Source organism: Glutamicibacter sp. NPDC087583, from assembly GCF_044743685.1.
GTDB lineage: Bacteria > Actinomycetota > Actinomycetes > Actinomycetales > Micrococcaceae > Glutamicibacter.
In genome coordinates this window covers 398,445-455,093 of the sequence record NZ_JBIUWY010000003.1, presented here as the reverse complement: position 1 = coordinate 455,093, position 56,649 = coordinate 398,445, and the positions used below count along the sequence as shown (strand labels likewise).

The following is a 56,649-nucleotide window of genomic DNA, read 5'->3' as shown; positions in this document are numbered from 1 at the left end:
TGATCACCAGCACCGTCCAGGTGGCGCCGCGTCCGGGGACCTTCTTCGGATCGGTGGTTTCCTCGTTCATGGTCAGGGTGACATCCCAGCCCCAGAAAACGAAGATGGACAGCGAGATGCCCGCGGCGAAGGCCGAGAAGGTATCGATGCCGGCCGGATTGAACATCTGCCAGGTGAGGGGTGTCGGATCATTGGGCTGGCTGGAGGTCAGGGCCATGACCGCGAAGAGCAGCAGCACCGCCACCTGGAACCCGACCAGCACGTACTGGAAGACCTTCGTGGCGTTCATGCCCCGGTAGGAGATCCAGGCGGCCACCGCAATGAACACCAGCGTGGTGGGGATGTTGACCCACAGGTTGCCGGTCAGCTCCGCAATCCACGGCTGGCCGGTGAGCTGGGCAATCAGGATATAGAAGAAGTCCACGGCCACTGCCGCCAGGTTGGAGAGCACAATCACCGTCGCAGCGATCAGGCCCCAGCCTCCCATCCAGCCGATCATCGGGCCGAAGGCACGCGTCGCCCAGGTGAAGGAGGTGCCCGAATCGGGCATGGCGCTGTTCAGCTCGCGGTAGCCCAAGGCCACCAGCAGCATCGGCAGGAATCCGGCCAGCAGGATCGCAGGCAGGCTGGTGCCGACTTCGGCCACCGTGGCGCCGAGGCCTGCGGTGAGGGTGTAGGCGGGGGCGATGCAGGAGATGCCGATAACGACAAGCCCCAGAACGCCAACGGTGCCCTTGGACAGTCCTTTTTCGTGCAGTCCGCTCTCGGAGCGTGCAGGCGGCGATGCCTGCCTCAAGTCGTGCGACATGGTGGTTACCTTAAACAATTAGCGAGGTGTGAGTGCGTCGGCCAGAAGTACCGAGCCACCTTCCGTCAGGGGTCAGATGGGCACCGTCCGCGTGCTTCGCGACGGCAAGTGCCCGGGGAACAAGGATCGTGCAGGAATGATGCGCTGCCTTCTAGCTGGCAGCCTCGAGGGTCGGGACGACGCCCATCGGGACGTTGAGCTGGCCCAGGATCCGCTGGGCCTTGGGGCCGATGAACAATCGGCGCGGGGCGGCCAGCCGGGCCGATCCCAGCAGCGCCAGGTCCCCGTCCTGCCAGGACAGCTGGGCGGCCGCTTCGTCCAGGCCGCGCCCGGAGACCACCTCGACTACCGCCTCCAGGCCCAGGGAACCGGTCAGTTCCCGCAGGTAGCTGCGGGTTTGGGCCAGATGGTCATCCAGCTCCAACCGGGGGTCGGCCAGGTCCATATGGGAGACCAGCGTGGCCACGCGCAGCGGCAGTCCGCAGGCGGCAGCGATCCGCGCCGAGAGACCGATGATTTCCCGTGCCCCCGGGCGGTCCCCCACGAATGCGGTCAGCCTGGTGATCTTCCCGCTGGCCGCGCGCAGCGTGGCCAGGGAGGCCGGCGAGGACATGAACACGGCCATCGGCGAGGAATGCAGCAGCGCATTGGCGATCGCCCCGGGGCTGAAGAATCCGGCTCGGTGGCGCTTGCGGCCGCCCAGCACGATCCCGTGGGCCCCGAATTCCTCGCCCAGGCCGATGAGCCCCTCGGCCACCGAGGGCACGGAACGGGCTACCACCGAGGTGGCGATTCCTTCCGGCACCAGGGCCAGGGCCTGCGCCGCCCAGCGGTCCACCTGGTCGGAGAGGATGGAGGAGAACCCATGGTCCCCGCCGGGGTAGACCGCGTTGAACGGGGTGGCGGCAGGCAGCACGATGGCGATCCGCAAGGACGCGTCGCGGGTACCGGCCACCAGGGCGCTGGCCAGTTCGATGGCTTCGGCACCGCGCTGGTCCGCGGTGTAACCTACGAGCAATTTCATGGTCTAGGCACTGGCCTTTTCCTTGGACGGGGTCAGCGTGGCAACGCCATCGTAGCTCTGGTCGTAGGCGGTGCCATCCAGTGCGGCGATGATGCGCGCGGCCGAGCGGCGGCCCATGCGCACCGCGCCGTCCACGTGCTGGAAGCCTTCGCCGGCCAGATCCGAGGAGGAGAAGTAGATCGGTCCGACATTCTCGTTCTGCGCCGGGCCGAAGCGGTGCAGCCCGCCCAGGTCGTAGCTGGTGGCGTAGGCGCCGCGGGTCCATTCCTCGGCGGCGAAGTCCGAGAGGTAGAAGACCTTGGGATCCAGTGCCTTCTCGCCCAGGTAGCCGGCCATGGCCTTGAGGATCACCGCGCGGCGCTGTTCCTCGTCCAGTTCCCACATGGCGTCGGCCTTCAGATCCGAGATGAAGCCGACCAGTGTGCCGGTTTCCTCCCCGGCATAGGTGTTGTCGTAGAGCTCCTGGACCAGGCTGCTCGGGCCGAAGCAGGTGCCCGACAGGCCCTCTTCGCGCCAGAACGGGGTGTCGTAGACGGCGTGGACCTTGATGACCAGGCCCATGGACTGGTGCTGGTGGGTGATCTGCTGCTTGCGCGGCAGCGCCGGGACGTAGGAAATGCGCGAGTACAGGTTCGGCGGTACCGCCAGCACGGCCTTCTTCGCCGAGACGGTCACGGTGCTCCCGTGGGCCACCACCCCGCCATCGAACCATTCGAGCTTGAGCACGGGGTTGTCCAGGAAGACGGTCTGCTGGCCCAGCTTCTCGGCCAGCGTCTTGGATACGCCCTGCATGGTGCCCACGATGCGCCGGTCCAGGATGAAGTCCTCGTCCACCAGGTTGTCGAAGGAGCCGGCCGAGGACGCCATGAGCACCGCCTGCAGCGCGGAGAAGGTGTGCGCCGGCTTGGTCAGCATGCCCCCGGCGATGAACAGGCCCACGTTGTTGCAGGCCAGCTCGTCGGCACAGTGCTGGCGCAGGAAGTGGTGGAAGGAGACCTGGTCCAGCTCCTGGGCCTCAGGGTGCTCCCACGGCTTGTCCGGGTCCATTTCGGCGGCCAGCTGGTTCATGAGTTCTACCAGCTTGTCCATTTCGGCCACGGTGCTGGCGGCCACCGGGAAGTCCTCGCCCTCATAGGCGATCCGCTCGCCTTCCCCGGTGAGGTAGACGCTCTTGCCCGCCTTGTAGCGTTCGAAGGTCTCGATGCCAAGTTCATTGATCAGCGAGTAGAGGCCGGTCTGGTCGGGGCTGATCCACTGGCCGCCGATCTCGATGGTCGCGCCGTCCATGACGTCGGTCCAGGTGCGCCCGCCGACGCGGTCGCGGGCTTCGAGCACCGCGACGGACTTGCCGGCCTTGCTCAGCTCATAGGCTGCTGTCAGTCCCGATGGCCCTGCACCGATGACGACGACGTCGCGTTCCAGATGTTGCATGATCGACTCCCTTGCACATTTAAATGAATAAGGTTCATTTACCTGTCATATAGCATAGGGTACGAAGATCCAGTTGTGAAGCACCCCACGTCAGGAAGAGGTCCGCATGAGTGAAACGGAAGCCAGGCGAGCCGGGCGCCCGCGCAAGGCGGTGCTGAATCGGGAGCGCATTACCGAGCACGCGCTGGAACTTGTTTCCGGGGACGGCTACGAGTCCCTGACCATGCAGCGGCTGGCAAAATCCCTGGGCGTCTCTCCATCGGCCCTCTACAACCACGTCGATTCCAAGCACGACCTCCTGCAGTGGATCCAGGAACTGGTCATGGCCGATATAGACACCTCGGTATTCGACCAAGCCGATACCAAGCAGGCTTTGCTTCAATGGGCTACGAGCTACCGGAACGTCTTCGCGCGGCACATTCCCCTGATTCCGGTCATCGCGGTACTGCCCGTCTCCGATTCGCCGCGCACCTTGGGAATGTACGAGCGCGTTGCCGAAGCGCTGGCAGACTTCGGCATGGCAGAGAACGAGATTGTGCCGACGATTGTTGCACTGGAGTCATTCATCTTCGGTTCGGCCATGGATACGGCCGCCCCGCATGACATTTTCGACACCAGCAATCACCAGGATCTCACTCCGCATTTCACCCAGGCTGTGGCGGCGCAACGCCGATCAGAGCTTGATACCAGCGACGATTCGTTCCAGCGCGGGTTGTCGGCCCTCGTTGCCGGCTTGCTGGCAAACGGAAGCTGAGCATGGGCTATCCGGAACAGCGGCCGCCGAAGAAGGGGCTTAGCGCCAAGCAATGGGCAGCTATTGCACTGGTGATCCTCGCGGTGGTCTTCATGCTGCAGAACCTGGCCTTCGTCCGCGTTGAATTCTTCTTGATCCATTCCACGGCTCCGCTGTGGCTTGTCCTGCTCATTACCCTGGCCGCAGGGTATGCCATCGGGTGGTTCTCCAGACGGCGAGGCTAGTCGTCGAGGATTGCCCACTCCCCCACCTGCTCGTTATCCGAGTCGTAGACATCTTCCTGGGCGCCGGCAACGATCGGATACATCGTGATGTTCGTCGACCAGTCGCGCAGAATCTTCTGCAGCTCCTCCAATGGCTTGAGCTGCATGTTCTCGGTATCGAAGTTAACTTCCAAAACAAAACGCATGGCCTGCTCCCGTCCTTCCCGTTGCCGCCATCCTATGCCTGCCGGGCATGAAATACGAGACTTGCCGCAAGCCCGGCCTCGGAGTAAGCACCTGGTCCGGAAACAGGAAAACGGGATCCCGAGTTGCCTCGGAATCCCGTTTTCCTGGAAATGCTTGCGAGAGCTACTGGCTTGCGCCCATGTAGCTCAGCGACTGGAGAGCTTCATTGCCGCCGACCTTGTACAAAGCCAAGACCAGGCCGCCGAAGACGATGCCCATGATGGCAGAAAAGCCGAGCGAGATCTTGACCAGCGAACGAACTTCGCCGCGGCTAACCTCGGCTTCATCGTTGAGGTAGCGAGCCGCGCCCTGGGTGAAGCTGGCTGCCGGGGTCAATGCGGGAACTGGTGCGGTGAGCAGGTTCGAGGCCGTATCGGTGGCTCCACCGCGCAGATGGGCAACAGTGGTGCGGTTCTTCCGATCCTGGCGGAGCTTGACGATGTTGGCGCCGTGGCGTGCCAAGAGGATGTCTTCACCGAGTGGGATCGAGGCCATTGTTGTTGCTCCTAAAGAATTAACGCTGCTGCATTTCCAGTCATATCCATCATTTCCGACCATTTATCTATTGAGAAGTGGTTTGTTCAGAACCCCACATGCCCCTGTGATGCAATCCGCATGATTCAGGGGTTAAATCGGCCTTTCTGGTGACCGGGGACATAGTTTCCCGGAATTGCGCGAGGTTAATTACCTGCCTGCATTCCGCTGGCACCTGCCGTTTATTCCCGACACCATTTCCCGGTTCATTGGCATTGGGTAAAGACGGGGCCAGCGGCTGCCCAAGGCCCTTGACGCGGCTGAGCCCCAGTCCGGAAATGGACTGGGGCCCAGCATCGTCAGCGCATGGGTGCAAACCCTATGCGGTCTTCAGGTCCTGCCCATCCTGCTTGCGCTGGCGCTTTGCCGCGCGGATCTGCAGTACCAGATCGTGGTTCGACAGGTCTTCCGGCGAGGCAACGCCGCGCTTCCGGGCCTTGGCAACCAGGGCCTGGCGGATTTCTGCCTGGTGGGTGCGCTTGTACCGGATCACCAGCACAACGGTTGCGATGGCCAGAACAATCAAGGTCACCAGTGCGGTGACAACAGTTGCGTCAAAATGCATTATCTTCTCGACCTCCCCATTCTTTCAGTCGCAGCTGCGGTGGGGTCCGTTGCTTGTCTGGAGAACCGATCCCCAGCTGCCAACGGGCCGCAGCCATGCTAAGAGAAGAACATCAAGTTTAGCATGTTTCTTCGACCAACGCAGGGCTGCGGGTTGTTCCTGCGAACATCGGCGAGATGGAAATCGGTCAAGAATGGGGCCTAGTACTCTCCGCTGCCGTGGCCGTGTTCGAATACCAGGGAGGTTTGGGTGGTGGCCACGGCCGGATTGGCCGAGAGGTTATCGAGCACGAACTGGCGCACATCCGAAGAATTGCGCACCGCTACGTGCAGGACGAAGTCGTCAGCGCCGCCCAGGAAGAACAGCTGTCGCACCCCCGGTTTGCTGCGCATGTCAGTAGCGAAGTTCGACATCAGGTGACGGGCTCCGGGACGGATTTTCACGAAGATCAGCGCTTCGAGCTCCCGGCCCAGAACCTGCGGATCCACTTCGATGGTGAAGCGCGAAATCACTCCCGAATCGCGCAAGGCATTCAACCGCGCCAGGCAGGTGGACGGTGCTATGCCCAGCTCCTCGGCGAGGGAGTTGTTGGTCCGCCGGGAGTTCTTCGTCAGCAACGCCAGCAGTTTGCGGTCTATGCCATCAAGCTGCGTTGCACGGCTCTCCCGCCCGGATTCGTTCATCGACATTCAGCCGCACCTGCTCCTCATTATCGCGGTTCGCTGGATTCATCATACGGCCCGGTTGGCGTCCCCTTGGCGTTTTTCCGCCACCAGTTCCCGGTGCCGCACCGTTTCCGTTCCGCTCGGTGCGCGACGCTGGGGAATGCTTCGTCCAGGACCTACGGAACGCTCTTGATCTGGCGTACCAGCACGGCGCCGAGGAGGCTGATCACCACAGAGCACAGGAACAGGGTTGGGTAGCCGCCGAACCAGCTCACCGCCAGCCAGGCGATCAGCGGGGCGACCACCTGCGGCAGCGAGTTGGCAATGTTGATCATACCCAGGTCCTTGCCGCGCGAATCGGCGTTCGGCAATACCTGGGTCAGCAGCGCAAAGTCCACCGCCAGGTAGGCGCCGAAGCCGATGCCCAGGAGCACTGCGGCGACAATGGCGGTGGCGAAGGAGGTTGCCGTCGCCAGCACGCCGGCCGCGGCGGCCACGATGACCGAAGAGATGATGACGTACTTCTTGCGCTTGCCGTCCTTGTCCGAGAGCTTGCCGGAGATCACCGAAGAGAAGATCACGCAGAAGGCGTAGATCGCGGTCAGCACCAGCACGCCCTGGGCCGGTTCTGGATGCTTGATGGCATCCTGCAGGAAGAACAGCAAGTAGACCAGGCACAGCTGGCAACCGAGATACAGCAAGAAGCGGGTCAGCCAGGCCCATCCGAAGTCGGCATGCTTGACCGGGTTGATCCAGAAGCTGCGCAAGAATTCCAGCGGCTTGACAGGCTCCAGTGCTCCCTTGGGCAGCGGAACATCCTGGCGCATCAGCACGAACGGAATGGAGCAAATGGCCACGGCGGTAGCGACGATGGCGTAGCCGAAGACCAGGTTGCTCGCAGCGACCATGCCGATCACGGCACCGATCAGCGAACCGCAGGTTTGGCCCAAGGCCACCAGCCCGCCAACCATGCCGCGCTGCTCTACCGGCACCTTGTCCGGGATGGCCGCGAAGATCGCAGCCAGCGCGGCGTTGCCGGCAGCTTGCATCAGCGCCCAGCCGATGACCAGCGTGCTCACGGTTTGCGAGGTCGACATCAGCAGCAGGGCCAGCGCAGCGCAGATAGTTCCAAAGAACACCCACGGGATGCGGCGCCCGAATTTCGATGTGCTGCGGTCGCTGAGCGCGCCGAACAGCGGGTTGGCTACCAGCGAGACGGCCGCGCCGACGCCGGTGACCAGCGAGAGAATCGCGTTCTTCTGGCTGGCATCCAGTTGTTCGGCGTGCAATCCGAGCAGCACCTGGATCGGTGCGAAGAAGCCGACATTGATACCGATATGGACAATGACAACCGCAGCGATCCAGCCAGGGCCAACCCGTTTGGTGGGCGTCTGCAGGGCCGCGGGAACCTTCAGTGGTTCGGCTGCATTCATAAGTTTCTTACCGGCCTAACTCGCGCGGACCCGTCAGGGGGTCCTTCAATTGTTCAATGCTTGGGGTGGCTGATTTCGCAATGAGCCGTCTCACGGCCTTGGCCATCAGGCCGCCATCGATCATCGAAGCGGACACCAATGAGCCCTTGGCGTCGAGCCCGAAGACCGTCTGGATCTTGCCTCGCCGGTTCAGGCGCGTCACGGTGCTGGCGGCCTGGCTGAAGTCGCCCACGGTTTCCACGTGCATTTCGTGGCGGTCGCTCCAGAACCATGGCACCGAACGCTTCGGTGCGGCTGTGCCCATGATTGTTGCCGCCGCTTGGGCGGCATCTTCCATGGCAGCTTCCCAGTGCACCGCACGGGGCTGGTTTTCCTCCCGGGCGACGTCGCCGATAGCCAGCACCTGCGGGTTGCTGAGGGAACGCTGCTGGGAATCGACAACGATCCCGTCGTCTACTTCCAGGCCCAGATGCCCGGCGAGCGCGGTTTCAGGTTCGACGCCGATGGCTGCCACGATCAGCTCCGCATCATGGCGCTGGCCATTGGCCAGTGCATAGTTGGGGCCGAGCTCGGTCACCGCACCAGTCAAGGTGGCAATGCCGTGGTTGGCATGATCTGCGTGCAGCTGTTCGGCAAGTTCTTGGCCCAGCACGTGGGCAAGAGGTGCGTCGGAGCTGGAAATCAAGGTGACTTGTGCCCCGGACATCTTGGCGGTGGACGCGAATTCGGCCCCGACCAGTCCCGCTCCGATGACAAGCACCCGCTGGCCGAACATCCCCGATTCCAGGACGTCGGATATCCGGGCGGCGTCAGCAGCGCTGTGCAGGCTGAGCGCATGGTGCCCACCGGGAACATCCAATGCCTTGGGCGTGGTGCCGGTAGCCAGCACAACCCAGTCGTCAGCGGATTGCGGCAGTTGCAGGCTTTGGACATCTTCCTGGATCAGGCCGACGCCATGGTGCTGGTACCAGGACACCGGTGCGAACGGTTCAACCTGCAGGGACTTGCTCAGCGGCGGACGATCATAGGGCAGGCCCTGGGCATCGCTGATCTTGATGGATCCGGCGTATTGCTGTTGCACCAGGTGCCGGGCCAGTGCGTACCCCGCGACCCCGCCTCCGATGATGTGCACGGAATGCATTTAGATTTCAAGCTCCAAGAAGCCGTCCACGACGTCCACCTTGTAGGTCCGGGCGTCCACGGTGGCGGGCATGCACTGCACCTTGCCGGTTTTCAGGTCGAAGGTCGAGGAGTGGATGGGGCATTCGATGCTGCAGTCTTCGAGCCAGCCGTCGGAAAGCGAAGCGACCTCGTGGGTGCATTCATCCTGCAGCGCATAGAAGTTGCCGTCTTCGGCGTGGAAGATCGCGATGTCTTCGCTTGCGCCGCTGTCTTTGGCTTCAACCAGCAGCGATTCGCCTTCGGGGACAAGATCTACGGGACCGACTCGGAAACTCACGATGACTCCTTAATAATCACGACGTTCTCCACTAATCTTGTCACCTATTGATTGCCTGCGCCTATTTGATGGCCAGTTATCACCGCTGCCCACGTCTTATGGCTGGGCGTGCAAGCGCGATACGAGGCCTTGCAAGGCGTGGTCCGCTGGCAGGAGGGCCAATGCACGGGCTCCGTCCAGCCCATTTCCCGGCGAATCCTGGACTTGCGCGGCAGGGACCAGCAGGTGCAGCTCCCGCACGAAGCTGCTTCTGGCGAATTCGCCGGCGAGCACTCCCCCGATGGCTGCGACCGGAATCGCTCCGGCCTGCTGTTCCAGCCTCGCGCGGCGCAATGCCGTTGCTGCGGAGCTGGCCAGTTCTGCACCGGCGAGCGCGCAGATCCGCGCCGCCATTTCATCGGTCGCGGCCAACTGGGCAACCGTCTGCGCAAAGGAGGCGACGATGGCCACCCTGTCCGGTATCGCCTGCAGGTCAATATACGCTTCGGAGAGATCGGGCCAGCGCTTCGCGAGTTCCCCGGTCAGCGCGGTGGCTGGCCCGCGGCCGTCAAAGCCGCGCATGGCCGCGTTCATTGCCTTCTGGCCAATCCAATAGCCGCTGCCGGCATCACCCATGATGTGGCCCCATCCATCAACTCGGGCCACCGAGCGGGGGCCTACCGCCAAGGTGACGACACCGGTACCGGCTGCAACGACAGCGCCGTGGCGTTCTCCCAGCGCTCCGAGATAGCTGGTCACCGAGTCGTGGGCCAGCGCAATATGGGAAATAGCGCTGGATCCGATGAGGTCGTAGAGCTGCCGTGCATCATGTTCGGCTTTCACCAGGCCTGTGGTGCCTACGCTCACGGTGCTGCACTCCCATCCGGCGGCAGCGGCAGCTTGGTTAATGGCGCGTGCCAGTTGGGGCAGGACTGGTTCATGGGTTTGCACACCGGGAAGCGCTAATTCTGCAGTTTTGCCATCCTGCTCGAATCTCAGCTTGATTCCGGTCTGCCCACCGTCTACTGCCAAAAGTCCAGATGCCATTTTTCCATTCCTCTTGCACTTTGTTTCCAGGATACTTTGCGCTCCCCGCATTGGCCGCAGAGCTGGCGGGGTTCGCCCTGCAATCCGCAGGTGCCGCGAACTGATCACCGGCACGGTCGAGTCAGCAGCTTCGCGGCCCAGAACTGCGGGCCCCGCGGTGTGGTTGCCTCTGGCAATGAATGGAAGAACGCAGGAACCCAATGGCAATCCACCTCTGCGGGATTCCAGCTGATTGGCAGCACCCTTCCGATAGGCCATGTCCTGGAAAGTTCAACGGCCGTTGGAGACTCGCATCCCGGTTGCTGGTGCACTCGCGACTCGTCGCACGCAATTGGCTGGAGAGGCTTGCTTGGGCGCAGATCGCGACCGAACAAGGTTATGAGGCATCTGGAAGCTTGGCCCAAACCGCAGCCCTGTACGGCACGAGCCGTGACGAATTCAAGGATTGCATCGCGCAGAGAGTTGAAGGAGGAGCAGAATGAACTTTCCCTCGAACGCGCAAAGGCCGTTGCAATCCCCGGGATCCAGGGATTGCAACGACCGCAAGAACGATGGTTGATTCTCGTTCAGCTATTGGGCTACCGCAGTTTCGATTTCCTTGAAGGCATTCTGCGCCGCGTCGCTTACGCTCTGGCGCTCGAAGAACACTTCCATTTCATAACGGTAGAGGACATCCTGAACCGCACTGAACCCCATTGGCGGGATTGGTTCCGTGCTCTGAAGTTCGGGTTTCAAGCTCGTCACGAATTCTGCAGAAGAAGCTTCGATTGAATCCAATTTTGAGACGACTTGTTCCCGCACTTCGGTGTTCGAAGGTAACCCGCGGTCCATCTGGTTCAGCGCGCCAGCTTCTTGCGAATTCACCATGAAGTCAACAAATCTCTTGACCTCTTCCGGGTGTTCGGTGCGAGCATACCCCGACATCATCATTGACGACTTGTGCCAAAGACCATTGTCCTCAGCCTTGCCGGTGTGGCTTGGCAGTCGCAGCGGAACCAAGTCCGAACCAACCGCTGTGGAAAGGCCTCCCAACTGGTTGCTCCACCACATGCCGAAGGCTGCCACTCCCGTGCCTGTCATAGAACGGTCTGGACCTGCATTCTGGTTTTCCGCCAGGACCGAGGCCTTTGGATAAGAACCGTTATCCATCAAGTCCTTGTGGTGCTGGAAGTACTTGGCCAGATCGTCAGGCGAGAATCCGAGTGATCCATCCGAGCTCGTCAGATTCTTCTTGTCTTGACGCAACCAGGTCTGCAACCCGGCCGGTTCGTTCGGGGCTTCGGCTCCATATTTGCCGTCGAGCTTCTGGCTCACCGTCTCGGTGATCGTCCGGTAGTCATCCCACGTCCAGGTCTTGTCATCTGGAACTTCCAGGCCAGCTTCGGCTAAGACTTTTGGATTTGCGGTCAATGTGAAGGAATTGATTCCGGTGGTAATGCCGACAAGGCCGGCATCGGTCGTACCGTTTTGAACGGCAACGTCTTCGAACTTGGAAACATCTACGCCTTCGAGGTCCAGCAATGCGCCGCGGTCCGCGTATTCGCGAAGGTACTTGTCGTCCATCTGGATAATGTCCGGAGCATCGTTGGAGGCAACCTGTGTTGCGAGCTTGTCCCAGTAGCCGCTCCAGTCGGAGTACTCGCCTTGGACATCGATGTCCGGGTTGGCCGCTTCGAAAGCCTCAATAATTTCATTGGTTGCCTGGGCCCGCGAATCCGAGCCCCACCATGAGAAACGAAGCTGGATCTTCCCGTCCTCACCGTCGGCAGCGCTGCTACCGCCACAGCCAGTGAGGGCCAGAGCGGCTACCGCCACAACTGCAACTGATTTGCTTAGCCGCAGACCGAATTTCCGTCCAGTTTTTCTCGTGCATACCTGCTGAGTCATGAAAATCTTCCTTGGGTGGGGTGGTGATGCGAGGCCATCCTGCAAGCAACACCTGGTTTTTCATTGTGGAAAGCGCTTGCCAAACAATCTAGGTGTGATTGCGGTCACTGGTCAAGGGGTTTCGGGAATCAAGTCAGTTAGTTTTCGCATGGCACGATTCCCAATGAACATCACTACTGGCCGTCAGCCAGCTGCGTGGACTCGCGCAGGACCGGCACACCGGAAACCACAATCTTCCGCAGTTCGCCGTGGTTCAGCGCCATCTCACCAGCCCATTTTCCGATTTCTTCCAGAGGAAGTCGAGCAGTGCTGACCGTGGGCGTAATGTCGATAAGGGTCGGGATGTCGTCGAATCCCACCACAGCGATATCTTCGGGAATACGCAAGCGGTTCTCGCGAATCGCCCGAATGGCACCCAGGGCCATGACATCCGAAACGCAGAACACGCACACCCGATGGACACCGCCTGCCGACTTCTGCCGCTTGAGGTAATCGCTCATTGCAACATAGGCCCCCTCGCGCGAGAAGGGGCCGCTGATAACTTCCTCTGCATCCAGGCCACTGCGCTTCAGCTTCTCCAGGAACCCGTTGGAACGGTCCCTTGATGTCAGCAGATTCGCTTCCCCGGCCAATACGACAAACCTGCGGTGGCCGGCACTGATCAACTCGGCCGCCAGGTGCTCGGCAGTTGCCTCGTTGTCGATTTGTATGCCGCCCATATCGGTCATGGGCTGGCCGATAATCATGACTTGGCCACCATTTTCCTGATAATTCTCGATCAGTTTCAGCAACTGCCCGTTCTCGCCCAAACTGCGCGATCCCGACAGGATGATAGCGTCCGTCCGTTGCGACATGAATGCCTGAACGGCTTCGATTTCCCGCTCGGGATCGTACTCCGTGCTGGCCAAAAGCAGCTGGACACCGCTATCACCAAGAGAGCGCTGCACTCCCCGGGCGATGGTAGAGAAGTAGGGGTCGGCTATGTCCCTGACCACCAAGCCGATCAGCTTCGTGGTGGATCTGGCAAGCGCTTGCGCTTGGGCATTGGGGAAGTAACCGAGCTTTTCAGCCGCAGCACGCACTTTATCCGAGATTTCCACAGCCGGCTTGCGTGCTGACCCATTGAGCACTCGCGAAGCGGTCGCCAGGGAAACCCCGGCTTCATTAGCCACATCAGTTAGTCGAACAGCCATCTGAAATCCTTATCATTCTCTGCAACCTGGCACAAGCTTATCTTTCGCGAACGTGATGGTTGACACTCCAATTACACCTCACTATCGTGGAAAGCGCATTCCCATTCTATTCCCTTACGCATTCCCCGTTTCGAGGAGACCCCAGTGACAGAAACAAAAGTTCTACGCATCGCCATGAACGGCATCACCGGCCGCATGGGATACCGCCAGCACTTGCTGCGTTCAATCCTTCCTATCCGAGACCAGGGAGGAATCACTCTCGGGGACGGTTCGAAGCTGACCGTTGAACCGATCCTCGTTGGACGTAACGAAGCGAAGCTGCGCGAACTTGCGCAGAAGCACCAGGTTGAGCACTACAGCACCGATCTTGACTCCCTGATTGATGACCCGAGTGTCGACATCATTTTCGACGCGTCCATGACTTCCTTGCGTTACGAAACGCTGTCGAAAGCCATCGGGGCAGGCAAGCATATCTTCACCGAGAAACCGACCGCTGAAACCCTCGAAGAGGCCGTGGATCTCGCCCGCCAGGCACAGGCCAAGGGAATTACCGCCGGCGTCGTGCACGACAAGCTCTACTTGCCGGGCCTGGTGAAGTTACGCCGTTTGGTCGACGAAGGCTTCTTCGGACGCATTCTCTCAATGCGCGGCGAGTTCGGCTACTGGGTATTCGAGGGAGACATCCAGGAAGCGCAGCGGCCTTCCTGGAACTACCGTCTTGCGGATGGCGGATCGATGACCACCGACATGTACTGCCACTGGAACTACGTCCTTGAAGGAATCATCGGCAAGGTCAAGTCCGTCACCTCGACCACGGCAACCCACATCCCTACCCGCTGGGACGAACGAGGCGAAGCCTACGAAGCCACCGCAGATGATGCGGCCTACGGCATCTTCGAACTCGAAACTCCTTCCGGCGATGCAGTAATTGCGCAGATCAACTCCTCGTGGGCAGTGCGCGTCTACCGCGATGAACTGGTGGAATTCCAGATCGACGGCACCCACGGTTCCGCCGTCGCGGGATTGAACAAGTGCGTTGCCCAGCAACGCGCCCACACTCCGAAGCCTGTTTGGAACCCCGATTTGCCAGTCACTGAGTCGTTCCGCGACCAGTGGATGGAAGTTCCCGCCAATGCCGACCTGGATAACGGCTTCAAGCTGCAGTGGGAAGATTTCTTGGCCGACATCGCAGCGGGACGCAAACACCAGTATGGCCTGCTTTCGGCCGCTCGCGGTGTCCAGCTGGCGGCTTTGGGATTGCAGTCAGCCGCCGAACGACGCACCCTCGATATCCCGGAGATCACGCTATGAGCTACGCATCCTTGCCCGAATTGACACTCATTGACGAAAACGGGCAGAACTTTTCCTATCGGTTGAAAGGCCCCGGCGAATTCCAGCGGCCGTCTGCCCCGCTTTCCTCGCGCAAGGCCTATGCCGCAGCCCATGTCATCCCCCTCATGGGAGCAGACAATACGCCTGGCGCACCGGCAAGCATCGATTGGGATGCGACGCTGGCCTACCGGCACGAGCTATGGTCCTACGGGCTGGGTGTCGCCGATGCGATGGATACGGCGCAGCGAGGCATGGGGCTGGACTACGCGGCTACCTGCGAGTTGATCAGGCGATCGGCGATCGAAGCGGCCGTGGTTCTCCAGAAGAACAGCTACCCGGCCTTGGCCGGGCTCACCGTCAGGGATATCCTCGCCTGCGGTGTCGGCACGGACCAGCTGTCGGCAGACACTGTCCAGCCGGGCCAGCTGGCTGAAGTCACCAACGCTTATTTGGAGATGCTGCGCCTTGTTGAAGATTCAGGTTCGAAGGCGATCTTGATGTGCTCCCGGGCCCTGGTCAAGGCAGCGCGCACCTCGCAGGATTATCTGGACGTGTATGCGACTTTGCTCGACGCTGCCAAGCAGCCAGTGATCCTGCATTGGCTTGGAGACATGTTCGATCCACAGTTGAGCGGCTACTGGGGAACACAGGATTTGGCAGAAGCCACCGGGGTTTTCCAGTCCATTCTGGAGCAGCACGCGTCGAAAATCGACGGCGTCAAAGTCTCTTTGCTCAATGCCGAGCATGAGAAGCAGCTTCGTGCCGCATTGCCAGCTGGAGTGCGCCTCTACACTGGAGACGATTTCAACTATCCCGAGCTGATTCACGGTGACGGGCAACTGCATTCCGATGCGTTGCTGGGAATTTTCGCCGCCATCTATCCCGCTGCGTCAACGGCCCTGCAGGCTTTCGATGCAGGCGACGCAGAACGCGGCCGGAAGATCCTGGACTCCACCAGAGAGCTGGGATTGCATATTTTCAGCGCCCCAACTTTCTACTACAAGACCGGGATTGCCTTTCTTTCGTGGCTCAATGGGCACCAAAGCGGTTTCCAGATGATCGGCGGGCTGCACGCCGGACGTTCACTGCCGCACTTGGTGCGCACATTCGTTCTCGCTGATGGCGCTGGCCTGTTGCAAAACCCTGATCTGGCTGCTGGGCGAATGGAACAGCTCCTGGCAATTTCTGGAATCAAAACTACAACTTCGTCCCTGACAGGTGTGTCATGACATTCGAACTATCGCTTAATACCGGCACTACCCCGAATCTCAGCCTCCACGAAGCCGCTGAAGCTGCAGCGCAGGCGGGCCTGAGCCATATTGGTCCGTGGCGGCATTTGCTTGCCGAGGCCGGTGGCGCTGGGCCAGCAGCCCAGATCATCGCTGGGGCAGGGCTCAAAGCCAGCACCTTGTGCCGTGGCGGCTTTCTCACTGCACCTTCTGCCGAAGCCCAAGCTGCCGCGCTGGCATCGAACCGGCAGGCCATCGAGGAAGCTGCCGTCATCGGCGCCAATGAATTGATCATGGTCGTGGGCGGCTTGCCGTCGGCCGCGCATATTCTGGGCGGCACCGGGGATCCAGCAGACAAGAACATTGTCGCGGCGCGTGATCGCGTCGCGCGCGGCTTGGAAGAGCTGGTTCCCATCGCCCTGGAACACGGCGTTCGGCTGGTGCTAGAACCGTTGCATCCAATGTATGCCGCCGACCGAGCGGTGCTTTCCACACTCGGACAGGCCCTGGACTTGGCCAGTCCTTATCCAACCAAGGCCGTGGGCGTTGTTGTTGACACCTTCCATGTGTTCTGGGATCCGCAGTTGCAGCAGCAGATCCAGCGGGCAGGCCTTGAGCATCGCCTGGCCAGCTACCAGATCTGTGATTTCAATCTGCCGATTGCCAGCAATGCACTGCAATCCAGAGGCATGATGGGCGACGGCCATATCGATTTCTCGGCGATTTCCCGATGGGTGTCACAGGCCGGATACCGAGGTCCAGTTGAAGTCGAGATCTTCAATGAGGAGATCAACCAGCAGGATTCCGCGCTGACCTTGGCAACCATGTCCCAGCGCTACGAAACTCTAGTACTGCCCCACCTTGAGCAAGCTGCGGGCGTTCAGCCGGCCAGCGCATTAAACTGATCTGAATTCGAATATCTCTGAAGGAACACGATGAATCAGCAAGCCACCGCAGCGGGATCTGCAACGACTAGTGCCCTGGCAGCGCCAACTGCTCCTGCGGTGGTGCTGATTGGTCTGAACGGATTCGGACGCCAGCATTTGGCAAATATCCATCGACTCGCAGCCGAGGAGAAAATCACGTTCCTTGCCGGCATCGATCCGGTCGATCCCGGGAAAGAGATTCGCGGCAAGGACACGCACGTGTTCGCCGACTTTGATGCTTTCCTCAGCTCCGGATTAACCCCGGACATCATCATTATTTCAACGCCGATCAGTACGCATGCCGACCTGGCGATGAGGGCCTTGCGTACAGGTGCAGATCTCTACCTCGAAAAACCGCCGACAGCGACCCTGGATCAGTATTCACGCCTGCTGCAAGCCGCGGCCGATGCTGGCGCCCACGTGCAGGTAGGGTTCCAGGCCCTTGGCTCGACAGCCTTGAAAACCATAGATGGGTTCTTCGCCGATAACGCGAAGAACTCTCCCATCGGGGCCCTTCGTGCGGTGGGTGCCAGTGGAAATTGGCTCCGCACCACGGGCTACTATGAACGTTCGCCTTGGGCAGGACATCGGAAACTCGACGGCGTCGAGATTGCCGACGGTGTAGTGACCAATCCCCTGGCCCACGCGGTCGCCAGCGCCTTGCACATCGCCGGAGCGCGCAAAGCCCAGGATGTCGCCCATCTGGCCACCGAGCTGTATCACGCCCACAGCATCGAAGCAGACGATACCTCCGTGGTGCGCGTGCAAACGAGCACCGGAATCCCCGTCATTGCCGCGCTGACCGTTTGCGCCAGTGAACAGCAGGATCCATGGATCACCATCTATGGCACCGAAGGCACCGCAACCTTGTACTACACCCGTGATGAGCTGCTGGTTCGACCCAACCCGGACTTGGGGCTTCCAGAATCTTCTGAAGTTTTCGGACGAGTCAACCTTCTCGAGAACCTCGTCGAGGTGCGCAACGGCAGCGAAACCGAACTCTTGAGCTCTTTGGCGTCGGCCGGTGCTTTCATGCGCGTTCTCGAGCAGATACGGACCTCGGATACTCCAACTCAGATCGCAGAAGTGCAGGTTATCCCTGCCGGGGATGGAGCAGATTTCCACCCAGTGATACCGAACATCGAACGATTCATCGACCGAGCGGTGGCGGCGCAGTCCAGTTTCTCTTCACTCGGAGCGCCTTGGGCCTTGCCAGCGAAAACCAGTGGCTCGTTGTCGCTGATCCATCCCGCAACGGGGAAGCAGCGCACCCTTGCGGAGTTGCGGACGGGAGAAGATATTTCCCGCACCAATTCACCGCGTCCCTTCTTGGATAACCTGAAGACCTTCAACGGAGTTGTGGTCAGTGAGCAGCAACCGCTTGACCACACCTGGCATCTAGGTGTCGGGGTTGCATTGCAAGATGTGAACGGGACCAATTTCTGGGGAGGGCGCACCTACACCCGCGACGCCTCACGCTACATATGGCGTGCGGACCATGGACATATCCGCACAGCGTCCAATGCGTTCGCCCGCAATGGCAGCGCTTTGGATTCGCAGCTTGAATGGGTCAGCCACGAACAGGAAATCCTGCTGGATGAGCACCGTTCGATTGAGCTCAATGCATTTGAGGACCACGAAAGCGCCATCACCGGCTGGAGCCTGGATTTCAGTTTCAGGCTCTCGGCGCGCGAACGCCAGGTGTCGCTTGGCTCTCCGGGTACCAACGGCCGTCACAACGGCGGCTACGGAGGTTTCTTCTGGCGTCTGCCTCCAATCGCTGATCCACAGATTTTTACCCCATCGGCTTCCGGGGAATCGCAAGTCCACGGTGTGCACAGTCCATGGCTCGCCTTCAGTGCTACATTCTCTTCGGACTCGGTGGGTTTGGCTGATCTTGCTGAAGGCCACGGGGATGCCACCATTATTTTCTGCAGTGAGCAAGATGACCCATGGTTTGTTCGCAGTTCTGGATATCCGGGTGTCGGCAGTTCGCTGGCCTGGTCTACACCGGTTGTGCTGGACCCTCAGGAAGCGATAACCCGCCAAGTTCGAGTACTCGTGGTTGATGGGAGGGTCCCGGTGCAGACCGTGGCCCTGCTAGCCCGAAAATACGGTTCAGGTTCCAAGGAAGGCTGATTGTGCCCACCACCGCCACTCATGAATACGCAAAGAAGCATGCCCAACTGGTCGAGCTCATCAGAAGCCGCGATGGGCAGTATCTGCTTCTCTCAACCCCCGCTTCGCTTGCCTGGCTCTTGGGCGGTGCCCGCACGCACGTATCTCTTGCGGCACCACCCATTGCCAGGGTTCTGGTTCATGCCCAGGGGTGCGAGCTTGCCACGTCCGTGAGCGAAGCTGCACGGATCCAGCGAGAAGAGCTCGGCAACGTGGAACAAGTTTCGGTGCATGTCACCGCCTGGTACCAGGATCTCGACAATGTCCGAGAATGGTTTCCAGCGGCGAGCGGACAAAAGATCCTCAGCGAGCGGGAAATCGAGTCCGATTTGCGAGCCCTTCGCTCAGCACTCAATGAAACTGAGATTAATAGGTATCGCGCTCTTTGCCGCGACACGGCTGCGCTCATGACCCAAGTGCTGTCGGCCGCCCGTAGCGATGATTCCGAGTTCGACGTGGCAGCCAAGCTGACAGCTGGAGCCGTCGTCCAAGGAGGCGAAGTGCTCGTTGCCTTGGTCAGCGGCGATTCACGTGCCGCAGCCCGGCACCCCCTGCCCACCGCGGCCCCGCTCGGAGGCAAAGCCATGGCAGTGCTGTGCGTAAGACGTCATGGGCTCATTGCCAACATCACCAGGTGGGTGCGATTCGGTGCGCCGACGCCTCAGGAACTCTCTGGAGAAGACGACATCCTGGCTGTCGAGGCAGATATCCTTGCGGCAATTCGCCCTGGCGGCGTTCTCGGTGAATTATTGCCCGTCATCCAGGAATCCTACCCGGAGCATGGTTTCGATGCCGGGGAATGGTCGTTGCATCATCAAGGCGGCATTGCCGGCTACAACGGACGAGATCCCCGGCTCACCCCAGGAGCAACTGATCTCTTCCAGTTGAACCAGGCTTTTGCGTTCAATCCCAGTGCAGCACGCGATGGTCTGGCGTTCAAAGTTGAGGACACCATGCTGCTGACCGAGTCCGGGGATTTTGAGGTTCTCACCTTCGATCCGCTCTGGCCCTCAAACCTGGTTAACGGTTTGCCACGGCCGGCAGTACTTCAACGCTAAGCGCACCCCTAAACAATTATTGGCTGGGAAATCCTTTTGAGGTTTCCCAGCCAATAATTTTATGTACCGATGCCTTTTATACGGTGGCCTTCAATTCCGAGCGCCAGCTGCGTTTCGGTTCCCAGCCAAGGACATCTCGCGCTTTCTGGATACTGAAGGCAGGGCTATCCGTGGTGAGTCCCGCTGCGACGTCCTCGAGCTCCGGATAAATCTCTGGGATCAGCTCTGCGAGCGGACGCGTTGCCATGGCATCCTTTGCACCAACGAAGAACACCGAGCCATTCTCTACGCGGTCAAACCGTTCAAGCAGTACCAGCAGGAAATCTGCCACGTCCCGCGCATCAACGTAATTGAATAGCGCAGGCGCTGACAAGCGAGGATCTTGTAGGCGCTCAGCAACAGTGTGTCCCTGCTGCGTTGGAGCGCCGGCCCACTCTTCCTCTGCGATCACATAGCAGGGCCTGAAGGAAGCGAACTTCACCGAACTTGCCGGTCCCATTTTCGCTGCGAACATGGCGGCAATCTGCTCGGCTACGAATTTGGAAAGCCCATAAGCATGCCATGGCTTGGGAACTTCGTTTTCATCAAGAGGCAGCTTCTCCGGCACCCATCCGCCCGGAGAACCATAGCCCATTATTGATGGGCTGGAGGCCAGCACGACCCTGGTAGCACCGGCCTCCACTGCCGCCGAGGTGACGTTATGGGCAATGGTCGCGTTCGTGTGCAGAAGCACCTCTTCCGGGGCCATGAAAGGAACAGCCATTGCCGCGAGGGACACCACCGCTTGCGGAGCAAGCTGCTCGAATAGCGCATGCGTAGCCTTCGCATCCATCAGATCGATGCAGTGATATTCCACGCCATCGAGAGGTTCTTCCGGAATCTGCCTGTCAAGAGAGATCACTTCATGCCCTGCGTGAGAAAACCCCGCGAGCACGGCACGGCCTAAACGCCCTGCTCCCCCGGTGATGACGACTTTTTCACCCATGGCTCCGTTTACACCTTGACCTTCGGTTGAAACGAAATGTCCACGCCCAGGCCAGCACTCCCGACGTCCACGAGCTGCCTGGTTTCCAGCGATTGATTTCCGCAAATCCCGACAGCAATGGCGCGCACACCGTCGATGAATCCGGCTTGCCGCGCATATCCATCCTCGTTGGCTCCGCGGAAGAGCTCTTCGAGCAGGAGCTTGTCGCCGCCACCATGCGATCCATTCGAGTTTTCGATCTGAATCTCCACTGCTTCTTCCCAATGCCGCTGCAAAAGCAATCTCTCGCCTTTCGACCTGGCATTGCCGCTCTGGCCATCATTGCTATATGAAGGATCCACCGGATGCCCGCCGGCCGCGGGCAGTACTGCTGCCCGTTCGACAACGTCCAGTTCCAGGCGTCCTTCCGTCCCGTTCACCGCAACCCGGTATCCTTCCCATGGGCTGTGCGCGTTCAGGGAATATGAAAGCACCGGTCCGTTTTGATACTCAGCAGTCAGGCTCAAATTGTCTTCGATGGTGATCTCGCCATTGAAGACTCCCTGGTCTCGGCGGTACCCATCAAAGTGTTCGTTCTCTAGATAGAGCTTTTCCAACCGCTCATCGCTGCGAAGATCCAAATCAAACGGATCCTTATCGCTTAGCCCGTGGGTACCGCGTTCGTTGGCTTGGCGGCCCCTGAACTCTGCGTTGTCGGGCCCGTAGAACTTCAGCCCTCCTGTTGCAAAGACCTTCTGCGGTGAATCGTCGAGCCACCAATTGACCAGATCGAAATGATGGCTGGACTTATGGATTAGCAAGCCGCCAGAGTTTTCCTTGAGTCGATGCCATCGGCGAAAGTAGTCTGCTCCGTGAACGGTATCCAGCATCCAGTTGAAGTCCACGGATGTGACTTGGCCGATTTTCCCATCGTCGATGGCCTTCTTCAGGGCTGTATTCCGAGGAGAATAACGGTAGTTAAACGTGACCACGATTTCATGGCCGCTTTCTTCCACCGCCCGAGCTATACGAGCGGTGCTCGGCGCATCAATTGTTAGTGGTTTCTCAACTATCACATCGGCGCCGGCATACAGAGCGGTGCAGATCAGCTCAGCATGCGTGTAGTCCGGGCTCGTGATGATTACCCGGTCAATGTGGCGTTCTCGAATGACTTTGGCCAAGTCTTGCGGGTCAAAGGACCCAACCTTCTCGCCGAAGGTCTGTTCAACTACGTCTTGGTAGTACTCGATTCGCCCCTGGTTGGTATCTGCCAATGCGACAAGTTCAGCGACGTCGCTATGTTCACCGAAGATAGCAGTCAGGTACATTTCGCATCGGTTCCCTGTGCCGATCAGTACGTAGCTGGTGCGTGATGAGCTTCCCATGCGGTTTCTCCTACGATAAGTTTCTGGCGCTTGTGTCTGGTATCGGTCGAGGCCACTGGCCTAGCGCTGTTGTCCTAGGCCAGTGGCATATTCCTGCTATTTGATACCAGTAGTTGCGATGCCCTTGACCAGGTATTTCTGCCCGAAGAGGAAGGCAAGGAATACAGGGACCAACGTGACGATCGACATTGCGAACAGTGCGCCCCAGTTGGATTCTCCGGTGGAGTCTATGAATGCGTTGAGCGCAACTTGCACGGTGTAATTACTCGGGTTGGTGAGGTAGATCAGTGAGGTAAAGAAGTCGCTCCAGGTCCAGATGAACGTGAAGATTGCCGTAGTTGCCAAGGCTGGAACCATAAGCGGCAGGATGATCTGCAGGAAGATCCGTGGATGGCCGGCGCCATCGATTCGGGCTGCTTCATCCATATCCTTAGGGATTCCTCGGATGAATTGGATCATCAGGAAGATGAAGAACCCGTCCGTGGCAAGCAGTTTCGGAACGATGATTGGCCAGAAGGTATTGACCCAGCCGATCTGAGAAAACATGATGTACTGCGGAACGATAATCACGTGGATCGGCAGCATGATGGTCATCAGCATCAGCGCGAACATAATCTTCTTGAACTTGAAGTCAAGCCTGGCAAATGCGTATGCCGCCATGGAGCAGGACACCAAGTTGCCAAGGATGCATCCCAAAACCAAAATCGCAGAGTTCATCAAGTACTTGCTGAAAGGTTCAGACAGCGCGTTCCAACCGCTGGGGTAGTTATTCCAGTCCACCTGGGAAATAACCAAACCGGCCTCGCGGAAGATCAGGTCGTTCGGGCGGAAGGAGCTAGCTACCATCCACAGCAATGGATAGATCATGACTCCGGCACCCAGGATCAGCAGCGCATGCTTTAGCAATGAGCGCATTGAAACCTTGAACTTCGGGCTCTTACCCTTTACGGTCTTGCCTCGTTCATCAGTACCGCCAACCGGCGGCTTTTTTCCGAGAAGTTCTTCCTCATCAAGCACGAGTTCTTGCGGTGACCCACCGCGTACTTGCGAATCTGGAAGTGAAGTTTGATTAGTCATCGTAAAACACCCAATACTTAGAAACGAAGAAGTTCACAGCGGTAAATGCACCAACTATGAGCACCAGGAGCCATGCCATGGCTGAGGCATAACCCATATCGAACTGTTTGAATCCTTGCTGGTACAGGTAGAGCGTGAAGAACATGGTGGAATCGGCAGGACCGCCCGATCCATTGGACACGATGAAAGCTTGAGTGAAGTTCTGGAAGGCCCCAATGATCTGCAGGACCAGGTTGAAGAAAATAATGGGGCTAATCATCGGCAACGTGATACTCAGGAACTGCCGCCATTTGCTCGCCCCATCAATGGAGGCTGCTTCGTAATACATCATGGGAACTTGACGCAGACCTGCAAGGAAGATCACCATCGGTGAGCCGAAGGTCCACACGTTGAGCAAGATCAGGCTTCCAAGTGACGTGTTTGGATCGGAGATCCATCCAATGCCTTGGATACCGACCAATTCCAAGAGCTGATTCACCAGGCCGGTGGTACCGAAAATCTGCTTCCACAGCACTGCGATTGCAACTGAGGAACCCAGCATGGAAGGCAGGTAGAAAATTGAGCGGTAAAAAGAGAGCCCGCGCATTCCCCGGTCAAGCAAGATTGCTACGGCGAGGGCCACTGCCAGCTGCAACGGAACACCGATCAAAACGTAGGTGAACGTGACCCGCAATGAATTATGCAGCCGCTGGTCGTCGAGCATCCGTTCAATGTTCTCAAATCCTGAAAAGGACGGAGCCTGCAAAAGGTTGTAGTCCGTAAACGCAAGATACAGCGACATGGCCATGGGCCCCAGGGTGATAAGGAATAACCCGATCGTCCACGGAATGAGGAAGATATGCGCTGCCTTGTTGTCCTTGGGAGGGACTTTGCGGCCATTGTTCTTGCTGAGGTTCTGCAGTTCGGCAATGGCGCTCATTGACCACTACCTCCTTTCGACGAAACGCGAAGGCAGCCCTTACGAATCGGGACCGACATGAGTGACTCCTTGCTAGAAGCGCTTGGTGAAGATGATTCGAAATCGACTTCAGGAATGCGCTTTCCAATCTCTATTCCTCAACGCTAAACTAAACACCAACGTGAGGTCAACCACACTGGCGAGATAGGTTTGAGGAATCGCCTCGGAGCCACCGCTGGACGCCATCACACGGTGCGAACAGTCGCTGGATGCGTCCATATGAAAATAGGAGATCAGTAAAATGTCGCAGGCCAAAGACGGTTTAAGTGACACTATCGTGTCAATAGAGCTCTATTGGATATCACTGCCTTTTGATGCCGCGCGGCGAAGCCAGGAAGATTCCAATGCGGAATCAATCGATGCTTTCAATGCATCATCACGCACGTTGACCCAGATGGAATCATTAATGGTGAAGGTGCAAACCGCGGATGGGTTCACCGGCTGGGGCGAAGCCTTCGGCCACAAATCCAATCCCGCGACATGGGCTGCCCTTGAACAGATCGTGGCCCCCTTTTTCTTAGGGCGTTCATCGGCCCTCGACGGGAGCATTGCCTCGGCCGAATATGCATTCCACGCCTTCGGGCGCACCGGACCCATTCACTTCGCACTATCCGCAGTGGACATCGCTCTTTGGGATATAGCGGCACGTCGTGCAGGACAGACGCTGCGGGAATTCATCAATATCGATGCCCGCCATGAAATCAATGCCTACGCGTCTTTGGTCCACTATGCCGAGGATCCGCAGGAGGTTGCTTTTCATCTTTCCAGGGCTTTGGAACACGGATTCAAGGCATTCAAAATCCATGAGTCCTCGATTCCAGCCATCAAGGCCGCACGGCAGGCCGTGGGCTCCCACCCGCTGATGGTCGATGTCAATTGCAAGTGGCATCATCCAGCCGAAGCCGGGTCGTCGATTGCTGCCATGGCGGACCTGGAGCTGCTGTGGATCGAAGAACCGATCTTCCCGCCAGATGATTCGCAATCACTAGCCGCCCTCAATGCTCGTTTCGGCAACGTCTCCGGTGGAGAAAACCATTCAGGGGTCCAGGGGCTGACCTCGGATATGGAACTCGGCGCCCTGCAGTTTGCCCAGCCTAGCGTCGGAAAGATTGGCGGACTCAGCGCCATGCTCAAAATTCGCGAGGCGGGTCAACGGCTTAATGTCCATGTGGTGCCACACTGCTTCTACTACGGTCCGGCCCTCCTGGCCACCGCGCAGCTGATCGCCGCAGACCAGGAAGTCCAGCTTGCCAACGGGTCACTCCGTCCGGAATTGGAAATCCCCTTCCTCGGTTGGGAAACCCAGCTCCACCCTTGGCATGCGCCGCATCAGGGGAAGCTCACTAACGAGGGTACGATCCGTCTGCCAACGGAAGCCGGGCTCGGTTTCACTCCGGATCCAGTCGTTCTTGAAAACCATGCCCTCAAGCATCTGGTCTTGACCACTGCGCCTTGCGAAGGGTAAATGATCCGGCAAGGCAATAGCCGCTTCAAGCATTGCGGACAGCCCGCGATTGCCTGGAGCCCCGCCGTCCAGACGGGAACCTGCCGTGGTTTCAAGCACCCGAGAGGCAGCTCCGGGCGCATTCGACCACAGAGAAGAAAGGGGCAGCAGGCCACCGAAGAAAACACTCGAAAAATCACTTGTGTAATAAGTTTCTTACTTATAGGATAAGTAATTAAATGAGCTTACCCCCACAGTGATCCCAACAGGAGATTCCCGCCATGACCTATACCCCCGACGCCATCCGCCACGTCAAGCTTTCAACGGCCCGGTTGCCGCTGGCCACACCGATCTCCGATGCGAAAGTTTTCACCGGTCGTCAGAAGCCAATGACCGAGGTGGTCTTCCTCTTCGCGGAGATCACCACGGAACAGGGCCATGAGGGTTTCGGGTTCTCCTACTCCAAGCGGGCTGGCGGTCCTGCACAGTACGCCCATGCCAAGGAAGTCGCACAAGCGATGATTGGCGAAGATCCAAGTGACATCGCCAAGTTGTACACCAAGCTCCTCTGGGCCGGCGCTTCGGTGGGCCGCTCTGGTGTGGCGACCCAGGCGTTGGCCGCACTTGATATCGCGCTCTACGACATGAAAGCCAAGCGCGCGGGGCTTCCGCTAGCCAAGTTCCTCGGCTCCCACCGCGATTCGGTGCGCACCTACAATACTTCCGGCGGCTTCTTGAACGCCAGCATCGAGGAGGTCAAGGATCGGGCTACCCAGTCCATCGAGGAAGGGATCGGCGGCATCAAGATCAAGGTCGGCCTGCCGGACAGCGCCGAAGACCTGCGCCGCGTTGCCGCAGTGCGCGAGCATATTGGCCCGGATTTCCCGCTCATGGTCGACGCCAACCAGCAATGGGACCGCGCTACCGCATTGCGCATGGGGCGCAGGCTCGAGGAGTTCAACCTCGTCTGGATCGAAGAACCGCTGGATGCCTACGATGCTGAAGGCCATGCGGCCCTGACCGCTGCCCTGGATACGCCAATAGCCACAGGAGAGATGCTTGCTTCGGTATCCGAGCACGAACGCCTGATTGCCGCACGCGCCTGCGACATCATCCAGCCTGACGCTCCCCGGGTCGGTGGCATCACCCAGTTCCAGAGACTGGCAACTTTCGCTGACCAGGCTGGGCTGGATCTGGCACCGCACTTCGCAATGGAAATCCACTTGCATCTGGCAGCAGCGTACCCACGCGAGCCTTGGGTGGAGCACTTCGACTGGCTCGACCCGCTGTTCAATGAGCACTTGGAAACCAAGGACGGCCGGATGATCGTTCCGAACAGGCCAGGGCTCGGCTTCACCCTGAGCGACCAGGCCCGCGCGTGGACCACCGAAACCGCGCAATTCGGCACCGCCTGAGTCCCCATGACTGGACCTTCGCGCCGGAACCGCCTGCCAGGCGGTTCCGGCGCTTATCCTTTAAGCATGCACAACGCCAAACCCAATCTGGCATCGGCCTTGGTCGGGCACCTGCGCGCGCAGATCAGCGGCGGGGCCATTCCTCCGGGACAGAAGCTGCCCAGCGAGAACGAGCTGATCGCCGAGCACGGGGTATCGCGCACCGTGGTCCGCGAGGCCATCACCCGGCTGCAGGCCGAAGGGCTGGTCTACACGCGGCGCGGCGCGGGCAGCTTCGCTTTGACTCCTCCACCGCCCGCCGAGCCTGCCGCTCAAGCACTGGTTCCGCGGACCGTCGAGGAACGCCGCCAGTTGATCGAGTACCGGGTGGGTTTCGAGACCGAGGCCGCCGCCGTCGCGGCCCGCTCCCGCACCGCGCAGGATTTGTCCGCAATGGACCAGGCCCTGCGGGGCTTCGAGGCCGCAGCGGGCAATGCGGCGGTGAGCATGAGCTGCGATTTCGAGTTCCACCTGGCCGTGGCCAGGGCTACCGGCAATCCCTACTTCGGCCAGGCTGTGGAGAATTTCGGTCCCTCCATGATCGCGATGCCGCGCGGCCGGCTGGATTCGGCCGACACGATCACCGCCGACCGGCTGGGTTCGGTGGCCGCAGAGCACCGCACCGTGCGTGATGCCATTGCCTCCGGCGACCCGCACATGGCGGCCGCGGCCATGCGCATGCATTTGGGCAACTCCATGCTGCGGCTGCAATCCGAAGCGGGGCTCGGCCCCGCGCTTTAGGGCCGGGACGCGGAAAAGACCTCCGGCTGGCCGTGGCAGCTGCCATCAGCTCCATGTCGCCGAGAGGTCTTTCCTTCAAAGTTCCGTACCGGGCCTAGGTGATCACCAGGTCCAGTGCGAAGACCCCGAGCAACCCGAGTACCGCCAACGTCGTGGTGTAGGTGGTGCGCACCGCGAGCGCCTGCCCGACATTGAGGTTGAAATACTCCTTGAACATCCAGAAGCCCGGGTCGTTCACGTGGCTGAAGGCGATCGAGCCGCAGGCGGTGGCCAGCACCATCAGCTCAGGCGACGCTCCGGTGGCCGCGACCAGCGGTGCAGCGATGCCGGCGGCGGTCGATACCGCCACCGTAGCTGATCCCAGCGCGATGCGCAGGATCACCGCAATGATCCAGGCGAGGAACAGCGGGCTGAGATTCCACCCCGCAGTGGTGTCCGCAATGTAGTCGGCAATGCCGGCGGAAACCAGCACCTGCTTGAAGGCGCCGCCGGCGCCGATGACCAGCAGGATCATGGCCATGGCCCGTGCGGCCTCGCTCATCGACTTGGCGACCTGCGCCATGGAACGGTTGTTCAGCGGGCCGAAGGCGGCAATCGCCACCAGCAGGGCGATCAGCAACGCAATTTCCGCAGAGCCCAGCAGCGCGAGCACATCGTCGGCCTCTTTGCTCAGCGTCACGGTCATGCGCAGGATTTCCGAACCGGCAATCAGCACGATGGGCAGCAGCGCCACCAGGAAGGACAAGGCGCCCGAGGGCAGCTCGTCGTCGGCGAAGTCCTTTTCCGCGAGCAGCCCCGAGGGCATCTGCGGGTTCATCTGCCGCACGAAGGACAGCCGCGGCCAGGCCATCGCAATGGCCACACCGGCCGGAATGGCAATGAGCAGGCCGTAGGCCAGCGTCAATCCGACCGATGCGTTGTACAGCCCGGCCACTGCGGTCGGACCCGGGTGCGGGGGCAGGAAGGAATGCATGGTGGACAGCGAGATGGACATGGGCAGGCCCACCCACAGCAGGTTGACCTTGGTGGCGCGCACCAGGGTGAAGGCGACCGGCACCAGGATCACGAACGCGACCTCGTAGAACATGGTCACGCCGATCAGCATCGCGGAAATGATCATGGCCCACTGCACGCCACGCTCGCCGAAGACCGAGAGGATCTTGCGGGCAATGCGCTGCGCCGCCCCGGCGTCGCCCATGACGCGGCCAATCATGGCGCCTAGGCCGATGACGACGGCGGTGCTTCCCAGCTGCCCGCCCAGGCCCTCGGTGATGATCTCCGGGATGTCAGCGACGCCCGCGGGCTCGCCGTCCACGCTCAGCGATCCGGTGGCGACGGCCCAGAAGGCCACGAGGGTGGCGACGAGGATCAGGGCGATGAATCCGTTGAGCTTGAACCTCATCATGAGGATCAGCAGCACGACTACCGCCAGCGCTACGACAAGCAGGGGCATAAAGGGGCTCCGATCTGGGGAATACTTTGGAAAGGGTGGAATCTCGGCATCGCGGGTGGCGGCGGGGGCTTGGGTTTACGTGAGCTGCCGCATATCGCCATGTGCCTGTAGTCACGTTAGTAAGCCGGGATCGCTCCCGTCCAAGACTCGATCCGCATGTTTTGATACCCAGCCGGCATCGCGTTGCGTGCCCGGGTGGCGGCCATCCCCGCGATCCCGCGACATTCCGGCACTCCGCGCCCGGTAGCGCATTCGGCTCGGCGTTTCGGCACTCCCCGGGAACCGTGCATTGAGTGACGAGCCTCACAGTAGTTGACGCGCTGCAACCATTGAGGAGCCACCGGACCGTGGACGCGCAAAGGCCGCGGAAGGCTTCCGTTGAAGCCTTCCGCGGCCCTTGGCAGCGGTGCGGTAGCGGGTCAGCCGGCCTTGACGGCCAGCACCGGATGCTGCGCCTGCAGCAGGATTCGCTGGGCGTGCGAGCCCATGATGAACTTGCCCACCTGGCTGCGCTGGCGCAGCCCGATGACGATCAAGGACACCTCGTGCTTCTCGGCCAGCCCGAGGAACTCCTCGGTCAGGTCATCACGGTAGCTGGACTCCACGATGCGAGCCTCGACTCCCGCCGCGGCGGCAGCTAGCAGTACGCGTTCCAGGTCCTCGGGCGAAGCGGTGTGCTTGTCCACCAGCGACCCCTCGCGCGAGGAGTTCACGATCAGCAACGGTTCGGCGCGCAGCTTCGCCTCGATGATGGCCGCGTCGACGGCGGCCTGCCCTACTGGGGTGGGGACGTATCCCACGATGATGCTCATGCGTTTTCCTTTTCCTTTACGGCCTGCACGGCCACCAAGCGGTTCTTGCGCTGATCGATGGCGGACTTGATCATCGGCCACACGGCCACGAACACGAACACCACCAGCAGCGTTGCGGAGATGGGTCGGGACAGGAAGCCCGAGGGGTCGCCTTCCAGCACCAGCAGGGATCGGCGCAGGTTGGATTCCAGCAGGCTGCCCAGCACGAACGCCAGCACCAGCGGGCCGGGCTCGAAACCGAATTTCTTCATCAGGTAGCCCACGGCGCCGAACATGACCACCAGCATCACGTCGAACATGGAGTTGCGGATGGTGTACGCGCCCAGCAGGGTAATCAACGCGGTAATCGGCGCCAGGATCGCGGCGCGGATGCGCAGGATCCGCACAAATACCCCGATCAGCGGGATCGACATGATCAGCAGCAGGATGTTGCCGATATACATCGAGTTCACCACGCCCCAGAACAATTCCGGGTCATTGGAGATCAGCTGCGGGCCGGGGGTGACCCCCTGGATCAGCAACGCCCCGAAGATGATCGCCATCGTCGCATTCGCAGGAATGCCCAGAGTCAGCAACGGGATGAACGAGCTGGTCGCCGCCGCATTGTTCGCGGTTTCCGGTCCGGCGACACCCTCGATCGCCCCCTTGCCGAAGCGCGTAGGGTCCTTGGCGGTCTTCTTCTCCAGCGCGTAGGAGGCCAGCGAGGAGATCGTCGCGCCGCCGCCGGGCAAGATGCCCAGGAAGAAGCCGAGCACCGACCCGCGGCCGATCGCCCCGGAGGCCTGCTTCAGGTCCTGGCGCCGCGGCCACACGTTGGCCACCTTCAGCGGGGCGGACACGGCCCGGTGCCGCTCCTCCAGGTTGTAGAGGATCTCGCCCACGCCGAACAGGCCCATGGCGATCGGCACGAAGTCGATCCCGTCGGCCAGCGACAGGTTGCCGAAGGTGAAGCGCTCGGCCCCGGTGAAGCCATCGCGACCCACCGTGGCCAGGAACAGGCCCAACGCCGCGGCGATGATCGCCTTGATCTTGGAGCCTCCGGAGATGGTGGCCACCAGCAAGATGCCCAGCAGCGCCAGCGCCGTGTACTCCGGCGGGCCGAAGTCCAGCGCGAAACTGGCCACCAGCGGAGCCAGGAAGGTCAGACCCACAATGGCGATCGTGCCGCCAATAAACGAGCCGATGGCGGCAATGCCCAGTGCGGTGCCGGCCCGGCCCTGCTTGGCCATGACATAGCCGTCGAAGACCGTCACCACCGAGCTGGCCTCGCCGGGAAGGCGCAGCAGCACCGAGGTGATCGTGCCGCCGTACTGGGCACCGTAGAAGATGCCGGCCAGCATGATGATGGCGGTCACCGGCTCGACACCGTAGGTCAACGGCAGCAGGATCGCGATCGTGGCCGCCGGGCCCAGGCCCGGCAGCACGCCGATCAGCATGCCAATGACAACGCCGAGCAGGCAATACAAGAGGTTTGTGGGGTCCAGGACGGTGCCGAAGCCGTCCAGGACTGGTCCGAAGAAGTCCATGGGAGTCAACCTTTAATTGCGACTTAGAACAGTCGGGGAATCGTGGTGCCGAGCGCGGCAATGAAGATGGCGTAGAAGGCCACGACCACCAGCACCGAATACAAGGCGGCAGAGCGCCAGCGCTCACCGCCCAGCCAGCGCATCCACACGAAGCACAGCAGCAGCGCGGGAATCTCGAAGCCGATCAGCGGCATGAGCACCACCATCAGGATCAGGGTGGCGAAACCAATGACGGTGTACCAGCTCATGGCACTGAACTTCTCCCCGTCCTGCCCGCCGCGCCTGCCCACGATGAGCTGCACCACGGCCATGACGGCGGCAATCAGCGTGACGATGAAGGGCCACATCCCGGCGCTGGGCGCCGCGGGGGTGCCCAGCCCCAGGCCAACGGACAGCGCCATGCCGGCGCAGCCCAGCGCGAGCACCACCAGGCTGGAGGCAAGGTTCGCCACCGGTCCGGCCGGTTCCGGGGCCTCGGCTTCCCACTGGGCGGCGAGTTCCTCCGGGGTCAGCGCCTCGGGCGACGAATCGTCCTCGGGCTGCACCGGGCCGGATTTCGCGCGGGGCGCGCCGGGCACCGGCGGGCGTTCAACGTGTTTGGCTTGCATGATGTCCTCCTGTGCTTGAAGTGTTCCGGATCAGCTGGCTGCCGGGAGGCTACTTGCCGGCCAGCGAGATGTCGTACTCATCGGTCAGTTCCTTGTACTTCGCGGCCAGCTCATTCCATTCGGCGGTGACTTCCTCGCCGGAAATCTCGTTCGGAGTCAGCATGTTCTTCTCGTTGAACGAGGTGTAGGTGTCCGTGGCTACCGCGTCCTTGATGGAGGCCACCAGCTTCTGCTTGGCGTCATCGCTCAGGCCCTTCGGGGCTGCGATGGCGCGGTACTGGGAGACCGGGACTTCATAGCCTGCCTCGATGGCGGTGGGCACATCGGGAAGGAACTCATTGCGCTCGGAGGAGAAGACCACGATCGGGGTGACGGTGCCGGCGTCGATCTGCGGCTTGGCTTCGCCCAGCTGCACTGTGGAGACCTGTACCTGGTCGCCCATGACGGCGGTCAGTGCCGGGGAACCCGAGTCGAATGGTACTGTGGTGCCTTCGATGCCCGCCTGGGCCAGGATCAGTTCCTGGGCCAGCTGCGAGCCGGTGCCCACGCCGGTAGTGCCGAAGGACAGCTTCTTGCCGCTGTTCTTGATGTCATCGAAGTTCTCCATCCCCGACTTGGTGCTGGCTACCATGACGTAGTCATCCTGACTCAGTCCCATGAGGACATCGAGGTCATCGAGCGAAACCGCCTCGTCCGCGGATACCGCCAGCGGGGTAATGGTGATCAACGAGGCGTTGAGCAGCACGAGGTTCTGCCCGTCCGGGGCCATGGCCGCCACTTCTTCGGTGGCCAGCGCGCCGTTGGCGCCCGGCTTGTTCACCACGGGCAGGGCCACGCCCAGGGAATCCGCCATGCCGTCCGCCGCGGCGCGCGCGATCAGGTCGGTGGAGCCGCCAGGCGCCTGGCCGACGGTCAGGGTGATGGGGCCGCTGGGGAATTCGGCGGAGGCCGAGCCCCCGCCGACGTTGCCGCCGCAGGCGGAAAGCGCTAGTACCGCGCCAGTGGCCGAGAGGGCGAGCAGCGAGCGGCGAGTCAAGCGATTTTTCATGGGAAGTTCTCCTGTGGTGTCGAGTGTGGGACCCCGGCCGAGGCCTCGAGTGAGACAGCTCACCTTGCTGGTCTTGGAGTCAAGCGTAGAAACTTGAAGTGATGCATGTCCAAGGTTGAATGTGCATAGAATGATTCCAGAAAGGTATCAAATGTTTACTCTGGACCAAGCACGCAGTTTCGTTGCCGTTGCCGAGGAATTGCACTTCGGCCGTGCCGCCGAGCGGCTGAACATGACTCAGCCGCCGCTGAGCCGGCAGATCCAGAAACTCGAGCGCACGGTCGGCGTGGAACTGCTCGAGCGCGACAACCGCCGCGTGGCCCTCACCGCGGCGGGCCATGCTTTCCTCCAGGATGCCCGCCGGCTGGTCGTGGCCGCCGAGCGTGCCCCGGACAATGCCCGCCGCATCGCCGCCGGCCAGCTGGGCGAGCTGCGCATCGGCTTCACCGCGGCCTCGGGCTTCAGCCTGCTCGGCCCGCTGCTGGGAGAAATCTCCGCGCAGATGCCGCAGGTGCACCTGGAGCTGTCGGAAATGGTGACCGGCGAGCAGGTCGACGCCCTGCTGGACGGCGACATCGATCTGGGCTTAGCCCGCCCGCCCTTCGACGAGAAGCTCTTCGAATCCGCACTGCTATTAACCGAGGGGCTCTACGTGGCAGTGCCCTCCGGCCACCGGCTGGCCCGGCTGCAGCGGGAGGTATTGTTCGATGACCTGCGCAACGAACCGCTGATCATGCACTCCCCCACCAAGGCCCGCTACTTCTACGACCTGGTGGTGCGCCGCGTCGACATCGAGCACAAGAACGTGCGCCATACCGTCAGCCAGGTGCTGACCATGCTCGCGCTGGTCTCCGCCGGGCGCGGTATTGCTTTCGTCCCGGAGAGTGCCAAGCTGCTGGGCGTGGGCGGGGTCAGCTACCTGCGGCTTGGCGAGGTTACCGACGATCCGGTGCAGCTGCACGCCATCTGGAGCAAGTCCTCGCGCAATCCGGCGCTGGAACGGGTGGTCTCGATCGTGCGCCACGCGCTGCACGCTGAATGATGCACAGTAGGTATCAAACAATACAAATATGGGCTTGGACAGGCATCATAGAGGGTTCCTAGGCTGAGGGTAATACCAATGCACCGCCCCCAGCTTTCCCGCCTCGCCTGAGGTGGGAACCAGTCAAAGGAACAAACCATGGCCCAGTACACCCCCGCCGAACTTGCCTCCAAGCTCAAGGACGGGTTGCTCTCCTTCCCGGTCACCGCATTCGACGCGAACCTGGAAATCGACGAGGCCGCGTACCGCAACCACCTGGCCTGGCAGTCCAGCTTCGATGTCGCGGGACTGTTCGCCGCCGGAGGCACCGGCGAAGGCTTCACGCTGACCCCGGCAGAGGCCTCGCGTGTGGTCCGCATGGCAGTGGAAGAAGCCGGCTCCAAGGTTCCGGTGCTGGCCTCGGCCGGCGGTTCGACCAAGCAGGCCATCCAGAATGCGCAAGACGCCGAGGCCGCAGGGGCCGAGGGCCTGCTGCTGCTGCCACCGTACCTGACCGAATGCGACCAGGAAGGGCTCTACCAGCACGCGTCGGCCATCTGCGCATCGACGACGACCGGCGTAATCGTCTACAACCGCGCCAACGCGATCTATTCGGCGGACACCGTGGCCCGGCTGGCCGATAACCACGAGAACTTCATCGGCTTCAAGGACGCGCTGGGCGACATCGAGCACCTGACCAAGGTGTACGCCAAGAACGGCGACCGCCTGTTCTACCTGGGCGGGCTGCCTACCGCGGAGACCTTCGCGCTGCCGCTGCTGCAGCTGGGCATGAGCACCTACTCCTCGGCCATGTACAACTTCGTTCCGGAATTCGCGCTGGACTTCTACAAGGATGTGCGCGCCCAGGACCTGAAGGCGGTCAACGAGAAGCTGAACCGCTTCGTGCTGCCGTACCTGGAAATCCGCGACCGCGTCAAGGGTTACGGCGTATCCATCGTCAAGGGCGGGCTGAAGGCCATCGGCCGCGACTCCGGCTCGGTGCGCCCGCCGCTGCAGGATCTGACCGAGCAGGACCTGGCGGACCTGTCCGCGCTGATCCAGCAGGCAGGCATCGTTCCCGCCGGCGCGAGCCTCTGACCAGCACTGGCACTTTACGACACACCAATCAGTCGACTCAGGAGCAATTCATGAGCACAACCACGCAGAACCTCACCGGCCAGTCCATCCTCGCCGGCGCCAGCACCGAAGGCAACGGGCGCAAGGTCAACGGCTATAACCCGGCGACCAACGAGCGCCTGGAACCTGCCTACAGCCTCATCGATGAGCAGCAGCTGAAGCTGGCCACCGCTGCGGCGGCCGAGGCCTTCGAGTCCTTCCGGTCCTTGGAACCGTCGAAGCACGCAGAGTTCCTGGAAGCCATCGCGGAGAACATCGAGGCAGTGGGCGCCGAACTGGTCGCTCGCGCCATGGCCGAAACCGGCTTGCCCGAGGCGCGCCTGACCGGCGAGCGCGGGCGCACCACCGGACAGCTGCGGCTGTTCGCGCAGGTGGTACGCCAGGGCGACCAGCACGGCGTGCGCGTGGACCCGGCCCTGCCAGAGCGCACCCCGGCCCCGCGCGTGGACATCCGGCAGCGCAAGATCCCGGTGGGCCCGGTCGCGGTGTTCGGCGCGTCGAACTTCCCGCTGGCGTTCTCCACCGCCGGCGGCGACACCGCCAGCGCGCTGGCTGCCGGCTGCCCGGTGGTCTTCAAGGCCCACAATGCGCACCCCGGAACCAGCGAGATTGTTGGCCATGCCATCAGCAAGGCCGTCGCCGACTTCGGGCTGCACCCGGGAGTCTTCTCCCTGGTTTATGGCCCCGGCGCGTCGATCGGCCAGGCGCTGGTGAAGGATCCGGCCATCAAGGCCGTGGGCTTCACCGGTTCGCGGGCCGGCGGCACCGCCCTGATGGCCGCCGCGGCCGCGCGACCGGAACCTGTCCCGGTGTATGCCGAGATGAGCTCCATCAACCCGGTGATCTTCTTCGAGGGAGCATTGGCGCAGGATCCCGTTGCGCAGGCCAAGGCCTACTTGGCTTCTGTTGTCGGTTCTTCCGGGCAGCTGTGCACCGCACCGGGTCTCGTCTTTGTTCCCACTGGAGCTGCCGGCGACGCATTCGCCCGCGCCGTCAGCGGCCAGGCACCGGAAACTTCCGGGCAGACGATGCTCACCGAGGGAATCTACAATTCCTGGACCGCTGGTGTCCAAGCGCTCGGCAGCCAGGACGGTGTCGAACTGCTGGGCCGTGGCACCGAAGGGGCAACCGAGAACGCTCCGGCACCGGCCATCTACACCGCTGGAGTGGAGCAGCTGCTGGCCAACCCGGTGCTGCAAGACGAAATCTTCGGAGCCGCCTCGCTGGTGATTCGCTACGCCGATGCCGCACAGCTGCAAACCGCGCTGGGCCGGCTGGAAGGCCAGCTCACCGCCACCTTGCAGCTGGACGATTCGGATCACGAAGCCGCAGGGCAGATCATCGGGACGCTGGAAACCAAGGTCGGGCGCATCCTGGTCAACGGATGGCCAACCGGTGTGGAAGTGGGCCACGCGATGGTGCACGGAGGTCCGTTCCCGGCAACGTCCGACCCGCGGACCACCTCGGTGGGCACCCTGGCCATCGAGCGCTTCCTGCGCCCGGTCGCCTACCAGAACTTCCCGGACGCGCTTTTGCCCAAGCCCATCGCGGAAGACAATCCGTGGAAGTTGACCCGCCGGATTGACGGCGTCCTGCAGGCGAAAGGCGAATAATCCATGACTTCCCAGCCCACCATTGCCTCGGTGAAGGTCATCCCGGTCGCCGGGCATGACTCCATGCTGCTGAACCTCTCCGGGGCGCACGGGCCGTTCTTCACGCGCAATATCGCTATCATCACTGACTCCGAAGGCCGCACTGGCCTCGGCGAGGTACCTGGCGGCGAAGCGATCCGTTCGACCATAGAGGAGGCCGGCACACTGATTACCGGCGCCCCTGTGGCGACTTACCGTTCGCTGCTGCGCCAGGTGGCAGCCCGCTTCGCAGACCTCGATTCCGGCGGACGCGGTGCACAGACCTTCGATTTGCGCACCACCGTGCACGCAGTCACCGCACTTGAGTCTGCACTGCTGGATTTGCACGGCCAGTTCCTCGGAGTGCCGGCGGCCGAACTGCTCGGCGATGGGCAGCAGCGCGACGCGGTTCCGATGCTCGGTTACCTGTTCTACGTGGGCAACCCGGATACGACGGATCTGCCGTATCTGCGCGAACCGCAGGGCAACGACGATTGGGAGCGCTTGCGCCGCGAGGAAGCCATGACGCCAGAAGCCGTGGTGCGCCTGGCCGAGGCGGCGCAGGCACGTTACGGGTTCAAGGATTTCAAGCTGAAGGGCGGCGTCCAGGACGGGGACTCCGAGGTCGATGCTGTCATCGCTTTGAAGGAACGCTTCCCCGAAGCCCGGATCACGCTTGACCCCAATGGCGGCTGGCTGCTCGAAGATGCTATCCGGCTTGGCAAGCGCATGCGTGGAGTGGTGGCCTATGCCGAGGATCCGTGCGGCCCTGAGGGCCGCTTCTCGGGCCGCGAGGTCATAAGCGAATTCCGCAGGGCGACCGGTCTGCAGACCGCCACGAACATGATTGCGACTGACTGGCGAGAAATGGCGCACGCGGTGCGCACCAATGCGGTAGACATCCCCCTGGCAGATCCGCATTTCTGGACCATGTCCGGTTCAGTGCGCGTTGCCCAGCTGTGCAACGAGTTCGGACTGACTTGGGGGTCGCACTCGAACAACCACTTCGACATTTCGCTGGCGATGTTCACCCAGGTCGGCGCCGCTGCTCCGGGCGAGATCACGGCACTCGATACCCACTGGATCTGGCAGGATGGACAGGGCCTGACCGAGGAACCATTGGTGATTCGGGACGGAGAGATCAAGGTTCCGCAGCGGTCCGGCTTGGGTGTCAGCCTGGACATGGATCGGGTCGCCCAAGCCCACGAACTGTACCTGGAACATGGGTTGGGCTCGCGTGACGACTCGGTGTCCATGCAATACCTGATTCCCGGCTGGACCTTCGATTCGAAGAGTCCCGCGCTGGTTCGCTGATGGGCTGCCAGGGAATCTGAATAATGCACCGTGGACGGTAGAGGGAGCATTCGCACCCTCGCCGTCCACGGCTTCGAGAAGCCCCGGAGCTGGGAACACCAGTACCGGGCGGGAAAGGCAATATGCAAGGAGTTCTACAGGGATTCTCCGTTGTCTTGATCCTCATCGGCATCGGCCTGCTGACGTCGGTCGCGCTGCCGCGACAACGCGCGGCCATTGCCCAGGGGCTGACCCCGCTCATCTTCTACATCACCAACCCCGCCCTGATGTTCACTCTGCTTGCCAGCACCGATCTGCATGCGGTGGTTGGTGTATTCACCCCGATAGCCTTGATGGTTGCCGTGCTGACCGGCTCCGCTTATGCCTTGGTCGCGCGGCTGACCTTCAAGACTCCAGCTCATCGGCTGCCCGTTGCGGCCATGTCCACGAGTTATGTGAATGCTGGAAATATCGGTGTGCCGCTGGCCCTTTATGCGGTGGGCAGCACCAGTCCCGTAGTGTCGGTGCTCATCGCGCAGTTGCTGATCATCGCTCCCGTCTACCTGTGCATGTTCGCGGTGCTCTCCCGCGCCAAGTCCGGTGGCGCGGATAGCCTGCCCGGTGCGAAAATGATCCTCAAGCCCATCGCCAACCCTGTCACTATTGCGACCTTCCTCGGTGCGGTGTTCTCCTTCTTTGGCCTGGCACTGCCCGAAGTCATTCATGCGCCAGTGCAAATGATTGGCGACGCATCCATCCCCCTGTTGCTGATGTCCTTTGGAATGGCGCTATACGGCCAGCGTCCATTGTCAGATAAGAACCTGCGCGGCGAAATCTATCTGGCGACCGCGTTCAAGGTGTTCTTCATGCCTTTGCTCGCCTGGCTCGTTGCCCGCTTCGTTTTCGGCCTATCCGGAATCGAACTTCTCGGAGTAGTGATCATGGCGGCGCTTCCAACCGCGCAAAACGTCTTGCTGTTTGCCCAGCAATTCAAGTTGCCCGTCGCCGTGCCGCGCGAAGTGGTGCTGGCAAGCACCCTGCTGACCTTTCCCAGTGTGCTGGTCATTGCCTTCTTGCTGGGCTAGATACGTGCAGCACCGGTATTCGCGCCGGTGGGCATCTTGGGCCTGCCGAAGCAATCCGTTGCCAGCTGTCTCCCGAACGGTAACTCGGCGGAACTGATGGGCTGGCCAAGCGTCCAGCCGATGAGCTGGCAACCAAGGCGCTATCAGCCATCGCACGGTGCCGAATCCGGAGGGACGCCATTTATTCAATGAATTAGCCAAGATACCTAGCACGCTTGGACCAAGGCTTCGACGCCAGGAGAGCTGGATCCCGGAATGTACTTCTAGCGTGAAACAACTTTGGAAAGATAGCGTTCGCTATGCAAATAATTATGTGTTTTCCATGGTCAGTGCGGATCTGAAAATTTCGAACTCCCCAAACATGCAGATAACCATCATTCATTTTTCGAATCTGCGAGTCCGCCGGGATAGTTCCACAGAAATATGTGAAACACCTTTTTAGTACATGAGCGAATATAAAAGATTTATTTGAGAAGTACTTCCTTTAGGAGTTGCCGAGCAGTTACGCTCCTACCGGCACACACCACATCGATTGATCACCGACCTTTGTGCGCCCAAAAACCCTACAAGGAGAACATCAATGGCACGTTTTTCTACCCCTCTTCGGAGAACCCTGGCCGTCTCCGCGGCCGTAGTGATCGGCATGAGCGGCTTCGGCGCTGGCGCCTTGCCAGCTACCGCCTCCCCCGTATCGGCTCCCGCTGAAAAGTCCCTCCCCAAGGCAAATGGCGAAGACAAGGTCAAGATCGGTTCGGTTCAATCAGGCGAGGCCTACGACCAGTTCATCGTCACCTACAAGGCTTCAGCCACGCAGACGGGCAAGTCCTCCCGCGCCAAGGCCTGGGGCAAAGCAGCCAAGGCAGCAGGCGTTACCGTCAAGGAAATGCGAGCCATGGCCACCGGCAGCTTCGTGGTGAAGGCCGACAAGAAACTCAAGGGCAAAGGCGCCAAGGAGTTCATGGCCGATATTGCGCAGTCTGGTCTCGTGGAATCGGTGGAACCCGATGCCATTATGAAGATTTCCATGACGCCTAACGACACCCGGTACGGCGAGCAGTGGCACTACAGCGGCACCAACGGGATGCGCTTGCCTTCGGCCTGGGACATCGCCACCGGCGAGGGCAGCATCGTCGCTGTCCTGGATACCGGCATCACCTCGCACTCGGACCTGAACGCCAACATCGTTTCCGGCTACGACTTCGTCTCCAGCTCTACCTCGGCCCGCGACGGCAACGGCCGCGACGCGAACCCCCAGGATGAGGGCGACTGGTACGCCGCCGGCGAATGCGGCGGCAGCTACTCGGGCAATTCCTCTTGGCACGGCACCCACGTGGCCGGCACCGTAGCCGCAGTCACCAACAACTCCAGCGGCGTGGCCGGAGTTGCCCCGGATGCCAAGATCCAGCCGGTCCGCGTCCTGGCCAAGTGCGGCGGCAGCCTGTCCGATATCGCCGATGCCATCATTTGGGCTTCGGGCGGTTCGGTCCCGGGAATTGCCAATAACCCAACCCCGGCAGACACCATCAACATGTCCCTGGGCGGTGGCGGCGCTTGCGGAACTACCTACCAGGCGGCCATCAACGCCGCGGTTTCGCGCGGCACCTCGGTGGTAGTTGCCGCCGGCAACGAAAGCCAGAACGCTTCGAATTCCCGCCCGGCCAACTGCGAAAACGTCATTACCGTCGCGGCAAGCAACCCTTCGGGCGCTCCGTCGTACTACACGAACTACGGCTCGGCCGTTGACGTCACCGCACCTGGTGGCGACACCCGCTACGCCGGCCAAGGCGTGCTGTCCACCATCAATACCGGCACCACTACTCCATCCAGCCAGGGCTATGCCTTCTACCAGGGCACTTCCATGGCCACCCCGCACGTAGCGGGCATGGTCGCACTGATGAAGTCGGCAGACCCTGGGATGTCCCCCGCCTCCGTGGAAACTGCGTTGAAGCAGGGCACCCGCGCGATGCCAGGCGGTTGCAGCATCGGTTGCGGCGCCGGACTGGTGGATGCCGCCAAGATCATGAATGCCCTGGACGGCAGCAACCCAACACCAACCCCGGAGCCAACTCCGGATCCGGAGCCAAGCGGCAACCTGCTGAAAAATGCAGGTTTCGAGAACGGGGCGGATTACTGGACCGCCAACCGCGCCGACACCTTCGAGTCCGGCTCGGCAGCCCGCTCCGGCAGCGGATTAGCTGGGCTCAATGGTTGGGGCAATTCCAACACCTACACCCTGGACCAGAAGGTCGCCATCCCGGCAGATGCCACCAATGCGCAGCTGGAGTTCTACCTGCATGTGCTGACCAATGAAACTACTGCCTATAGCCAGTACGACAAGCTGACCGTACAGGTTCTGGACGGCTACGGAACCTACAACATGGGCACCTGGTCGAACTTGGATGCCGGCTCGTCCTACGAACTGCAGGCCGTTGACCTGAACAACTTCCGCGGTAAGACCGTTACTTTGCGTTTCAAGGGCGTGGAAGACAGCTCGCAGGCTACCTTGTTCCGCATTGATGATGCATCGGTAGCCGCCAGCTAGAGGATCGACCAGAAAAGTCCACTATTACCTGCGCAAGCGCGGCACCAATCGGTGCCGCGCTTGCTGCGGGAAAGATAGGGATATCGCCTAGCTCAAGGTCCAGGAGCGCTTGGACAGGCCGTACCAGAAACCGTCAATTGCCGTCTTGGCATCAATTCCACCCGAGGCGTATGCCGCACCCAGCGCAACGTACAGCGGAGCCCAATGCTCCGAGCGCGGGTGCGCTTCGCGGGCCGCCGGGGCCTTGTGCAGGAAGTCGAGGATGGAGTCCACATCCCCGCGGGCCATTGCCTCCTCGGCCCAGTGGTCGAACTCGCTGGAGGCCGATGGCGGCGCCGAATCCGGCCCGCCGGCTGGGTTGAACCAGCGCAAGTTGTGGGTGGTGAATCCGGAGCCAACGATCAAGGTTCCCCGCTCGCGCAAGGGTGCCAAGCTCTTGCCCAGATCAAAGAGTCCTGCAGGATCCAGTGTTGGCATGGACATCTGCACCACCGGTACATCCGCATCCGGGAACATTTCCTTCAGCGGCACGTAGGCGCCATGGTCCAGTCCACGCGTCTCGTCGCGCTCCACGTGATGGCCATAGGCCGAGGTCAGCCGTTCGACTTCATTGGCCAGCCCGGGCGCCATTGGCGCGTCGTAGCGAACGTCGTAGTACTTCTGGTCGAAGCCCCAGAAGTCGTAGACCAATTCGTTCTTCTGCTGGGTAGCACTCAGCGTCACCGGCGCATTTTCCCAGTGCGCGGAGATCATCAGAATATCTTTCGGCTTCTCGAAAGTGCCGGACCAGCTAGCCAGCTCCTGGGTCCAGCGCTGGTCGTCGGCCAGTGGCGGTGCGCCATGGCTAAGGAACAAGACGGGAGGGGTATCGGATAGCTGATTCATGATTAAAAACTACCAACCATTAGTTGAAGCGTCAAGCTTTATTTTCATGAATCCCGATATCTAATTCATGCAAGACCCTCAATGCTCTCCAAGAGGCCCGTGGACAGTGCGGACAGATTCGCCGCACCACGTTGGGTCCAACGCCAGCGGCAACGGAGGCCATGGCTTTCTTGCTCTGCTTCTGAGCGGCGGCGGAAATCTATTGCTTCTCTAATCACGAATGCAATTGGCAAGTCGTTCCTAAGCTGCGCCGGAGAAGTGGAACTGTACGGCTTTGCAGGCATCAGGCGTTGCCTGGCCAGTCTTTTCCAAGCCATTAATTACGCTCAGCTGGGGATTCGCAGTACGTTCAACACTTCGGCTTCGAACGGCTGCGGTTTCCAATATCAGACTTATTGACCATTAATCTTTAGAATGGTTTGTATGCAAGAAGAAGAACTGATGCAGACGGTCGAAGAAGAATTCACCGCCATCTTATTGCGCGCCCGCCAGATGCTGATCCGTCGCGCCAAGATCATCCACCCGGACCTGCAGGATCCGGGGTACCGCTTGCTTGCAGTGGTCATCCGTGATGAAGCCCAGCAACAGGGAGCACTCGCAGAAAAACTGCGTCTGGACAAGGCGACTATTTCCCGCCTCGTGCAGCACCTCGAGTCTCTGGAACTTGTCACCCGCACCCAGGATCCTTCCGATGGCCGGGCCCAGCTGGTCTCGGCAACAGAAATCGCCAAGGAAAAATGGCGCTCCAGCGGTAACACGCTGCGTGAGGAACTGCGCCGCCAGCTCAAGGAATGGGAAGCCTCCGAACTGAAGAATTTTGGAGATCTCCTGCACCGCCTCAACGACAGCTTTGAACAGATTCTCTAGTTCCCGATCTTCAGCTGAAGCCTTGGAGACCTTCTGGTTTCCAAGGCTTCAGCTTTTTAGGCTCACTCCATCAGCGCCAGGAAATCATCGGCGCTTAACGCCGCACTCTGCGCGGCTTGGGCAGTCTCTCCCAGGACATCATTGAACAGCTGCGTCTTCTTGGCCTGCAGCGCGAGCACCTTGGATTCGATGGTGTCCTTTGCCACCAAGCGGTACACATAGACCGGACGAGTTTGCCCAATGCGGTGGGCCCGGTCAATAGCCTGGGCTTCGGCCTGCGGGTTCCACCATGGGTCCAGCAAGATGCAGTAGTCGGCGGAAGTGAGGTTAATGCCGAAGCCGCCGGACTTCAGCGAGATGAAGAAGACCGGGAAATCTCCCTCGCTGAAACCGTCAATCAGTTCCTTGCGCTTTGGGCCAGTGGTGGACCCATCAAGGTATCCGTGCTCAATGCCCAGCTCTTCAGCGACGTCGCGTGCCTTGGCCAAGAAACTGGTGAATTGGCTGAAGACCAGAATCTTATGCCCTTCAGAAACCGCGTCCCCCATGAGTTCGCGCAGCATTTCAAGCTTCGCGCTCGGGGCATCGCCCTCGCCTACCAGGGACGGATCCAAGGCCAGCTGGCGCAGCAAGGTCAGCGATTGGAGAATCTGGAAGTGATTCGAATCAACGTCGTCAACCAGGCCCAGGACTTCTTGCCGCACGCGCTGGAAGCGGCGGTCATAGGCTTTGCGGTGCCCCGGCTCCAGTTCGACTTCCAGCACCTGCTCGGTCTTCGCCGGCAACTCTGGAACGACCTGTTCCTTGGTACGGCGCAGCACGAACGGACGCAGTCGGCTCTTCAGGCGCTCCAGGCGCTCCTGGTCTCCGTCGGCAATGGGTTTCTGGTAGTTGTCCTTGAAGGACTTCGCACCGCCCAGCAGGCCTGGTGCAGCCAGTGAGACCAACGCCCACAGTTCCATCAGGTTGTTTTCCATGGGTGTGCCAGTGACCACGAATTTGCACGGCACTGGCAGCTGCCGGGCCTGCTTGTTGCCTTTGGAGGCATGGTTCTTCAGTTGCTGGGCCTCGTCCATGATCATGACGTTGAATCCGGCGGCTTCAAAATCCTCATAGGCCAGGCGGAAGATCGTGTAGCTGGTAACTACCAATTGGGCGTCACCGATCTGCGACGCCATGCTTTGGCCGCTCATTCTAGCTGTTGAAGTGATGCCGGTGACTCTCATCTGCGGCGCAAATCGCTGCGCCTCATTGATCCAGTTGCCCACCACCGAGGTAGGAGCCAGCACCAGGAATTTCTGGGCAGGATCCTCGACGCGCGCTTGTTCAAGGCAAGCCAGCAGCTGGACGGTCTTGCCCAGACCCATATCGTCGGCAAGGACGCCGCCGAGATCATGGGTACGCAAGAAGTTGAGCCAGGATAGGCCGTGGCCCTGATACGGGCGCAGTTCAGCGTTGAACGTTTCCGCTAGCTGGACCGGCTGCATTTCTTCACCGCTTTGCAGCGCCTTCATGGTCTGCAGCCACTGGTTGTGCTGGGCTTCGATAATGCCCAGATCCACCAGTTCTTGCCACCAGTCGATGCTCAACTTATGGATGCGGATCGTATCGCCCTGCACCGTGCCCAGCTCCCCGGCCTCTGATATCAGCTGGCGCAGCTGCGTGAAATCTGCACCATCAATCGGGATCACCGTAAGGTCATCGAGGACGAGATACTCATCTTGCTTGGTCAAGGCCTCCAGCAGCAGTGGGAACGGGACCTTGGTCTCGTCCAGGAGCACTTCCACAGACAAGTCGAACCAGTCCCCCGTGCTTTCGCCGGCTTCGACACTGACAGCGGCCGGCGCGTGGCTGATCCGGTACTTCGGCAGCCTGTTCTGCTCTTCAACGACCACATCGGGATGCTCTGCCAAGAGCGGCAATGCGTAGACCAAGAAATCGATGGATTCGGAGGTGCTGAATTCCTTCGGCGGGAAGATTCCTGAAGAGGTCAGTTGCCCCAAGGAAGCCTGCGCGCCGAGCTTGTCCTGCACCGAAGCAGCAATTTCCTTTTCCACGGCATACTGGCGGGGGCCCGCGGAGGCGTACTCCCAGGAATAGCTCACGGTCAGCGGAGTTCGGATGCTCTCCAGGGACAGCTTGAGGCTGGGGCGTGCTGGAACAGGGATGCTGTAGCTGTCATCCTCGCTCTTCAACGGTGCCATCAGGCGCAATCGGTCCAGGTGCTGGCGCTCGAAAAGCTCAACGCCTTCCTGCGGGATGGATTGCGCACCGGATTCAATAAATGTGGCCAGTTCCTTCGTGACCGGTTCAGCGAACCGGGCCAAACCGATTTCCCTGGCCTTCGGCAAGGGGCTGGACGCGTAAGCCAACAAGGTCGGCGGCGTGCCTATGGGCAAGAGGTAGACGTGCTCTTCGCTCGGCCCGCGCAGCTTCCCTTCCATGCTCAGGCCATGTTCACCGCGACGCACATCCACGTGTGCCATGGCTGGTTGCTCGCTGAACTCCACCGGGGCCTTGGCCGTAGAACCGCCGTTGACGATCTGCACTCCAGCTTCACGCAGGGCTTCGAACGCATCCAGCAGGTCCTGGCCTGGAAGATCCATCAAGGAGATCCACTCCTTGGGATCCCACGAATGGCGATAAGTATCTTGTTCAACGTGTTCACGCAACCGGTCCAGTTCAACGACCGCACGACGCTGCTTCTTGGAGAACCGCGTATCAAAAGCGACATTGCGCCAGCTGATCCCGGTTTGGATCCAGGGGCTCTTGGTGCCCTGGCGGGCCGGGCGTGCCTGCAAGGTCAGCGCGTCCTCGCCGCCATAACGCGGTTCGCTGACCACTTTCAGGATCAATCCCAGCGGTTCTTCGGCAACCAGCGGCTCATCGGAAATGACTGGAAGCAGACGGTCAAGGGTGCGTTCCCACTGCGGCTTGCTATTGCGTTTCCATGCGTGGGGATCCACCCCGGAGTCGGAGACGAAGAAGCCCTGGTCTTCTTCGGTGGTGACCTCAATGAGCAAGGCGGCGACGTCTTCACAGGACTGAACCCCCGGATGCTTGCCGCAGAAGCTGGTGAAGCTGATATTGCCCGCGGTGATTTCCAATTGGGCCATCACCGATTCGCGCAGCACCACACCGGAGATGCGCGTAGATCCCGGGCGCATTACCCGGTTGGCGATCTGCACTTTTCCGGAATCACACAGGAATTGGCCCAGGTTGTATTCGGATTCGGTCACCAAGGTCTGGGCCGCAGAAAGTGTCAGCTGGAATTCCATACTCGCCGTTCATTGTTCGTGCAGTGGGCGCCCGAGAGCTAGATTCCATCTTAGCGAGCCGGAAAGCAAGATGCCCGGTGACGAAAAGTTACTTCTGCCCTTTACCCGCGGGCCCTGCAACCGATAGAAATTAATCACTGAATCACGAGTTCCACTCTTTGAGCCCTGGCTGAGTGGACGGCAACCCTCCTGCGTCATTGTGCGGGGTGCCCCAGGTGAAGATTCGACGCATCTTGAACGCCAAGATGCGTAAGCGATGGCGCCCCTTGCGCCAGAAAGGGGATCAATTCCCCATGACTAATGCAGCATCTGCCCCAACCGTATCCGAAGACCGCGCACAGCGCCTGCAGGAAGCAGGCAAGGGCTGGGGCGAACGAATTTCGGCTGCCCCGCAAAGTGCCCAATTGACTTTCACCGTCGAGGGCGAAGGCTTCGATTCGGTAGCCAGCAACATTGTCTCCGGCAAGCACACCTTCCAGGTCGACGAGCCAGCTGCCCTGGGCGGCAGCGACCTGGCCGCAAGCCCCGTGGAATACGCGCTCGGAGCGCTCATCTCCTGCCAGGTTGTGGTCTACCGCTTGTACGCGCAGAACCTCGGCATCCAGGTGGACGACGTGAAGATCCAGGCCAATGGCCACCTCGATGTCCGCGGACTCTTCGGCATCGACCAGACCATCCGCCCCGGCTTCTCGTCGGTGGATCTGGACATCCGGATTGCCGGACCGGAATCAGCTGAACGCTATGAAGAACTGCGCCGCGCAGTGGATGCACACTGCCCGGTGCTGGACCTCTTCGCCAATCCGGTGCCCGTGACAACCGCGGTAAGCATCGCAGAGACCAACTAGAGTTCGCTGAACTAAAAAGCACCGCGGCGGCCCCCGACTTCAGGGGCCGCCGCGGTGCACTTCTAGCTGAAGCCAACTATTGCCCCAGGAAGTTCAGCAGGACTTTGCCGGAGCGAGCCGAATCCTTGGCCGTTTCGAAGGCTTCAAGCGCATCGGCGACCGGGAACTCGTGGGTTACCGCCTCGGAAACCTGCAGTGAACCGTCGGCCAGGGCAGCAAGCACATGGTCGATTTCGTCGTTGAAGCGGAAGGAACCAACCAGTTCCAGCTCGCGGGTAATAGCCAGCGAAATGAGTGCGGGTTGTTCTCCTGAGGGCAGCAACCCGACCATGACCACTCGACCGCCGCGCACGGCACCGCGCACCGCGGAGGCCAATCCGCGGTAGGTGCCGCTGGCCTCGATGACCACGTCCGCGCCCACCTGGGCGATTGCTTCCTGGCCATCGGCGCGCAGGGTGGAGGTGGCACCGAGCTGCTTGGCAATCTCCAGCGGCTTGGCGTGCATGTCTACCGCGATAATTTCGCTGGCCCCGGCTCGTTTAAGCACTGCTACAGCGAGAGCTCCGATCGGGCCAGCACCAATAACCAGCGCCTTCTTGCCGGCGACTTCGCCGACGCGCGACACCGCATGCCAAGCAACCGCAGCCGGTTCTGCCAGTGCCGCATCGCGCAGTGCTAAGCCAGCAGGCAGCTCACGCAGCATGCGTGATGGCAGGTTCATTTCGCGGGCGAATGCGCCCTCGGTGTGCGGGTAGCGGGCGGCCGAGCCCAGGTAGGTGCACCCCGGGGAGAGATTCGGGCGGTCGGCCGGGTAGGGTTCCCCCGTCTCACCTGGTGTTGCCGGGTGCACGGCGACTTTGGTTCCGGCTGCCGGCCCGCTGCCGTCAGCGGCGGCCTGGATGATGGTGCCGACGATTTCATGCCCGAGAACCATTGGAGCCTTGAGGATCGATTCCCCGGCGGCGCCGTGGCTCCAGTAATGCAAGTCTGATCCGCAGATACCGCCGTAAGCGATGGCAACGCGTGCTTCATCTGCTCCCGGCGCTGCCAGCTCGATTTGTTCAATACGCAAATCACCGGCTGCATGGGCCACGACGGCCAACGTGCTGGTGGCGAGGGAATTAGACGACAACGCTCATGCCTCCGTCGATGAAAATGGTCTGACCGTTCACGTAGTTCGATCCGTCCGAGGCCAACCAGACTGCTGGTCCGGCCAGGTCTTCGACGGTACCCCAACGGGCCGCCGGGGTGCGGCCAAGAATCCAGGAGTTGAATTTCTCGTCATCCACCAGATTCTGCGTCATTTCGGTGTGGATGTAGCCCGGTGCGATGCCGTTGATTTGCAGTCCCGAACAGGCCCATTCCGCGGTCATGGCGCGGGTGAGGTTGCGCAGTCCGCCCTTGGCTGCGGTGTAGGCGGAGATAGTGGGACGGGCCAGATCGGTTTGCACCGAGCAGATGTTGATGATCTTGCCTTCGCCGCGTTCCACCATGCCACGTGCGACTTCTCGGCCCACCAGGAAGGCGCTGGTGAGGTTGGTATCGATCACGCGCTGCCAGTCGGCGACTTCCAGTTCCAGCATGGGCACGCGGTGTTGGATGCCCGCGTTGTTCACCAAAATGCGGATGGGGCCGATGTTCTTTTCAATGGCGGCGATGTTCTCGCGCACGGCGGCATCATCGGTGACATCGAAGCAGACGCTGTGGATCCTCTCGGCGCCATAGCGGGTGCCGAATTCGGCGGCAGTTTCGGCCAAGCGTTGCGCATCGCGGCCGTGCAGGATGATGGTGGCTCCGGCTTCGGCCAGGGCACGGGCAAGTTCGCGGCCAATGCCGCGGGAGGATCCGGTGACCAGGGCCAGCCGTCCGGACAGGTCAAAAAGTTGGCTCATGAATTCCCTCGCATGAAGTGTCGATGGTACATCGACGGGAACTCATCAGCGGTATGAACCAGCTGTTAAATCCGAAAAATCAGCCCCGTCGCTTCCCTAAAACATATCAGACTTATGATGCCCAAGACAGCTAAAAGTAGGATTTAAGAGCTTCAGTTTCAGCAAGCGTCAGAACATCTCGGATGCCCTGAACATCGGGACTTACACGTCTTCAAATATTGATGTCAGGATAGGATCATGGACTCATCGACGACGTTGACTGAGGGTAGCGAAATCCCTCTTTGGATTCAGCTTTCCCGAGCGCACGAAGACTACACGAGCGACACTTCAGAACACTACGACGAGGTTCTTGAAGAGGTGACGGAACGATTTGCCAAGACCGGCTCCCTCGGGAAAGCTGACATTGGTTCTTTGCTTCTATGGAAACGGCTCAGAGCCGACACCAAGTGGGCAAAGAAGCTCATGAACACCCCGGACCTAGAGGTACGTGAGGCCACTGAAAACGTACTCAAGTACGCGAATGACGAGCTGCTCAGTGTTCCGGAAGCCGCCGAGAAATCACGAAGCGCTCTAGGAGCATTGCCCGGGTTCACCACCGGTGACGCACTAGCTTCAGCGGTCATCGTCGCCGCAGCACCGAAACGAATGGCCATTTACGATCGCCGTGCGCACCATGGTTTGACGCTCCTCGGCATTCAGTTGGCAAACAGTCGCGGCCGGTACCGCCGGTACATGCAAGAAGTGGAAGTTCTCATTCAGCTCCTTGATGAACATGACCAAACGTGGACGGCCAGAGAAATCGACCAAGCCTTGTTCGCTTTGGGCAACCAACGATAACTTCAAGAATCGATGCTACGAACGGATAGTCGCCCACGTAAGTCCAAGACTTGCGTGGGCGACTACCTTTGTCCAAACCCCGGTGGGTCCTCTTCCCCATAAGAGTTCCCACCGGAGCACATTTCCGAGGAGTTTCTCCCAAATGATCCGCCTCGGAATCTCTGTTAGCGCTTTTCTTCGATGGTGACGGTCCAGCCGTCGAAGTTTGCAGCGTTCACATCCAGGAAGTACTTGCCCGCGGTCTTGTGCAGAGCCGTTTCTTCGCTAACCGGACCGTCAATCATGGCTTCGGGAAGCCCGCCGTCCTTCATCAGATCCGTCCCCTCGGTGAGAATGTAGATCGCGCCAAGGGACATGTCTTCGCCCCCCTTGAAGGAATAGGTCATCCGGGCTTCAGCCCCGGTGAGCTCGAACACCTTGCTGGCCTTGTCGGTCTTTCCATCGAGGGTAACGACCTCCTGCCACGTGGCCTCCGCAGGTTCCTCTGCCACGGGTTCTTCTTCAACAGCAGCCTGCTCAGTTGCTGCAGCAGTCGCCGAAGCCTCGATGGTTGGTTCTTTAACGACAGATGGTGTGTTGGTGACCGCTTGATCCACAGCCTTTCCGGCAGAGACCCCGGTGCTGATTCCAATCACTGCGCCGATGGCGATCAGAACGATGCTGATGATCCATGCCAGCTTCTTGTGCTGCGCATACCCCTCCAACGGGCGACGGAACTTATCGGTCATGCCACCGGAAAGGATGATGATGAGATCGATAAGGGACCAAATTCCGAAACCGCCGAAAGTCAGCAGCTTCAGCAGGCCGGTGCCCACCTTGCCCAGATAGAAACGGTCAACGCCCAGTCCACCTAGCAGCAGGGAGAGCAACCAGGTCGTCATGAAAGACTTCGGCGGAAGGTAAGGTGCGGGATACTGCCCCATTGGCGAAGGTTGTGCATTGGTATAGCTCATGATGGCTCCTAAAAGAGTAGGTGATGATCACTGATGTTTGGTGTACGGGCTTCTACTGCTTCACCCAGGTGCCACAGCGTTTCGATTCGAAGTCCTGGCCCCTTTTGACCGTGACGGCGGGACGCCCTCCGCCAGGGATGCCGTTGTCGATGATGTCGCTGCCATTGGTTCCCGTTTTGACCACTGCCCAATAGCAGTCGCTGCCCACAGCTTCCTTGGCGCGATAGGTGCCGGCCTTGATGTCGCTGCCGACCGTCCATACGCCGTCCTCGACGGAATTTTCCAGTTGTTCGGCCTCAATCTTTCCGACCGCCTTTTCGCGGGCAACGACCTTGTCTTTTGCATCCTGGAGCTCCTGGTCACGCGTATCCAGATTGGCGGCCTGTTCATCCAGGGCGGCGCCGCGTTCCTCCACGGCTTCTTCCCTGCCGGCGATCCCGGCTTCAAGCTCGTCGAAGTCGGATTGGAGCGAATCCCGTTCCGCTGCGACCGCTGAATGCGACTCGGACAGGGCCAAATACTCTTCGGATTCCTTCGGGTCGACGAGGTTCATTCCCCAGAACACGCCGCCAACTAAGGCTCCGACGCCGAGGATCGAGGAAAGAACCAGCCCCCAGCGTTTCTTCTTGCTCTCTGGCTTGTCCACAGTCTCGGCCGGGACTGCCGATGATGATTGATTCTCGCTCATGGCTATTTCGCTCCTTCGATGAGCACGTTGACGCCGGTGTCCGGGTGGTAGGACCAGCTGGCCTGCAGCGAATCCCAGGTGTCGCTCTGGGTTCCGTCCAGAGCCCGGGTGCGGTCCATCTTCTGCTGGGTGACTTCCGGTACGCCCAGCTCATTGAGCATGCAGTAGTAGGCAATGAGGTTGGAGGTGCCGCTGTCCAAGTAGTCTTCGCCTTCGGTATCCAGCTCGATGGCTGCCCCACCGTCCAGGAGGTTGTACCCTTCAGGGTCGATGCCGCAGGTTTCAACGGCTTGGTCGATGACGTCTTGGTTCAATGCACTGCCGTTTTGCGCATCGGACAATGCGTTACGGGAACCGCTTGAACCGCCTGCGGCGGAGAACCCGATCGCCAATCCCAAAACAGTTCCGATGGCCAGGCCAGCGCTGGCCGGTATGAGCCAAGATTTCTTCGGGCGTTGCCTGAGCAGTTCAGGCGGGACCATAGGTCCCTGCATCTGTGGTTCCACGGTGTCCTCCTGGGGCGAGTATTCGATGACTTCGACGTTCTTGCCTGGAGTGCCTGATGGGGCGACGCGGCAGGATTCCGTCGTGAAACCAGATTGAATGACCTATCGAAAATGAAGTAGCAAATTACTGATAATGAGGGTTATCAGTAACTACCATAGGAAACTGAGAGTTCTTCTTGTAGGGTCAGAGTTATCATTCGATCGGGCATGAAGGGAGGCAGTGATGAACACGCAAGAACTGATCTCCCTGCCTGACATCGCACGCCTTGCTCATGTCCAGCGCCCTGTCGTTACCGTCTGGCGCAAAAGGAGCCGGGGCACTGAACTGCCCTTTCCGGAATCGAAACGGAGGATCGGCGCCCAGGAACTATTCGCGTCCGAAGAAATTGTCCAGTGGCTACAAGCTACCGGCCGCGGAAACAACCCTGAGCTCAAGGAAGACTCGGCGGCCTACTCGACATTGGCGCGGGAAAACTTTCCTCTGGTCACTTCGCTTCTGGCCCTGCAGCAATTCTTGAGCCAGCCGTTGGCACAATTTTCGCCGAGCGAACTTCTAGACGCTGCAGATGAGCTAGACCCGGATGACGAGTGCCTCTATTCGGAAATAGAATCAGCGCAGGACAAATTAGCCTCCATCGCCGGGTACGTCGACAAGCTGATTGACGCGTCGTACGGAGCGCTGCCTGCATTCGAATCACTGTTCAATGATCGTTTCCGAGCCAATGAAATCGCGATAAGCCGCACTGCCCTTTCAGAATCTTCCCGACGGCTTGTCGCCAAGTGTGCGCTGGAGCTGGCGGGCCCGGACTCCGTTTTCCATGAGGCGACCCCGGGAGGCAGCGACCTTATCTATGCGCTGATGCAACTAGTTGAAGAATCGACTTCTTTGCAGATCCAGCTTCCAACTGTCGCCGAAGAGCGCGATGCTTCCCGGCTGACCGTACGCCGGCTGAAAATGCTGCTGGCCACGAATGAGTCTTTCATTGCCGCATCACCATCAAATGGGATCAAGCCGATCATCCATCTGGCCCAGTTCCCCTCTCCGGAGATGCAGGACGATGACCCGCTGGCGATCTTGCAAGCCATTGATGATCTGGTTCTCGAACTCGGTCCCAGCCACAGCGCCATCGTCATTGCCCCGGCAAACGCCTTGGTCAATGCCACGGAGCATAAGGAAGCCGCTAACGTGCGGGCTTCGATTTTGCGCATGGGACGAGTCCGCGCTGTTGCTTTACTGCCGCAAGGCCACTTCCTTTTCAAGCCCCGGACTGCTCTTGGATTGTGGGTCATCGGTCCGGATACTTCGGATGTTCCATTGGCTGAGCGTCGCATCATGCTTGCTGATCTCAGCGACTTGCCATTGAGAGACAGCGTCGCGGATGACTTTGTCGCGGATCTGGCAGCAAGCCTCATGGAACTGCACGGACTTCGAGCACACTCTTTCAGGTTCGCCCGGTGGGGACGAACAAGCAGGATCATCGCCAGTTCGCAAGGGCTGATACCCCGGAATCTAGTTAAACGCCTGGATCCGCATTCAGGCGCAGCATCTCTGGCCGAACACCAGGTCGAATTCGAAAAACTGCTGACTGCGCTGAATGAGTCCAGCGTCGCTCGCCCTCAATTGGACTGGGAGCTGCAGTTGCGCGATTCAGAAGCGCAACCCGTCGAAACGTCCGGTTTCAGCACGCTGGGCGAGCTGGTTTCCCAAGGACATCTTCAAGTCCTGTCAGGAACCCGATTCAACAAAAATTCATTGCACCACAAGGTCCAGCACGGAATACAAGTTTGGAGTTCTGAGGATATTCGGTCTGGACAGCCCTCCAGCTCAATTTCATACTTCGACCTTGCGCAAGCTTATGGCCGAGCAGTGATTACTGAGCCTGGCGACATCATCTTCAATTCTTCAGGCGGTCCGACCGCCACAGTTGATGTCGAAGGCTCAAAGGCAGTGAATTTCCCTGCGAGGGTTCTGAGAATCAGTTCACCCACGGATTCCGGGCTCCATCCAGAAGTGCTCGCCCAAGACATCACCAATGCCGAATCAGCGAATTGGCGGCAGTGGGCGGTTCGGAAGGTCCCTCCGAAATCTTATGAGGCGATGCGTCGCGCGCTTCGTTTGATTGATGAGGAACGCCAGCATATCGCCAGCCGCATTGAGCTTTTGAATGCCATGTCCAGCCGGATAACCAGCGCATTATTGTCCGGTGGACTTGAGATACTTGTTCCAGAACATTTAAGGAAGGACGTCCCTAGTGGCACGAACTAAGAAGGTGGCGGCCGAGGCTGCCCCGAGCACGATGAAGGAACTCAAAGATACTCTGTGGAAAGCCGCAGATAAGCTTCGTGGTTCCATGGATGCCTCGCAGTACAAGGACGTCATCCTTGGCCTGGTCTTCCTCAAGTATGTTTCTGATGCTTTCACTGAACGTCGTGAACAAGTGACAGCTGAACTTACGGCTGACGGTATGAACGAAGAACAAGTAGCTCAACTACTTGACGATGTGGATGAGTACATCGGTCAAGGAGTCTTTTGGGTTCCAGCAAATGCACGCTGGGAATACCTGACCCAAAATGCCAAGGGGCTTGACGCAATCGGCGGTGAAGCCCCCAAGAATATCGGCGAGCTGATCGATGCTGCCATGGATGCAATCATGGCTTCCAACCCACCTCTCACTGGCACTCTGCCACGCGTCTTCAACCGCGAGTCCGTGGATCAGCGCCGTCTCGGTGAATTGTTGGATCTGCTGAACACCACCCGCTTCACCGGCCAAGGTTCGACACGTGCGCGCGACTTGCTCGGTGAAGTCTATGAATACTTCCTGGAGAAGTTCGCTCGTGCCGAGGGCAAGCGCGGCGGAGAGTTCTACACGCCTGCCGGCGTGGTTCGCGTCTTGGTGGAGGTCCTGGAGCCGACCAGCGGACGTGTCTACGACCCGGCTTGCGGTTCCGGTGGCATGTTCGTGCAGACCGAGAAGTTCCTTGATGCCCACAGTGAAGATCGCACCGCGATTTCCGTCTATGGACAGGAACTGAACGAACGCACTTGGCGCATGGCCAAGATGAACCTGGCCATCCACGGCCTGAATGCCAATCTCGGCTCACGCTGGCAGGACACCTTTGCCCGCGATATGCACCCAGAGCTGCAAGCCGACCACATCATGGCCAACCCTCCGTTCAATATCAAGGATTGGGCGCGCAATGAGTCAGATCCGCGCTGGCGCTACGGTGTCCCACCGGCGAACAACGCCAACTACGCGTGGATCCAGCACATCATTTCCAAGCTGGCGCCAGGCGGCACTGCCGGCGTGGTCATGGCTAACGGTTCCATGTCCTCGCACTCCGGCGGGGAAGGCGATATCCGCGCCCAGCTGATTGAGGCGGATCTAGTTTCCTGCATGGTCGCGCTGCCGACACAGCTTTTCCGCTCCACTGCCATCCCGGTATGCACGTGGTTCTTCGCAAAAGATAAGACTGCTGGAGTTCAAGGTTCCGTGGATCGCACCGGCCAAGCGCTCTTCATCGACGCACGTAACCTGGGCTACATGGTGGACCGCGCCGAACGAGCTTTGAGCGACGAGGATATCGCGAGGATCGCTGACACTTTCCATGCATGGCGCGGAAGCGCATCCGCTGATGGCAAGGAATACGCAGACGAGGCAGGCTTCTGCTACTCGGCCACTTTGGCTGAAATCAGAGATGCCGATTATGCACTAACGCCAGGTCGATATGTTGGGGCGGCCGAAGTCGAAGACGATGGAGAGCCGATTG

At 60.4% G+C, this 56,649-nt stretch carries 51 protein-coding genes and 1 riboswitch (2 of these 52 running past the window's edge); of the genes, 21 read left to right on the top strand and 30 right to left on the bottom strand.

Going from position 1 to position 56,649, the window contains the following annotated elements:
* From ACIOU9_RS11210 to ACIOU9_RS11200, 3 genes are all read right to left on the bottom strand, one after another.
* On the bottom strand, positions 1-808 hold the 5' portion of the coding sequence (locus tag ACIOU9_RS11210; protein WP_402696938.1) for an APC family permease. Its footprint begins 716 nt before the window's first position; 808 of the gene's 1,524 nt are visible here — the first part of the coding sequence; the start codon lies at positions 806-808; its stop codon lies beyond the left edge, outside the window.
* A gap of 151 nt (positions 809-959) precedes the next feature.
* The gene (locus ACIOU9_RS11205; RefSeq protein ID WP_402696936.1) at positions 960-1,832 is read right to left on the bottom strand and encodes a universal stress protein; all 873 of its coding nucleotides are present in this window, start codon (positions 1,830-1,832) and stop codon (positions 960-962) included.
* 3 nt (positions 1,833-1,835) lie between these two features.
* Positions 1,836-3,263: a flavin monoamine oxidase family protein gene (locus ACIOU9_RS11200; RefSeq protein ID WP_402696935.1), complete on the bottom strand. Its 1,428-nt coding sequence runs from the start codon at positions 3,261-3,263 to the stop codon at positions 1,836-1,838.
* 106 nt (positions 3,264-3,369) lie between these two features.
* Between ACIOU9_RS11200 and ACIOU9_RS11195 the strand changes: the two genes are divergently transcribed.
* Positions 3,370-4,017: a TetR/AcrR family transcriptional regulator gene (locus ACIOU9_RS11195; protein WP_105656310.1), complete on the top strand. Its 648-nt coding sequence runs from the start codon at positions 3,370-3,372 to the stop codon at positions 4,015-4,017.
* A gap of 2 nt (positions 4,018-4,019) precedes the next feature.
* Positions 4,020-4,241, top strand: a complete 222-nt coding sequence (locus ACIOU9_RS11190; RefSeq protein ID WP_105656309.1) for a LapA family protein — start codon at positions 4,020-4,022, stop codon at positions 4,239-4,241.
* On the opposite strand, the gene ACIOU9_RS11185 is transcribed toward ACIOU9_RS11190, so the two are convergent.
* The 10 genes from ACIOU9_RS11185 to ACIOU9_RS11140 form a co-directional block, all read right to left on the bottom strand.
* The gene (locus ACIOU9_RS11185; RefSeq protein WP_038993331.1) at positions 4,238-4,426 is read right to left on the bottom strand and encodes a hypothetical protein; all 189 of its coding nucleotides are present in this window, start codon (positions 4,424-4,426) and stop codon (positions 4,238-4,240) included. The two genes, ACIOU9_RS11190 and ACIOU9_RS11185, sit on opposite strands and share 4 nt — an antisense overlap.
* Before the next feature lie 163 nt (positions 4,427-4,589).
* Entirely contained in the window at positions 4,590-4,961 is a 372-nt protein-coding gene (locus tag ACIOU9_RS11180) for a hypothetical protein (RefSeq protein ID WP_105656308.1), read from the bottom strand.
* Between the two features lie 358 nt (positions 4,962-5,319).
* A complete protein-coding gene (locus ACIOU9_RS11175; RefSeq protein WP_105656307.1) occupies positions 5,320-5,565 on the bottom strand; it encodes a hypothetical protein in 246 nt (81 codons plus the stop codon).
* Positions 5,566-5,765: 200 nt separating this feature from the next.
* The gene (locus ACIOU9_RS11170) at positions 5,766-6,254 is read right to left on the bottom strand and encodes an Lrp/AsnC family transcriptional regulator (protein WP_105661972.1); all 489 of its coding nucleotides are present in this window, start codon (positions 6,252-6,254) and stop codon (positions 5,766-5,768) included.
* Positions 6,255-6,406: 152 nt separating this feature from the next.
* Positions 6,407-7,663, bottom strand: a complete 1,257-nt coding sequence (locus ACIOU9_RS11165; RefSeq protein WP_105656305.1) for an MFS transporter — start codon at positions 7,661-7,663, stop codon at positions 6,407-6,409.
* A 7-nt stretch (positions 7,664-7,670) separates the two neighbouring features.
* Complete coding sequence (locus ACIOU9_RS11160) at positions 7,671-8,804, bottom strand: NAD(P)/FAD-dependent oxidoreductase (protein ID WP_402696933.1); 1,134 nt, start codon at positions 8,802-8,804, stop codon at positions 7,671-7,673.
* Positions 8,805-9,122 (bottom strand): bifunctional 3-phenylpropionate/cinnamic acid dioxygenase ferredoxin subunit, encoded by a 318-nt coding sequence (locus tag ACIOU9_RS11155; RefSeq protein WP_105656303.1) that lies wholly within the window; start codon positions 9,120-9,122, stop codon positions 8,805-8,807.
* A 96-nt stretch (positions 9,123-9,218) separates the two neighbouring features.
* Positions 9,219-10,148, bottom strand: coding sequence for an N-acetylglucosamine kinase (locus tag ACIOU9_RS11150; RefSeq protein WP_105656302.1), 930 nt, complete (start codon positions 10,146-10,148; stop codon positions 9,219-9,221).
* Between the two features lie 570 nt (positions 10,149-10,718).
* A complete protein-coding gene (locus tag ACIOU9_RS11145; RefSeq protein ID WP_105661977.1) occupies positions 10,719-12,035 on the bottom strand; it encodes an ABC transporter substrate-binding protein in 1,317 nt (438 codons plus the stop codon).
* A 173-nt stretch (positions 12,036-12,208) separates the two neighbouring features.
* Positions 12,209-13,228 (bottom strand): LacI family DNA-binding transcriptional regulator, encoded by a 1,020-nt coding sequence (locus ACIOU9_RS11140; protein WP_105656299.1) that lies wholly within the window; start codon positions 13,226-13,228, stop codon positions 12,209-12,211.
* A gap of 174 nt (positions 13,229-13,402) precedes the next feature.
* On the opposite strand from ACIOU9_RS11140, the gene ACIOU9_RS11135 reads away from it, so the two are divergent.
* Genes ACIOU9_RS11135 through ACIOU9_RS11120 form a run of 4 tightly spaced genes read left to right on the top strand, consistent with a single transcriptional unit; the run spans position 13,403 to position 18,854 of the window.
* A complete protein-coding gene (locus tag ACIOU9_RS11135) occupies positions 13,403-14,539 on the top strand; it encodes a Gfo/Idh/MocA family protein (protein ID WP_133834173.1) in 1,137 nt (378 codons plus the stop codon).
* An 11-nt stretch (positions 14,540-14,550) separates the two neighbouring features.
* A complete protein-coding gene (locus ACIOU9_RS11130; protein WP_402696964.1) occupies positions 14,551-15,789 on the top strand; it encodes a dihydrodipicolinate synthase family protein in 1,239 nt (412 codons plus the stop codon).
* Positions 15,786-16,694, top strand: coding sequence for a sugar phosphate isomerase/epimerase (locus ACIOU9_RS11125; RefSeq protein ID WP_133834027.1), 909 nt, complete (start codon positions 15,786-15,788; stop codon positions 16,692-16,694). Before ACIOU9_RS11130 ends, ACIOU9_RS11125 begins: the two co-directional genes overlap by 4 nt.
* 30 nt (positions 16,695-16,724) lie before the next feature.
* Complete coding sequence (locus ACIOU9_RS11120) at positions 16,725-18,854, top strand: DUF6807 family protein (RefSeq protein ID WP_105656295.1); 2,130 nt, start codon at positions 16,725-16,727, stop codon at positions 18,852-18,854.
* A gap of 92 nt (positions 18,855-18,946) precedes the next feature.
* Here the strand turns inward: ACIOU9_RS11120 and ACIOU9_RS11115 are convergent, their stop codons facing one another.
* A complete protein-coding gene (locus ACIOU9_RS11115) occupies positions 18,947-19,126 on the bottom strand; it encodes a hypothetical protein (protein WP_332730684.1) in 180 nt (59 codons plus the stop codon).
* Here ACIOU9_RS11115 and ACIOU9_RS11110 point away from each other — a divergent pair.
* A complete protein-coding gene (locus ACIOU9_RS11110) occupies positions 19,121-19,951 on the top strand; it encodes a M24 family metallopeptidase (protein ID WP_402696930.1) in 831 nt (276 codons plus the stop codon). The two genes, ACIOU9_RS11115 and ACIOU9_RS11110, sit on opposite strands and share 6 nt — an antisense overlap.
* Positions 19,952-20,027: 76 nt before the next feature.
* Here ACIOU9_RS11110 and ACIOU9_RS11105 read toward each other — a convergent pair whose 3' ends face one another.
* From ACIOU9_RS11105 to ACIOU9_RS11090, 4 genes are all read right to left on the bottom strand, one after another.
* On the bottom strand, positions 20,028-20,936 hold the full coding sequence (locus tag ACIOU9_RS11105) for an NAD(P)-dependent oxidoreductase (RefSeq protein WP_105656293.1): 909 nt from the start codon (positions 20,934-20,936) through the stop codon (positions 20,028-20,030).
* 8 nt (positions 20,937-20,944) lie between these two features.
* Positions 20,945-22,300, bottom strand: a complete 1,356-nt coding sequence (locus ACIOU9_RS11100; RefSeq protein ID WP_105656292.1) for a Gfo/Idh/MocA family protein — start codon at positions 22,298-22,300, stop codon at positions 20,945-20,947.
* Between the two features lie 96 nt (positions 22,301-22,396).
* Positions 22,397-23,377 (bottom strand): carbohydrate ABC transporter permease, encoded by a 981-nt coding sequence (locus ACIOU9_RS11095; protein ID WP_286134060.1) that lies wholly within the window; start codon positions 23,375-23,377, stop codon positions 22,397-22,399.
* Positions 23,370-24,296, bottom strand: coding sequence for a carbohydrate ABC transporter permease (locus ACIOU9_RS11090; protein ID WP_105656291.1), 927 nt, complete (start codon positions 24,294-24,296; stop codon positions 23,370-23,372). Before ACIOU9_RS11090 ends, ACIOU9_RS11095 begins: the two co-directional genes overlap by 8 nt.
* A gap of 280 nt (positions 24,297-24,576) precedes the next feature.
* Between ACIOU9_RS11090 and ACIOU9_RS11085 the strand changes: the two genes are divergently transcribed.
* From ACIOU9_RS11085 to ACIOU9_RS11075, 3 genes are all read left to right on the top strand, one after another.
* On the top strand, positions 24,577-25,800 hold the full coding sequence (locus ACIOU9_RS11085; protein ID WP_105656290.1) for a mandelate racemase/muconate lactonizing enzyme family protein: 1,224 nt from the start codon (positions 24,577-24,579) through the stop codon (positions 25,798-25,800).
* 260 nt (positions 25,801-26,060) lie between these two features.
* Positions 26,061-27,194: a mandelate racemase/muconate lactonizing enzyme family protein gene (locus ACIOU9_RS11080; protein WP_105656289.1), complete on the top strand. Its 1,134-nt coding sequence runs from the start codon at positions 26,061-26,063 to the stop codon at positions 27,192-27,194.
* A 66-nt stretch (positions 27,195-27,260) separates the two neighbouring features.
* A complete protein-coding gene (locus ACIOU9_RS11075) occupies positions 27,261-27,974 on the top strand; it encodes a FadR/GntR family transcriptional regulator (protein WP_133834028.1) in 714 nt (237 codons plus the stop codon).
* 94 nt (positions 27,975-28,068) lie between these two features.
* Here the strand turns inward: ACIOU9_RS11075 and ACIOU9_RS11070 are convergent, their stop codons facing one another.
* From ACIOU9_RS11070 to ACIOU9_RS11050, 5 genes are all read right to left on the bottom strand, one after another.
* On the bottom strand, positions 28,069-29,427 hold the full coding sequence (locus ACIOU9_RS11070) for a gluconate:H+ symporter (protein WP_332730670.1): 1,359 nt from the start codon (positions 29,425-29,427) through the stop codon (positions 28,069-28,071).
* A 419-nt stretch (positions 29,428-29,846) separates the two neighbouring features.
* Complete coding sequence (locus ACIOU9_RS11065; protein WP_105656286.1) at positions 29,847-30,239, bottom strand: universal stress protein; 393 nt, start codon at positions 30,237-30,239, stop codon at positions 29,847-29,849.
* A complete protein-coding gene (locus ACIOU9_RS11060; RefSeq protein ID WP_105656285.1) occupies positions 30,236-31,765 on the bottom strand; it encodes a tripartite tricarboxylate transporter permease in 1,530 nt (509 codons plus the stop codon). Before ACIOU9_RS11060 ends, ACIOU9_RS11065 begins: the two co-directional genes overlap by 4 nt.
* A gap of 23 nt (positions 31,766-31,788) precedes the next feature.
* Positions 31,789-32,373 carry a tripartite tricarboxylate transporter TctB family protein gene (locus ACIOU9_RS11055; RefSeq protein ID WP_133834029.1) on the bottom strand — a complete coding sequence of 195 codons (585 nt, stop codon included), beginning with the start codon at positions 32,371-32,373 and terminating at the stop codon, positions 31,789-31,791.
* A 49-nt stretch (positions 32,374-32,422) separates the two neighbouring features.
* Positions 32,423-33,421 (bottom strand): tripartite tricarboxylate transporter substrate binding protein, encoded by a 999-nt coding sequence (locus tag ACIOU9_RS11050; protein ID WP_105661987.1) that lies wholly within the window; start codon positions 33,419-33,421, stop codon positions 32,423-32,425.
* Between the two features lie 151 nt (positions 33,422-33,572).
* Between ACIOU9_RS11050 and ACIOU9_RS11045 the strand changes: the two genes are divergently transcribed.
* The 6 genes from ACIOU9_RS11045 to ACIOU9_RS11020 all read left to right on the top strand — a co-directional run bounded on the left by ACIOU9_RS11045 (position 33,573) and on the right by ACIOU9_RS11020 (position 42,130).
* Entirely contained in the window at positions 33,573-34,463 is an 891-nt protein-coding gene (locus tag ACIOU9_RS11045; protein WP_105656282.1) for a LysR family transcriptional regulator, read from the top strand.
* Between the two features lie 138 nt (positions 34,464-34,601).
* Positions 34,602-35,540, top strand: coding sequence for a 5-dehydro-4-deoxyglucarate dehydratase (gene kdgD / locus ACIOU9_RS11040; RefSeq protein ID WP_105656281.1), 939 nt, complete (start codon positions 34,602-34,604; stop codon positions 35,538-35,540).
* Between the two features lie 50 nt (positions 35,541-35,590).
* On the top strand, positions 35,591-37,192 hold the full coding sequence (locus ACIOU9_RS11035) for an aldehyde dehydrogenase (NADP(+)) (RefSeq protein WP_402696927.1): 1,602 nt from the start codon (positions 35,591-35,593) through the stop codon (positions 37,190-37,192).
* Positions 37,193-37,195: 3 nt separating this feature from the next.
* Positions 37,196-38,524 (top strand): enolase C-terminal domain-like protein, encoded by a 1,329-nt coding sequence (locus ACIOU9_RS11030; protein ID WP_402696925.1) that lies wholly within the window; start codon positions 37,196-37,198, stop codon positions 38,522-38,524.
* Between the two features lie 122 nt (positions 38,525-38,646).
* Complete coding sequence (locus ACIOU9_RS11025) at positions 38,647-39,588, top strand: AEC family transporter (RefSeq protein WP_402696924.1); 942 nt, start codon at positions 38,647-38,649, stop codon at positions 39,586-39,588.
* Between the two features lie 580 nt (positions 39,589-40,168).
* Positions 40,169-42,130: a S8 family peptidase gene (locus tag ACIOU9_RS11020; RefSeq protein WP_402696922.1), complete on the top strand. Its 1,962-nt coding sequence runs from the start codon at positions 40,169-40,171 to the stop codon at positions 42,128-42,130.
* An 87-nt stretch (positions 42,131-42,217) separates the two neighbouring features.
* Here ACIOU9_RS11020 and ACIOU9_RS11015 read toward each other — a convergent pair whose 3' ends face one another.
* Complete coding sequence (locus ACIOU9_RS11015; protein ID WP_133834030.1) at positions 42,218-43,015, bottom strand: dioxygenase; 798 nt, start codon at positions 43,013-43,015, stop codon at positions 42,218-42,220.
* 423 nt (positions 43,016-43,438) lie between these two features.
* On the opposite strand from ACIOU9_RS11015, the gene ACIOU9_RS11010 reads away from it, so the two are divergent.
* Entirely contained in the window at positions 43,439-43,882 is a 444-nt protein-coding gene (locus ACIOU9_RS11010) for a MarR family winged helix-turn-helix transcriptional regulator (RefSeq protein ID WP_166650777.1), read from the top strand.
* A gap of 62 nt (positions 43,883-43,944) precedes the next feature.
* On the opposite strand, the gene ACIOU9_RS11005 is transcribed toward ACIOU9_RS11010, so the two are convergent.
* Positions 43,945-47,160: a DEAD/DEAH box helicase gene (locus tag ACIOU9_RS11005; RefSeq protein ID WP_402696920.1), complete on the bottom strand. Its 3,216-nt coding sequence runs from the start codon at positions 47,158-47,160 to the stop codon at positions 43,945-43,947.
* Between the two features lie 140 nt (positions 47,161-47,300).
* Positions 47,301-47,422, top strand: a riboswitch (SAM riboswitch).
* Positions 47,423-47,453: 31 nt separating this feature from the next.
* On the opposite strand from ACIOU9_RS11005, the gene ACIOU9_RS11000 reads away from it, so the two are divergent.
* Entirely contained in the window at positions 47,454-48,005 is a 552-nt protein-coding gene (locus tag ACIOU9_RS11000; protein WP_133834033.1) for an OsmC family protein, read from the top strand.
* A 76-nt stretch (positions 48,006-48,081) separates the two neighbouring features.
* On the opposite strand, the gene ACIOU9_RS10995 is transcribed toward ACIOU9_RS11000, so the two are convergent.
* Together ACIOU9_RS10995 and ACIOU9_RS10990 are read right to left on the bottom strand one after the other, a co-directional pair.
* Positions 48,082-49,137, bottom strand: a complete 1,056-nt coding sequence (locus ACIOU9_RS10995) for an L-idonate 5-dehydrogenase (RefSeq protein ID WP_133834034.1) — start codon at positions 49,135-49,137, stop codon at positions 48,082-48,084.
* Positions 49,127-49,897, bottom strand: a complete 771-nt coding sequence (locus tag ACIOU9_RS10990; RefSeq protein ID WP_133834035.1) for an SDR family oxidoreductase — start codon at positions 49,895-49,897, stop codon at positions 49,127-49,129. Before ACIOU9_RS10990 ends, ACIOU9_RS10995 begins: the two co-directional genes overlap by 11 nt.
* Positions 49,898-50,134: 237 nt before the next feature.
* Between ACIOU9_RS10990 and ACIOU9_RS10985 the strand changes: the two genes are divergently transcribed.
* On the top strand, positions 50,135-50,734 hold the full coding sequence (locus tag ACIOU9_RS10985; protein ID WP_286172200.1) for a hypothetical protein: 600 nt from the start codon (positions 50,135-50,137) through the stop codon (positions 50,732-50,734).
* Between the two features lie 164 nt (positions 50,735-50,898).
* On the opposite strand, the gene ACIOU9_RS10980 is transcribed toward ACIOU9_RS10985, so the two are convergent.
* From ACIOU9_RS10980 to ACIOU9_RS10970, 3 genes are read right to left on the bottom strand one after another with little or no spacing between them, the layout of a single operon-like run.
* On the bottom strand, positions 50,899-51,687 hold the full coding sequence (locus tag ACIOU9_RS10980) for a TM2 domain-containing protein (protein ID WP_402696919.1): 789 nt from the start codon (positions 51,685-51,687) through the stop codon (positions 50,899-50,901).
* A gap of 52 nt (positions 51,688-51,739) precedes the next feature.
* Positions 51,740-52,375, bottom strand: a complete 636-nt coding sequence (locus ACIOU9_RS10975) for a hypothetical protein (protein ID WP_402696918.1) — start codon at positions 52,373-52,375, stop codon at positions 51,740-51,742.
* A 2-nt stretch (positions 52,376-52,377) separates the two neighbouring features.
* Positions 52,378-52,881: a hypothetical protein gene (locus ACIOU9_RS10970; protein WP_402696917.1), complete on the bottom strand. Its 504-nt coding sequence runs from the start codon at positions 52,879-52,881 to the stop codon at positions 52,378-52,380.
* A gap of 223 nt (positions 52,882-53,104) precedes the next feature.
* On the opposite strand from ACIOU9_RS10970, the gene ACIOU9_RS10965 reads away from it, so the two are divergent.
* Both ACIOU9_RS10965 and ACIOU9_RS10960 read left to right on the top strand, forming a co-directional pair.
* Positions 53,105-55,147 carry a hypothetical protein gene (locus ACIOU9_RS10965; protein WP_402696916.1) on the top strand — a complete coding sequence of 681 codons (2,043 nt, stop codon included), beginning with the start codon at positions 53,105-53,107 and terminating at the stop codon, positions 55,145-55,147.
* Between the two features lie 31 nt (positions 55,148-55,178).
* Positions 55,179-56,649 carry the 5' portion of a type I restriction-modification system subunit M gene (locus ACIOU9_RS10960; protein WP_402696963.1) on the top strand. The gene runs 107 nt beyond the window's last position, so the window shows 1,471 of its 1,578 coding nt (coding positions 1-1,471); it begins with the start codon at positions 55,179-55,181; its stop codon lies off the right edge, out of view.

Excerpts from the sequence above, each read along its gene's own strand:
- ACIOU9_RS11205 (WP_402696936.1), bottom strand. The coding sequence starts at position 1,832 with ATGAAATTGCTCGTAGGTTACACCGCGGACCAGCGCGGTGCCGAAGCC.
- ACIOU9_RS11200 (WP_402696935.1), bottom strand. The coding sequence starts at position 3,263 with ATGCAACATCTGGAACGCGACGTCGTCGTCATCGGTGCAGGGCCATCG.
- ACIOU9_RS11195 (WP_105656310.1), top strand. The coding sequence starts at position 3,370 with ATGAGTGAAACGGAAGCCAGGCGAGCCGGGCGCCCGCGCAAGGCGGTG.
- ACIOU9_RS11190 (WP_105656309.1), top strand. The coding sequence starts at position 4,020 with ATGGGCTATCCGGAACAGCGGCCGCCGAAGAAGGGGCTTAGCGCCAAG.
- ACIOU9_RS11185 (WP_038993331.1), bottom strand. The coding sequence starts at position 4,426 with ATGCGTTTTGTTTTGGAAGTTAACTTCGATACCGAGAACATGCAGCTC.
- ACIOU9_RS11180 (WP_105656308.1), bottom strand. The coding sequence starts at position 4,961 with ATGGCCTCGATCCCACTCGGTGAAGACATCCTCTTGGCACGCCACGGC.
- ACIOU9_RS11175 (WP_105656307.1), bottom strand. The coding sequence starts at position 5,565 with ATGCATTTTGACGCAACTGTTGTCACCGCACTGGTGACCTTGATTGTT.
- ACIOU9_RS11170 (WP_105661972.1), bottom strand. The coding sequence starts at position 6,254 with ATGTCGATGAACGAATCCGGGCGGGAGAGCCGTGCAACGCAGCTTGAT.
- ACIOU9_RS11165 (WP_105656305.1), bottom strand. The coding sequence starts at position 7,663 with ATGAATGCAGCCGAACCACTGAAGGTTCCCGCGGCCCTGCAGACGCCC.
- ACIOU9_RS11160 (WP_402696933.1), bottom strand. The coding sequence starts at position 8,804 with ATGCATTCCGTGCACATCATCGGAGGCGGGGTCGCGGGGTACGCACTG.
- ACIOU9_RS11150 (WP_105656302.1), bottom strand. The coding sequence starts at position 10,148 with ATGGCATCTGGACTTTTGGCAGTAGACGGTGGGCAGACCGGAATCAAG.
- ACIOU9_RS11145 (WP_105661977.1), bottom strand. The coding sequence starts at position 12,035 with ATGACTCAGCAGGTATGCACGAGAAAAACTGGACGGAAATTCGGTCTG.
- ACIOU9_RS11140 (WP_105656299.1), bottom strand. The coding sequence starts at position 13,228 with ATGGCTGTTCGACTAACTGATGTGGCTAATGAAGCCGGGGTTTCCCTG.
- ACIOU9_RS11135 (WP_133834173.1), top strand. The coding sequence starts at position 13,403 with ATGAACGGCATCACCGGCCGCATGGGATACCGCCAGCACTTGCTGCGT.
- ACIOU9_RS11125 (WP_133834027.1), top strand. The coding sequence starts at position 15,786 with ATGACATTCGAACTATCGCTTAATACCGGCACTACCCCGAATCTCAGC.
- ACIOU9_RS11120 (WP_105656295.1), top strand. The coding sequence starts at position 16,725 with ATGAATCAGCAAGCCACCGCAGCGGGATCTGCAACGACTAGTGCCCTG.
- ACIOU9_RS11115 (WP_332730684.1), bottom strand. The coding sequence starts at position 19,126 with ATGCACCGAAACTTGTTCCACGTTGCCGAGCTCTTCTCGCTGGATCCG.
- ACIOU9_RS11105 (WP_105656293.1), bottom strand. The coding sequence starts at position 20,936 with ATGGGTGAAAAAGTCGTCATCACCGGGGGAGCAGGGCGTTTAGGCCGT.
- ACIOU9_RS11100 (WP_105656292.1), bottom strand. The coding sequence starts at position 22,300 with ATGGGAAGCTCATCACGCACCAGCTACGTACTGATCGGCACAGGGAAC.
- ACIOU9_RS11095 (WP_286134060.1), bottom strand. The coding sequence starts at position 23,377 with ATGACTAATCAAACTTCACTTCCAGATTCGCAAGTACGCGGTGGGTCA.
- ACIOU9_RS11090 (WP_105656291.1), bottom strand. The coding sequence starts at position 24,296 with ATGAGCGCCATTGCCGAACTGCAGAACCTCAGCAAGAACAATGGCCGC.
- ACIOU9_RS11085 (WP_105656290.1), top strand. The coding sequence starts at position 24,577 with ATGTCGCAGGCCAAAGACGGTTTAAGTGACACTATCGTGTCAATAGAG.
- ACIOU9_RS11080 (WP_105656289.1), top strand. The coding sequence starts at position 26,061 with ATGACCTATACCCCCGACGCCATCCGCCACGTCAAGCTTTCAACGGCC.
- ACIOU9_RS11075 (WP_133834028.1), top strand. The coding sequence starts at position 27,261 with ATGCACAACGCCAAACCCAATCTGGCATCGGCCTTGGTCGGGCACCTG.
- ACIOU9_RS11070 (WP_332730670.1), bottom strand. The coding sequence starts at position 29,427 with ATGCCCCTGCTTGTCGTAGCGCTGGCGGTAGTCGTGCTGCTGATCCTC.
- ACIOU9_RS11065 (WP_105656286.1), bottom strand. The coding sequence starts at position 30,239 with ATGAGCATCATCGTGGGATACGTCCCCACCCCAGTAGGGCAGGCCGCC.
- ACIOU9_RS11060 (WP_105656285.1), bottom strand. The coding sequence starts at position 31,765 with ATGGACTTCTTCGGACCAGTCCTGGACGGCTTCGGCACCGTCCTGGAC.
- ACIOU9_RS11055 (WP_133834029.1), bottom strand. The coding sequence starts at position 32,373 with ATGCAAGCCAAACACGTTGAACGCCCGCCGGTGCCCGGCGCGCCCCGC.
- ACIOU9_RS11050 (WP_105661987.1), bottom strand. The coding sequence starts at position 33,421 with ATGAAAAATCGCTTGACTCGCCGCTCGCTGCTCGCCCTCTCGGCCACT.
- ACIOU9_RS11045 (WP_105656282.1), top strand. The coding sequence starts at position 33,573 with ATGTTTACTCTGGACCAAGCACGCAGTTTCGTTGCCGTTGCCGAGGAA.
- kdgD (WP_105656281.1), top strand. The coding sequence starts at position 34,602 with ATGGCCCAGTACACCCCCGCCGAACTTGCCTCCAAGCTCAAGGACGGG.
- ACIOU9_RS11035 (WP_402696927.1), top strand. The coding sequence starts at position 35,591 with ATGAGCACAACCACGCAGAACCTCACCGGCCAGTCCATCCTCGCCGGC.
- ACIOU9_RS11030 (WP_402696925.1), top strand. The coding sequence starts at position 37,196 with ATGACTTCCCAGCCCACCATTGCCTCGGTGAAGGTCATCCCGGTCGCC.
- ACIOU9_RS11025 (WP_402696924.1), top strand. The coding sequence starts at position 38,647 with ATGCAAGGAGTTCTACAGGGATTCTCCGTTGTCTTGATCCTCATCGGC.
- ACIOU9_RS11020 (WP_402696922.1), top strand. The coding sequence starts at position 40,169 with ATGGCACGTTTTTCTACCCCTCTTCGGAGAACCCTGGCCGTCTCCGCG.
- ACIOU9_RS11015 (WP_133834030.1), bottom strand. The coding sequence starts at position 43,015 with ATGAATCAGCTATCCGATACCCCTCCCGTCTTGTTCCTTAGCCATGGC.
- ACIOU9_RS11010 (WP_166650777.1), top strand. The coding sequence starts at position 43,439 with ATGCAAGAAGAAGAACTGATGCAGACGGTCGAAGAAGAATTCACCGCC.
- ACIOU9_RS11005 (WP_402696920.1), bottom strand. The coding sequence starts at position 47,160 with ATGGAATTCCAGCTGACACTTTCTGCGGCCCAGACCTTGGTGACCGAA.
- ACIOU9_RS11000 (WP_133834033.1), top strand. The coding sequence starts at position 47,454 with ATGACTAATGCAGCATCTGCCCCAACCGTATCCGAAGACCGCGCACAG.
- ACIOU9_RS10990 (WP_133834035.1), bottom strand. The coding sequence starts at position 49,897 with ATGAGCCAACTTTTTGACCTGTCCGGACGGCTGGCCCTGGTCACCGGA.
- ACIOU9_RS10985 (WP_286172200.1), top strand. The coding sequence starts at position 50,135 with ATGGACTCATCGACGACGTTGACTGAGGGTAGCGAAATCCCTCTTTGG.
- ACIOU9_RS10980 (WP_402696919.1), bottom strand. The coding sequence starts at position 51,687 with ATGAGCTATACCAATGCACAACCTTCGCCAATGGGGCAGTATCCCGCA.
- ACIOU9_RS10975 (WP_402696918.1), bottom strand. The coding sequence starts at position 52,375 with ATGAGCGAGAATCAATCATCATCGGCAGTCCCGGCCGAGACTGTGGAC.
- ACIOU9_RS10965 (WP_402696916.1), top strand. The coding sequence starts at position 53,105 with ATGAACACGCAAGAACTGATCTCCCTGCCTGACATCGCACGCCTTGCT.